Raw genomic sequence first — 57,078 nt, forward strand, 5'->3', positions numbered from 1 at the left:
GGTTCCCTTCGCGGGGAACCTGGCCGCCGTCGTTTGCGTTGGCGTTGGCCCGGCCGTTACTTATTGACCGTGGGGTTGACCTCGGCCTTGGCGATGGCGCCGCCGTCGGTGCCCCACGCAGCCAGGATCTTCTTGTACGTCCCGTCCTGGATCAGCTTGTTGGTGGCCCCGGCCACCGCCTCGGCGAGGGCGGTGTCAGACTTGGCGACGGCGATGCCCACCGGCGAGGCGCCGTAGACGTCGCCGAGGGTTTGCAGCTTCCCGTCGGACTGGGTGATGGCGTAGGCCACCGTGATGGACCCGGCAGCCATTGCGTCCATGCCTCCGGCCACCAGGCGGGTGGTGACGTCGGTCTGGTTCTTCAGGGAGACGACGTCGATCGCGGGCTTGCCGGCCGCGACGCACTGGGCGCTCCGTCCGGAGATGTCCGGGTTCTCCTGGAAGGTTCCGGTCTGCACCCCGACGGTCTTCCCGCACAGGTCGTCCAGGGAGATGTTCTTCGGGTTGCCCTTCTGCACCGCCCACTGCGTCCCGGCCTGGAAATAGCTGACGAAGTTGGCGGCCTTGCTGCGCTCCTTCGTGATGAAGAACGAGGACACACCCAGGTCGTACTTCGGGCCGAGGGACGGGAGGATGCCTTCGAACGGGGAGGTCTGCACCTCCACCTTCAGGCCCAGGGTGGCGCCGATCGCCTTGGCCAGGTCGACGTCGTACCCCACCGGGGTCTGGCCGTCGGAGGCCGCAAGAAACTCCGCCGGGGCGTAGGTGGTGTCCGAGCCTACCGTCAGCTTCCCCTTGGACCGGACCTGGTCCGGCACCTTGGCGGCCAGGGCGTCGTCCTTGGCGACGGTTCCCGGGTCAAACGTCGCCGTCGCCTGCCCGCTGCCGCCGGTGCCCGAACCTGCCCCGGAACCTGACCCCGCCTCGGACGCGTTCGTGCAGGCGCTCAGGGCGACGAGGACGGCCGCTGCGGCCGCCGCCGTGCGGAGGCGCTGCCCATTCAGTACGTTCATGCTGTTACTACCTTTCCTGGTGCCCTCCCACGTGGTGGTCGGGCGGGCTGTCCTAGGCTCCCTGGTTGATCCGGCGCAGCGCCACCTCGGCCAGCCAGGCGGCGGCGTCCGGGAGCACGGCGTCGTCGAAGAGCGCGTGGGGTGAGTGGTTGGAGCCGGCGTCGGCGGGGTCGCCATGGGCGCAGGCGCTGAGGAAGAGGTAGGCGCTCGGGACCTCGTTGCCGACGAAGGAGAAGTCCTCGGCGCCTGGCATCGGGTTGGCCATGGGCTCGTAGCGGTCCTCGCCGAAGAGGTCCACGATGGCCCCGCGGGCCAGCTCGTACTCGTCCGGGGCGTTCTCCGTGACCGGGTAGAGCTCGTGGTAGTTCACGTCGGCCTTCAGGCCGTGGGAGGCGGCGATGCCCTCGAGCAGCCGCACGCTGCGTTCCTTGATGGCGGCCCGGGATTCGGCGCTGAAGCTGCGGACGGTTGCGTCGAATTCGGCGTGCTCGGGGATGATGTTTTCCCGGGTGCCGCCGGCGATCCGTCCCACGGTGAGGACCACCGGATCGAAGACGTCGAAGGCCCGGGTCACCATGGTCTGAAGTGCGGTGACCGCCTCGCAGAGGGCCGGGATGGGGTCGTTGGCGTGGTGCGGCTGGGAGCCGTGGCCGCCGGATCCGATGAACCGGACGTGGAGGTCGTCGACGGCGGCCATCTGGGGGCCGGGGCGGCCGAACCAGACGCCGCGCGGGTGCGCCGCGGAAAAGACGTGCAGGCCGAAGGCCGCGTCCACGCGCCGCCCGGCGGCCTCGAGGACGCCCTCCTCGATCATCGGCAACGCTCCCCCGGGGCCTTCCTCCCCCGGCTGGAACATGAACACGACATCGCCGGCCAGCTCGTCCTTCAGCGAGGACAGGATCCGGGCCGCGCCCACCAGGCCCGCGACGTGCATGTCGTGGCCGCAGGCGTGCATCAACCCCTCGTGCGAGGAGCGGTACTCCAGCCCGTTGTCCTCGGTCACGGGCAGGGCGTCCATGTCGCCGCGGAGCAGCACCACGGGCTTGGTTCCGCCGGCCGGCACTGCGCCACCGCGGAGGACCGCCGTCACGGAGCTCAGGCTCCGTCCCAGCGTGATCTCCAGGCCGAGGCCCTCCAGTTCGGCGAGGAGCCGGCGCTGGGTCAGGGGCAGGTCGTTGCCCAGCTCCGGGATCCGGTGCAGCTCCCGCCGGAACGAGACGAGCCCGTCGGCGAGCTCCGCCGCCAGTTCCTGGGTGCGGGTGGGTTTCCTGGTGTCTGAGATCGTCACGCTCTCCATGCTTTCGGTAGTCGGGCGGTCACGGGGACCGGGTCAACCCCTCCACCGTGTGATACTTGGCCCATGCAGACGCCCAAATTGACGGAAACGGACTCTACTCTGCGTAATATGCAGGATTCGGTCACGCTGGGTGAGCTGGACCTGGCGCTGGTGAACGCCCTGCAGCTGCGCCCGCGGGCCAGCTGGGCGGAGCTGGCCGGTCCGCTGGGCACGACGGCGACCACACTCGCCCGCCGGTGGGACCGGATGACCGCCGCGGGGTTGGCCTGGATCACGGCCTCTTTCGGTCGGGAATTCAGCCGCAGCCGCTGCATCTCCTACGTCATGATCCGCACGGATCCGGGTACCCGGACGGCATTGGTGGAGCGGCTCTCCGCGTGTCCCGAGGTTGCCACGATTGAGGTCGCCACAGGCGGTCACGACATCAATTGCGACGTGCTGACCCGTGACCTGCGCGAACTGGACGTCTTCCTGACCACCAAGGTCTACGGGGTGCCGGGGGTGGTGTCCGTGTCCGTGCTTCTCACCACGTCCCTCTATCTGGAAGGGAGCCGCTGGCGGCTACGGTCGCTGGACCCGAGCCAGCTCAATGTCCTCAACCGGAGCACCATGTCCGTGGGTCAAGGCACCTACGCCATGGTCCTGGACGACCTGGACCGGTCCCTGCTGGAGCACCTGTCCCTGGACGGGCGGCTGGGATGGGCGGAGCTGGCATCGTTGACGGGCGCGAGCACGGCCACGGCGAGGCGCCGGGTGAACCGCCTGATCTCCTCGGGGATCATGACCTTCCGTTGCGAGATCGCCCATCCGCTGGCCGGCTGGCCGATCCAGGCCTCGCTGCTGGGCGTCGCGCCGGGGCAGGACTTGGACCGGATCGGCCGGGAGCTGGCCGCGTGGCCGGAGTGCCGGTTCGTGGCGGCGGTGACGGGGACGGCCAACCTTTACGCCACGTTCTGGGTCAGGGACCTCGGCGAGTTGCAGCGGGTGGAGGCGCGGACGAGCGCCGTCTTCCCGACCCTGGGCGTGCTGGACCGGATGGTGGCGCTGAGCACGCCCAAGCGGATGGGGCACCTGTGCGACGCCGAGGGCCGGCGCATCGGGACAGTGCCGATTTCGCCCTGGTAGGCAGGGCAGTCCCCGGTCAGCTCCCTCCCGCTGGCTCTGTGCGCCGCCATGGAGGAAGCGGCGCCGGAGCCTGCCGGGGAGTCGTGGGAGGGAGGCTAGCCGACCTGGTGGAGCCAGCGCACGGGGGCGCCCTCGGCGGCGTGCCGGAAGGGCTCCAGCTCTTCGTCCCAGGCCTCGCCGAGGGCGAGGGAGAGCTCGTGGTAGACGGCGGAGGGGTCGCCCGCGCCGGATTCATAGGCGTAGCGGATGCGGTCCTCGGAGACCATAATGTTGCCGTGCACGTCGGTGACGGCATGGAAGATGCCGAGCTCAGGGGTGTGGGACCAGCGGCCGCCGTCCACTCCCTGGCTGGGCTCTTCCGTCACCTCGTAGCGTAGGTGGGCCCAGCCGCGCAGTGCCGACGCCAAGGTAGCTCCCGTCCCCGGCGTACCGGTCCACGAGAGCTCGGCCCGGAACATTCCGGGCGCGGCGGGCTGCGGGGTCCACTCAAGGTCCGTGCGCTTGTCCACGACCGAGCCAATGGCCCACTCAACGTGGGGGCACAGGGCGGTCGGGGCCGAGTGAACGAACAGGACACCACGGGTTAGTGCAACAGACATTCCATCCTCCATAGCTATAGGTACGTCTTCCCCAACGACCTCTGCCCGGATGTCCGTCTGCCGCGGTTGCCCGCGTGCGGGGCTGGTGCCCCTGCCAGACTATTCAGTTGTGTGGTGACTCAAATACTTTTGAAACTCAGGGTGACTCGACATAAAGCACGTCCGGATCCGTGGTGGCCGGGAAACTCGAAAGCTTCGCGTGACCCCGTGGTGGATGCCGGGCGTGAACCCCATTGTGCCGTACCCCACCCTAATAAGCCAGTGCCGCGCAGCGCGCCGTCACCACCGGGTTTTCGGCGTGTCGCGGATGCTGTTTCAGGCGCGCGGGTGGGCCTGTTGATAGCTGCTGCGGAGCCGGTCCACGGAGACGTGGGTGTAGATCTGGGTGGTCGCGAGGCTGCTGTGGCCGAGGATCTCCTGGACGGCCCGGAGGTCGGCGCCGCCGTCGAGCAGGTGGGTGGCAGCCGAGTGCCGCAGCGCGTGCGGGCCGGTGGCGGAGGTGTCCCCGAGGCCCTCCAGTTGGTCCTTGACGACGCTGCGGACCTGCCGTTGGTCCACCCGGTTGCCGCGCGCGCCGAGGAAGAGGGCGGGCCCGGAGCCTGCCGTGACCAGCGCGGGACGGCCGCGCCGGAGCCAGTCGTCGACGGCGAGCGCGGCCGGGACACCGTAGGGCACAGTCCGTTCCTTATTGCCCTTGCCGAGCACCCGGAGGGTGCGGCGGTCCGGGTCGAGGTCGTCGATGTCGAGGCCGGTCAGCTCGCCGACGCGGATGCCGGTGCCGTAGAGCAGTTCCAGCATGGCCCGGTTCCGCAGGGCCATGGGGCCGCCGTCCGCCGCGGCCGCTTCGGCGCTGGCGACCAGGCGCTGGACCTGGCCTTGCTGGAGCACGCCGGGCAGGGACTTCTCGCGTTTGGGGGCCCGCAGCCGGAGGGCCGGGTCGGCGGCCAGGAGTTCCTCGCGGACGGCCCACGCGGTGAAGGCCCGCGCGGTGGCGGCCCGTCTTGCCAGGGTGGCCCGGGCCATGCCGGCCTCGCTCTGGGCGCCCAGCCAGCGGCGGAGGGTCCCGAGCTCGAGATCTCCCAGTCCCGTGGCACCCTCGGACGCGGCGTGGCCGAGGAGGCTCTCGACGTCGGCCAGATACGCGCGCACGGTGTGGGCGGAGCGGCCGCGCTCGGCGTCGAGGTACCGGCCGAAGGCGGCGGCGGCATCGGCGAGCGCGGGAGGGATGGTTGGAGCTGGCACCCTTCCACTCTCCCAGCCCCATCCTGCTTCCCGGCGGAGCCCGACGGCGCGCCGTTTCCTTCCGGCTCGAGCGGGCTTGCCACGGTACCGCCCCCTCTTGGCGACGCGGGATGCACGGCGTCTGCCCTAACCCGCCGCCGCCGAGCGTTTCCAGCCACCGTGGCGGGACTCGGCCAGGCCCACCAGGCCGAGCCGTCCCAGGCCGGCCCGGACGGACTCGGGGCTTAGCCCGGCGACGACCGCCAGTTTCTCCACGGTGCTGGTGACCCGCAACGGCAGCGCGTCGAGGAGGATCAGGTCTTCCAGGGTCAGCCCGTCGTGGGCCTCCGACCGTCCCGCTGCCGGGTTCGGCAGGGAGTCACCGCTGGGCGAGACGAGTTCGGCGATCTCCGCGGCATCCGTGACGCACACCGCCCCGCCCTCCCGCAGCAGCCGGTGGCAGCCCGCGGAGTTGGCACTGTGGACCGATCCGGGGACGGCGCCGACCGCCCGGCCGAGGGTTTCGGCGTGGTGGGCGGTGTTGAGGGCGCCGGAGCGCCAGCGCGCCTCCACCACCACGGTGGCCCCGGCCAGGGCGGCGATGATCCGGTTGCGCTGCAGGAAGCGGTACCTGGTGGGCGCGGAGCCGGGAGGGACCTCGGCCAGCACCGCGCCCTGGTTGGCCACCGTGCGGAGTAGGTCCTCGTTCCCGGACGGATAGAAGCGGTCCACTCCCCCGGCCATCACCGCGATCGTCGGCAGGCCGGTGGCCCCGGCCAAAGCGGCCCGGTGGGCGTGGGCGTCGATCCCGTAGGCCCCGCCCGAGACGATGGTGAAACCGCGCTGAGCCAGGGCGTAGGCTAGATCGGCGGTAACGGAGGAGCCGTAGGAGGTGCTGTCCCGCGACCCGACGAGGGCGACAGCCTTCGTCGGAGGAGGCAACTCCTGCTCCACGCCCCGCCACCACAGGCACAGCGGCTCCTGCAGCCCCAAATCCGCCAGTTGCGCCGGCCACAGCTGGTCGGAGGGGATTAGCAGCCTTCCGCCGAGCCGCTGCATGGTAGCCAAGTCCCGTGCCGGGGCGAGGTCCGGGACGCGGGGTGCCCAGCGTTTGAGCGCCATGCCCAGGCCCAACCAGCCGCCGCCGGCACCGGCGTCCGCCAGCAGCCCGGTGATCTCCTGTTCCAGGGAGGGGCCGGGCTTCAGCTGGCCGGTGGCGATCCGGAGGGCGTCCTCCGCACCGGCGGCCTGCACCAGAGCCAGGCCCGCGGCGTCCTGCGGTTCCATCAGCCGGGACAAGGCGGCCCTGGCCGTGCGCTCGTTCGCGGTCATGCTGTTCTCCTCGGGGTGGGGCACGCTGTCATGAGGTTGCTCCGCCGGACTGCCGCAGGGCCAGGGCCTGGCCGACGTCGTCGGCGTCGGGGCTCCCGCGCCCGGCTAGATCGGCGACCGTCCAGGCCAGGCGGAGTACCCGGTCGTAGCCCCGGGCGGTGAGGGAGCCGCGTTCCAGGGCGCGGTCCAGGATGACGGTGTGGTGGCTGCCGAGTCGGAGCCCGCCGCGGAGCACCCTCCCGGGGACCTGCGCGTTGGTCTCGAAGCCGAGCGGTCGCAGCCGGTCCAGCTGGGTATCCCTCGCCGCCCTGACCCGGGCGGCAATGGCGGCGGACGTTTCCTCCACCCTGGGCGCCCCGAAGTCGGCGAGCGCCACCCGTTCGACATCCAGCTGGATGTCGACCCGGTCCAGCAGCGGCCCGGAGAGCCGGGCGAAGTACCGGCGGCGCATCGTCGGGGTGCAGGTGCATTCCACGCCTTTCCCCGAGGCTTTGCCACACGGGCAAGGATTCGCGGCGAGGACCAGTTGGAAGCGGGCCGGGTAGGCGGCGGTGCCGGCGGCGCGGTGGAGGATCAGCTCGCCGCTTTCCAGCGGTTGCCGCAGGGCGTCCAGGACCCGGCGTTCGTACTCGGGTGCCTCGTCCAGAAACAACACGCCGCGGTGGGCCCGGGACGCGGCGCCGGGCCGGGGCAGGCCCGAGCCGCCGCCGATGATGGCGGCCGCGGTGGCGGTGTGGTGGGGGCTCTCGTAGGGCGGCCTGCGCCGGAGGGTTACCGCCGACGTGGTCAGGGAGCTGAGAGAGTGGATGGCGGTGACCTCCATCGCCTCCTGGTCGTCAAGGTCCGGCAGCAGCCCGGGCAGGCGCTCGGCCAGCATGGTCTTGCCGGCGCCCGGCGGCCCGGTCAGCAGAACGTGGTGCGCTCCGGCGGCCGCCACCTCGAGGGCACGCCGTCCCTCGGCCTGGCCAGACACGTCGGCCATGTCCGGCACCATCGGCGGCTCCGGGTGCCCGTCGCCGTCGTCGGCTTCCTCCCCCGGGCCGGCGTCGAGGGCCAGGTCCTGCGGATCGGCGCCGAAGTCGAAGGCCAGACGGGCCAGGGTGGTGTAGGCGCGCACCCTGGCGCCGGGGACCAGTTCGGCCTCAGCTGCGTTGGCCTGCGCCACCACAACGTCAGGGTAGCCGGCCCGGACGGCGGCCATGACGGCGGGAAGGATGCCGCGGACGGGGCGGAGCCGGCCGTCCAGGCCCAGTTCGGCGAGGAACACGTGCCGACCGGTGGACCGGATGTCGTTGGCCGCTAACAGCGCGGCCATGGCGATGGCCAGATCGAAGCCGGAGCCGCGTTTGGGCAACGACGCCGGTATCAGGTTGGCGGTGATCTTCCGCCGGCTCAGCGGGATGCCGGAGTTCTGCGCGGCGGAACGGATCCGCTCCCTGGCCTCGTTCAGCGACGCGTCCGGCAGGCCGAGGATCACAAACGCCGGCAGCGTCTGCCCGATGTCCGCCTCGACCTCGACGATGTACCCGTTGAGGCCCACCAGGGCCACGGCATAGGTCCGGCCCAGCGCCACCTACCCCACCCCTTTGAGGTGTTCGATGGCGGCCTCGCCGGTGCCGTCGTCGAGCACGGCGATGACATCCACCCGCCGCAGCGGCATCCGCAGCTCATGCTCCCGGCACCAGGCGGATCCGAGCCGGTGCAACCGGGCAAGCTTCTCCGCACCGACAGCCTCGAACGGGTGCCCGAACGCCAGCGAGCGGCGGGTCTTGACCTCGGCAATGACCAGGGCGTCGCCGTCGAGCGCGACAATGTCGATCTCACCGGCGGGACAGCGCCAGTTCCTGTCCACCACCCGGATCCCCTGGTCCTCCAGGAAAACGGCCGCCAGATCCTCGCCGCGGCGGCCCAATACGTCTTTGGCTCTCATCCCTCCAGCGTGGAGGGCACCGAGAGCCGGTAATACCCGAAGGCCACGCTATGTGGGTAACTCCGAGGTCAGGGACCCGTACGAGAAAAGAACGGAAGCCCGAGGAAGCCCAAGTTTCCGGAATTGAGGCCCTTCCTGATGATCCTAACCGTGGCGTGTGGTCGGTATTGAACTCAGCGGTCGAAGTACCGGCGGCGCATCGTTGGGGTGCAGGTGCTATTCACGGCCTTTCCCGAGGCTTTCCCACACGGGCAGGGTCGGCGGCGAGCACCAGCTGGAAGCGGGCCGGGTAAGCGGCGGTCCCGGCGGCGCCGTGGATAATCAGCTTGCCGCTTTCCAGCGGCTGCCGCGGGGCGTCCAGCACGTGGCGTTCGTATTCGGGCGCCTCGTCTTCCTTGGTGCCTACCCTGCTGTTACCACTACTACCTCATAATTCACGTAAGTTGAACGCTCTTGCCTCTAAGCAGCACTCCCTAGAGGTTGTTATTGCCTTCCCAGCTCCAACGACGACCGCCTGGAGCTGCGACGGCTCGTTCATCCACAGGTCCGGCTTCAACCTAACGAGCGGGGCCGGGCCTCTGGGAACTGGAGAGCACCAAACACAGGCGATGCGACGCATGCTCTTTTCCTCTGGAAGGGTGCGTCATTTCGAAAAGGGAAACTCCGGAATCTATGGCTGTCTCGAGGATCTCCGAATAGGCGTTCCAATGATTGATTCCCGCATGGACGGTGTAATCCAACTCACCTCCAGAGGTATTCGAGAAGCGAAGCGTCTCAATTCCCTCAACCAGGTCGAAACAGGCTAAGCGCCCCGAATCAACACTTCCCGCACCGACTAGCGGCGAGGTCCGAAGACACTCCTGAACGCCCAGCAGATCACTGCTGCTGGGCGTCGTGAGTCGCCATATCGATCGTCGCAGCAAGTTCGTTACGGATAATACCGAGTAGGAGCTGGTCAGTGGAGAGCTCCGTTTGCATCAACGCGGATAAATCATTGAGTCCAAGCACCGTGGCCAGCACCGCTGATGCAGACACAGCCGCTGCCGTTGTCCCACGGTTCAGGGCGTAATCGTGTACCACGTTTCTAACTGATTGATTCCGAATGGCATCGTTCAGGCCGCCAACACTGATAATTCCTGACTGCTTCAACAGTGCTACAAACTCTCGGGCTGCTCCCAGCGGAAGCTTCAGGCCCTCAGGACCAGCCTTCGGTGCATCTGGTCTGCGCTGTTGCAAGATGGCCAGTAGAGACGTCGTGTCTAGTGCCCGGTCAGGATCAACCGCATCCAAATTTTTGGCAAGGTCCCGAACTCCCTCAACCAAAATTTTCAGAATTGACGTAAATTCACGGTCTACTATTTCAAGCGTTCCGGCGATAGCGTTGAACCTTCGATTCAGTTCATCAGAGAACTGAACCCCGGACTTATACCGCAGTTCATGCTCGATCTCCGCCCACGCGTGTTCAACGACGCTGCGAACTTGGATCTCCACCTGAGTTCGACCCAGAATGAGACCAGGAGCATCGATTGCCCCGGTCCGTACTTTGGCGACAAGGTGGATACCCCTGTATCCAAATCGGTCTGCTCCTAGTTTTGAAGTCTTATCAATCGAGTTGGGCTCATCGATCCGAAAATGGTCTCTGATAGCGTCCACGGCGGCTGCGACGCCGTGCTCGTAGGTAGTAATAACTCGAACGCCCAGGAGGTCTGTCATTTGGGATTCAGGATTATCGTAATCCTTGTCTCGCAGCTTGCCTCGGACAGATGCAATTGACTTGGCGCGCGCAGTGACTTGGTGGATGGCTATTGGGCTGCCGGCCAGAGCATCCAAAATCTGTTGTTTTGCAGAATCGGCGGCCGCCTCGTAATCATCGTGTGAGTCCTCATATGCTGTCAGCCATTGCGCTGCAGTCGGCAAAGCTGAGCTCATCGCGCTTCGGCGATTACATCAGTCAGAATTCGTATCCGAGTCTCCCTCGGCATCAGATTGTCCGTCTGGCGGCTTGATGCAAAGACATATTGTTCCACGAGGTCAGAGCGAGGTTCTCCAGAATCAAGCTCATTCGCGAATTCAATCAAGGAGGCACCAATCTTTTGTGGATCGATTCCATCGTAACCCTCCTCGATGTCCACAACCTTGTCGAGGGCCCCGATGAGCGAGTAGAAATTCGTCTTGCTATGAAGCCTCAAATCGCGGAGATTCGGGAGTGCACTCTCAAGGAACCTAAGGTGACTTTTAAGCCTGTCTCGTAGCTCATTGGCGGGTTCGAAGTGCTCGGAGTAAGCCTCATAGTAAAAGTCAACGCTGTCCTTTTTATCTTGGGGCCCTTCCAACAGTAGAATGATCAGTTCAGCCACTAGCTCATCATTCGCCTGTCGGTTAGCAGCGCCTTCTGAGACGATCCTGTGGTTCCTCCAGAACTCCCAGCCGGCAATCTCTTCAACAAATTCTTTGAAAAATCCATCATATTTTGCTCGCCGCCGTTCCTGCTGATTTAGACGCACGACAAAGCGGTTCATTCGACCGAACATGTCCCGTATATCGTCGGGTTTGTACCCCGACAGCTCCTCAACAATGAAGTCATAGTTCAGTATCCGAGCGCGCTCATCTTCAGTTAGAGTTTTCCACTTTTTCCGACTCCACGGTGATTCTGAAGATTCGGTTAGCGAAAATCTTCCATCGACGAAATCAAACACTGCCCGCATTCGCTGCTGGCCGTCTATGACCGTATATTCTGGGCGCCCCGTTTGAAGGTTAATACCACGTTCGAAATAAAGTACGGGCACAGGCCTATCCGAAAGGATGGTGTCAATCAAGTACGCCTTCGCATTTCGAGGCCAAACTGAGTTTCGCTGAAAGGCGGGTGCAAGGTTCAGCTGCCCGTTGTCGCGGAGCTGAAGCAGAATCGACACATCCTTGGTTGTCAGCGTTCTCTTCGACTGTGACGCCACGCGGCTGGTCCCTTCAATTTTTGACTCTCAACATGGGCACGTCGGCGCCCGCACGGCCATCCTGCCACAAGCTTCCACGTTTTACGTGCAACGCCATCCACACGACTAGCCCGAAACTCGCTGCCACTCGCGTAGTCGTACCTTGCCCCCGGCTCCGCTGGATCCCGCGACTTTTGAGTTCGTCGCCTCTCGTGCAGATGAAATGCACAATAGACGCCCAACTAATGCCGCCCGCCTGGCGAGATACAGTCACCAACATCTGCAGTCCAACAACCCTAGTTTGAAGGCGGGTGCCCGAACGCCAGCGAGCGCCGGGCCTGACCTCGGCAATGACCTGGGCGTCCCCGTCGAGAGCGGCGATGTCGATCCCGACGGCGGGACAGCGCCAGTTCCGGTCCACCACCCGGATCCCCTGGCCCTCCAGGAAACCGGCCGCCAGGTCCTCGCCGTGGCGGCCCAATACGTCTTTGGCTCTCATCCCTCCAGCGTGGATAGCTCGAAGCCGGGACCGTACCCGATAGTCACGCTATGTGGTAACTCCGGTCAGGGGCCCAGCAAGAGGTGAAGGAGGGTTCCGAGCTAAAGGTCTCCCAGTCCCGAGGCGCCCCCGGACGCCGCGTGGCCGAGGAGGCTCTCGACATCGACCCGGCACGCCCGCACGGTATTGGCGGAGCGGCCGCGTTCGGCGTCGCGGTACCGACCGAAGACGGCGGCGGTATCGCCGAGCGCGGGAAAACGGCTAGTGCTGGCACCCTTCGATTCTCCCAGCCCCGCCTACTTCCGGGTGCAGCCCGACGGCGCGCCGGCTCGCTCCGATTCAGCCCTGCAACGGTAGCGCGGTCTCCACGCGACCATATATGCACGGCGCCGCCCCTAACCGGCCGCCGAGCGCTTCTAGCCACCGTGGCGCGACTCGGCCAGGCCCACCGGGGCGAGCCGTCCAAGGCCGGCGCGGACGGATTCGGGGGCTTAGCCGGACGCCGACCGCCGGGGTGGTGGGCAATGTTGAGAGCACCCGAGCGCCAGCAACACAACAGTGGCCCCGGCCCGACGACGCGGGCGGCAGCCATGTGCCGCCGAGTGCGCTGAGGTCGCTGAAATTTCGGATGGCGCGCTAACGGTCCATTGTCGCTTCAGCCCGGGCCTTGATGAATTCATCCCAGTCTGTCGTTCCAGTCCATTCCTTGCCGTGCAAGTGCAGGGTCCAGCCCAGTGCGTGCCGGGCAGTCCCAATACGGTCAATACCGATGCTATAGTCACCATAATCTGACCGGGGGTCACACGAGGCGTGTACGGCCTGCCACTTGACGAAGTCCGGGCGGTCCATCAGGTCGGTGACGCTGAAGACGTTTGTCTTGTGCTGATTCTTCCACTCAGCGAGATCCCGCTGAGCTTCTTTGACCTGGGCCTGATTCACCGTCAGATACCCCTGACCGTCCTCGATGGCCCGCCCGCATACATCACAGTTCCACTCGATCTTGTCGTTCACTGTCAACTCCCTAAGTTGCAATCGGATAAATCAGAACACGCTTGGAGCGCCGCCAACCATTACGTGCTTGAGTAGGATTAACGTGTCCTCTCAACCGTAGGTCTAACCCTCGGGCGTCGTAGCCCCGAGCCCTCAACCGTCGCCACGAGCCCTGTGTGAAGGTTGCGCCATACCCGGGTGTTGCCCTCACGTGACAGTCCTTGTGATCAAGCAAAGTCGAAAGCGCCCCCAGCCGAGGTTTGGGCCAACCTTTTTGGCGTCTAACGGGTATGAGTCGCTATTCACAGGCGACCGCTGTCTGCGAACCCCGGTGACTCCACCCGTCCTGACTTCGAGGTACGCTCTGCAATGCCAGACTCCACGTCACGCCTCCAGCGACAAGAATCTCGGTGAAGCCCGTGGCGGTGGACGTCCCGCCGACGACCGGTAGATCTGTTCCAGGACTCAGATTACGAAATCAGCCTAAGTTCTATCGCTTCCGGGTCTTCATGGGCAAGCTCCCGTAGCTCACCGAAAGCCCTCCTTTGCCACCGCGCCCCCGTGCCGTCCGTGAATTGCACCTCCCGATTTGGATGGAAATTATCGCCACGAAGTTGAGTTAGTACTTCGCGGGATCCCCCGGCTTCTATAACCGCCCAGGAATGCGCAATTTCCGCGGCTGCGGATTCAGATTCAGAAGGAATCGGCCTTTGCGCGACCGCCACCATCGAGATTGGTTCGTTGCCTCCATTATGAACAACCCATCTCACCGCCGGCCCCGCAAAGCCATTACGAGATGGATTCGACGAATCGACTTTTTGCGCAAGGAGTGTCACTTGTGCCGCTAGTCGTCGTTTCGCAGCGGCTGTCCGCTCGGCCTGCTCCTGGCGGAAAAGTCCGCGATCAACGGCGGCCTCTTGACGCTCCTGCGCCAAGCGCTTGTCACCTCGGAGTCCGGAGTAAAGGGCGTACGCAACAGCACCTACCGTTCCGACCGCACCGAACCAGTCAGGTACCGAGCCCCAATTTTGAAGTGCCACGAAGGCTGAAATATCCACGCTTGGAGGATACCTTCATTACCGACAATCGTTGACAGATCCCGACCGTTTGCGTCTTAGTTCAATTTGGCGGGTTTTCTTTGGACCTGCCAAAGCGAGAGAGACGTCAGCTAAGTCCCTCGTGGATCGGCAAGAAAGCGCCTCCACTCCCACTCTGATCCACGAAGCGGACGACGCACCCGCAGGTCACGCTATGTGGGTAACTCGGTTCAGAGGTCAGGAAGAGGTGGTGAAGCGGGAAACGGGCCGCTAATTACCCAGGTCCTCGACCTTGGGCAGGGCGAGTTCCTCATTGCGCGGAAGTTCCTCGACGTTGACGTCCTTGAACGTAATCACGCGAACGCTCTTGACGAACCGGGCTGAGCGGTAGACGTCCCAGACCCAGGCGTCCTGAAGCGTCAGGTCGAAGTAGACCTCGCCGTCGGCGCTGCGGGCCTGCAGGTCGACGTGGTTGGCAAGGTAAAAGCGCCGTTCGGTCTCGACGACGTAGCTGAAGAGCCCGACGACGTCGCGGTATTCGCGGTAGAGCTGCAGCTCCATGTCGGTTTCATAGTTTTCCAGGTCTTCGGCACTCATGGTTCCATCTTGCACCATCGGGCGGAGGCCGCGCGCCACGGACGGGCGCCACAGCCAAGAGGCCGTGCCTCAGTCGCCCAGCAGCTGCCAGCTCACCCGGTGGTAGGGGCTGGGCCCGGCGGTGCGGAGGGCGTCCTTGTGGGCGGCGGTGCCGTAGCCCTTGTTCTCGTTCCAGCCAAAGGCCGGGAATTCCTCGTGCAGGGCGGCCATCTGCCGGTCGCGTTCGACCTTGGCCAGCACGGACGCCGCGGCGACCGAGAGGCACTGCATGTCCGCCTTGACCAGGGTGTGGACCGGTGCGTCGCAGCCGGGTTCCGCCGGGCCCTCATCGAACAGGGAGGCCTGCGCCGGGGTCGTCAGCCAGTTGTGGCTGCCGTCGAGCAGCACCACCTCGGGCGTCACGCCGCCGGCGATCACGGCAGCCCAGGCCCGGTTGCCGGCGAGCCTCAGCGCCGCGATGATCCCGAGGGCATCGATCTCCGCGGCGGAGGCGTGCCCGACGGCGGACGCCACGCTCCAGGCGCGCACCAGCGGCTCCAGGCGTTCGCGTTCGGAAACCTTCAGCAGCTTGCTGTCCCGCACATCGGCGAGCAGTTTCTGCCGCTGCAGGTCGACGACGGCGATCCCCACGCTGACCGGGCCGGCCAGAGCCCCGCGGCCGACCTCGTCGATGCCGGCCAGCAACCGTGCGCCCGAGGCCTTGAAGCGGCGTTCGTAGTCCAGGGTTGGTGCGACGGACACTGCTGTTGCCTTACTTTCCTGCCGGGGCGCTGCTGGGGGTGCCGGACGGGGCGGGAACGCCGGTGAAGACGTCCGGGTAGTTGTCCAGTGCCTTGACGCGGTTCAGCGGCCAGGCGATCACGGCGGCCTGGCCCTCGATGTCCGCCATGTCGATGAAGCCGCCGTCGGTTTCTATGTGGGCGCGGGAGTCGGCCGAGTGGTTGCGGTTGTCGCCCATCACCCAGACCTTGCCGGCGGGAACCACGACGTCGAACGTCCGCACCTGCGGGACCTCGGCACTGTTGATGTATTTCTCGTCCAGGGCCTTGCCGTTGACGGTCAGGCGGCCGCTGCCGTCGCAGCAGATGACGTGGTCGCCCGGCAGCCCAATGACGCGCTTGACCAGGTGCTGCTCCGAATTGTCCGGCAACAGCCCCACGAACGTCAGCGCGTTCTGCACCCCGGTCATGGGACCAACCGGTTTCGGCGCCGCGGGAGCCAGCCAGTTCTTGGTGTCGCGGAAGACGATCACGTCGCCGCGCTGCAGGGCGATCGGCTGGGGCACCAGCAGGTTCACGAAGATCCGGTCATTGACGTCCAGCGTGTTCATCATCGACTCGGACGGGATGTAGAAGGCCCGGAACAGGAAGGTCTTGATCAAGAAGGACAGGACAACGGCGATGACCACCACGGTGGCGATCTCCCGGAGCCAGACCAGGACCGGGTTGCGGCCCTCGCGGGCCAGCGCCCGGCGAGCCCGGGCCGACGTGGGGCCCGCGTGGGAGGGACCGTCCTGGGCGACGCCGGCCGCCCGTTCCGGGACGCGTGGCGCTTCGCGCCGGGGAGCCTCAGCCGACGTCCCGTCGACGGGCGTCTCGTGGGCAGGCGTCTTCGGCACGGCCGGGAGCCGCGTCGTCGGGTGTTCGCCGTCGGGAATGGGCGCGGACGTCACCCGGGGTTCGGCCTGGCCGTGGGGCTCAGGGGTCCGGGGTCCGGTCTCGGGCATCTACTGTCCGTTCTGTGTCGTCGTGGCGGCCGCGTCGGGCCGCGGTAGTGCAGCAAATCTATCAAGCGGCCAGATGATCATCACCGGCCGGCCGATCACCCGGTCCAGCGGCACCATGCCGCCGCCGGGAGCCCCCAGCAGCCCCCTGGAATCGGCCGACTTGGACCGGTGGTCCCCCATCAGCCAGAGCCGTCCCGCGGGGACGATCGCGTCGAATTTCAGGGTGCTGGGCTCATCGCCGGGATATATATACGGTTCACTAAGTTGCTGGCCGTTGACTGTGAGCTTGCCGGAACCGTCGCAGCAGACCACCCGGTCCCCCGGCAGCCCGATGACCCGTTTGACGTAGGTGGTGTCACTGCCGGTGATGCCCAGCCAGTGCCCCGCCCCGGCCACCAGCTCCGCGGCCGGGCCGGCGCCGCTGTTCAGCGGCGCGAAGGACCCGCGGCCGTCGAAGACCACCACGTCGCCGCGACGGATCGGGTCGGCGGCGAAGTCGGTACGGGAGACCAGGATCCGGTCCCCGTCGCGCAGCAGCGGCTCCATCGAGGCGGACGGGATGAAGTACACGTCCAGCCACAGGGACCTGACCAGGCCGCTGATGGCGATGGCCAGCACGAGCCCCAGAAGCACAAAACGCCAGCCCAGTTTCCTGGGCCGGCGTTTTGGCTGTTCCATGGTCCACATCCCCTGACGCGTGAAGTGCTTGATCGGCGCAGTGGCGCTGGCCCGGGGTGAGCCGGGCCGGCCGTGGATCCGCGGAGTAAGTCCGGGGACTTACTTGGCGGTCTGGAAGTCGCGCTTTTCCTTGATCTTCGCAGCCTTACCGCGCAGTGCACGCATGTAGTAAAGCTTGGCGCGGCGCACGTCACCCTTGGAGACGAGCTCGATCTTGTCGATGATCGGGGAGTGCACCGGGAAGGTACGCTCCACGCCGACACCGAAGGAAACCTTGCGGACGGTGAAGGTCTCGCGGACGCCGTCACCCTGGCGGCCCAGGACGAAGCCCTGGAAGACCTGGACACGGGAGTTCTTGCCTTCGATGATGTTCACGTGCACCTTGATGGTGTCACCCGCGCGGAACTCGGGAACATCGTTGCGCAGCGAGGCTGCGTCGACGGAATCGAGGATATGCATTGATCCACTCCTGGTGAACGCCACAGGTCATTCACGTTGGGTCACGGCGGCCAAGCCCGGCCGCAGTCGCGCCCGGAAATCACCGCCGAAAATGTGTCGTTCCGGTCCAGTCAGGAATTGACCGGGCCGGGGTGCCGCGCTGTTGGTGACGCTCCCCCTGTGGCAGGTTCGCACCCAGCAGGCACAAGGACTTATTTTGCCACAGAATGGCGGCTTTTGCTGAATCCGCGGACTCCCCCGGACGCACGACGGCGGCGGGAAAGTCCCGTGTCAGGCCGTGCTCAGGCGTCGGCGCGACGGCGGAGCCGGCCGTCTTCGATGTCGTACCCGAGGTCCGCGAACGCGGTGCGGTCCGCGCGGGGCAACGTCCCGGCGTCGAACGCCTCGAGCAGGTCGGGGCGGCGCTCCGCGGTACGTCGGTACTGTTCGTGCCGGCGCCACTGGGCGATCTTGCCGTGGTTGCCGCTGAGCAGCACGGCGGGGACGTCCCGGCCGCGCCAGCTGGATGGCTTGGTGTAGACCGGGTACTCCAGCAGCCCGTCGGAGTGCGATTCCTCCACGAGGGATTCGGGGTTGCCAACGACGCCGGGCAGCAGCCGCCCGATTGCCTCGACCATCGCCAGGACCGCCACCTCGCCGCCGTTGAGCACGTAGTCGCCCAGGCTCATGGGGCGGACGGTGAAGTGGTCCGCCGCCCATTCGAGGACGCGTTCGTCGATGCCCTCGTACCGGCCGCAGGCGAAGACCAGCTGCTCCTCCTCGGCGAGCTCGTGCGCGATGGCCTGGGTGAAGCGCTCCCCCGCGGGCGAGGGGACAATCAGCACAGGTTTCCGGAGCTCACCCTCCCCTGCCGCCGCAGTGCCCGCGACGGCACCGAGCGCCTGGGCCCACGGTTCCGGCTTCATGACCATGCCGGCGCCGCCGCCGTACGGGGTGTCATCGACGGTGCGGTGCCGGTCGGTGGTGAAGTCCCGAAGGTCGTGGACGGTGAGCTTCAGCAGTCCGTCCTGCCGGGCCTTCCCGATCAGGGACAGCTCCAGCGGGGCGAGGTACTCGGGGAAGATACTGACGACGTCGATCCGCATCTTAGGCGCGGTCCCCGTCTGCGTCCTCGGCGGCACTGTCGGCGGAGTCGCCGTCGTCGGGGGTCGCGGCGGTGTCCGTGTTGACCTCGAACAGGCCCGCCGGCGGGGTGACGAGGACGTACTTTTCGGCGACGTTGACCTCGGGGACGATCTGCTCCACGAACGGGATCAGGATTTCCTTGCCGGCGCGGTCCTTGACCACCAGCAGGTCCTGGACGGGCATGGTGTGCAGCGCGGAGACCGTGCCCACCACCTCGTTGCCCACCCGGACGTCCAGGCCGACGAGTTCGTGCTCGTACCAGCCCTCGTCGTCGTCCTCGTCGAGTTCTTCGGTTTCGATGAAGAGCTTGGCGCCGCGCAGGGCCTCCGCATCGTTGCGGGTCTCCACCTCCTCGAATGCCAGCAGCAGGATGTCCTTGTTCCAGCGCGCGCTCTCGACCGTGAGCGGCCCGGCGGACGCGGGCTCCACGACGAACTGGGTGCCCGGGACGAACCGGTCACCGGGGGCGTCGGTCAGCACCTGGACGGTGACCTCGCCGCGGATGCCGTGGGGTTTGCCGATTCGTGCCACCTGAAGCTGCATGCTGTCCTCTTGTTCGGGGATGGGAAGGATGGGTCGTTGTGGGGGCGCAGTGTGCGCAAAACAGTCCGGCCCCTCCACCAATGCTGGTGGAGGGGCCGGACAGAGATCAAGCGTGTGCTGGCTGCGCTACCGGCGGCGGTCGGTGTCGACGACGTCGACCCGCACCGGCTCACCGTCTGCCAGTGCCGCAACCACGGTGCGCAGTGCGCGTGCGGTCCGGCCCTGGCGGCCAATCACCCGGCCAAGGTCGTCCTGGTGAACGCGCACCTCAAGGGTGTCCCCCCGGCGGTTGTTCTTGGCACTGACCTTGACGTCCTCGGGGCTGTCTACAATCCCGCGGACCAGGTGTTCGAGCGCGTCTGCCAGCAAGTTACTCAGCCTCGGTGGTCTCTGCTTCGGCGTCGGCCGGGGCCTCGGCTGCGTCGTCCTTCTTGGCCTTCTTGGTGATGGCTTCCGGAATGATGACGGAGCCCTTCTCCGGGGCTACGAAGCCTTCCTTGGCAGCCTTGGTCTTCAAGGTGCCTTCCTGGCCGGGCAGACCCTTGAACTTCTGCCAGTCACCGGTGATCTTCAGGATCGCGGCAACCTGCTCGGACGGCTGAGCGCCGACGCCGAGCCAGTACTGGGCGCGGTCCGAGTCGACCTCGATGTACGAGGGCTCTTCGGTCGGGTGGTACTTGCCGATCTCCTCGATGGCACGGCCGTCACGCTTGGAGCGTGAGTCCATGACGACGATGCGGTAGTACGGGGCGCGCATCTTGCCGAAGCGCTTAAGGCGAATCTTAACGGCCACTTTTGTGGTCACTCCTGTTTCTGAAACGGGGTCGAACCCGGCGTTCTGCACCCGTGGGGCGGGCCATACTAGGGGGTTCTAAAAGGACAAGATCCAGACGCGGAGAGAGGGGCCACGCAGATCAAGTACCTGATCATTGTGCCAGATCACCGCGCCGATTTCGACTTAACACCCGCGGCGGGTCGCCGCGGGTGGCGCCGCAGTCCGGCTCAGGCAGTCCAGACGTACAGTTCGGTGCGGGCAGCGGGGTCGACGGCGGAGGCGAGCTCCGCGATCCGCCGGGTGTGGCCGAGGGCCTCGGCGGCACCGAAGGGCATGTCCTCCTCGGCCGCCCACTGCCCGGCGACGTCGGCCAGGACGCGTTCGCCCTCGTCGGTCTCGTAGCTAAGCAGCTCGGCGAGGGTCCGGACCATGGCGGCGGGCACGCCGAGCAGTGCGTCACTGGAGACGTCGACCATCGCGAGTTCGTAGTCGGCGCCGGCGGCGTGGACGGCGGTGCCGGCGAGGTCGCCCAGCCGTTCGATCTCGTAGTCGCTGATGCCCTCGATCCGGACGGCGTCCGGGCCGGCGGGGGCGCCCCCGGCGAGGGCGGCGGCCCGCTTGAGCGCGGCGTCATGGGTGGCGACGAAGACTTCGGTAAATCCCACGGGGCTCATCCTTGGATTTCGGGCGGCCCGGGGGCCGCGGCGTGTGGCGTGGTCCCAGCCTATCGGCTGGCGGCCCGGAGGCCGGTCAGCGGACGGCGACCCGGATCCGGTTGCGCCAGGGGTCGTCGAACCGGAGCTCCGCACCCGTGTGGTGGGACGCGACGCCGGCGACCTTGAGCCTGTCCGCGAGGGCGCCGATGTCGTCCCCGGAGGGCACCTCGATCAGCACCTCGCCCAGGCCCAGCGTGTCGCGCCGGGGGCCGGCGCCGCGGCTGTTCCAGACGTTCATGGCCATGTGGTGGTGGTAGCCGCCGGCCGAGACGAAAAGCGCCTGGCCGTGCCAGCCTGCGGTCTTTTCGAAGCCCAGGGTCCCGACGTAGAAGTCGTGGGCGGACTGCACGTCGCCGACCTGGAGGTGGACGTGCCCGACGCCGGCGCCGGTTTCGTGCTGGCCGGCGAGCGACGCCTCGGTGAGGTGCTGCTCCAGGTAACGCTGCGGCGGCAGCGCCAAGCTGTCCATGACAACATTCGCGCCATCCCAGGACCATTCCTCGCGCGGACGGTCCCAGTACAGCTCGATGCCGTTGCCCTCGGGGTCGTTGAAGTAGAAGGCCTCGCTGACCAGGTGGTCCGCGCTGCCGGTGAAGAACCGGGGATCGTACTGGGCTGCGGTGGCGACGGTGGCGGCCAGCGCCGCCTGGTCCTCGAACAGGAGGGCGGTGTGGAAGAGCCCGGCCTCGCCCCGGGAGGGGAGGTTCAGTCCCGGGGCCGGCGCGAGGTGCACCAGCGGCGTCTGGCCGCGTCCGAGGTAGAGGCCGCCGCCCTGCTCGGCCACCACCTCCAGGCCGAGGGCGCGCTGGTAATAGTCGGTCATCATCGCCAGGTCGCCGACCTTGAGCATCACGGTGCCCATCGAGAGGTCGGCCGGCAAGAGGTCCTGGGTGGCGGCGTTGGTGGTCATTGCATCACTCCGGTGCTGTGGGGTTCAGCCGTCATTCGGCGGCTCTCACCAGATAAAATTACTTGAAGCTTCAATTTATTCCGCGGATGCCGCGCCGATGACGTCCCCGCGGAGGACGACGGCGCGCAGATTCCGCAACGTGGAGAGATCCCGCCGCGGGTCAGCGGCGCAGACCAGGACGTCGGCGGGCGCACCCTCGGCGATTCCGGCGGCGCACAGCCAGGCCCGGGAGGACCAGGCGCCGGCGTCGAGGGCGGTGGCCGCGCCCAGTCCGGCGGCATGCAGTGCCTCCAACTCGTCGACGATCCGCCCGTGGGCAATCACGCTCCCGGCGTCGGTTCCCGCGTAGATGGCCACCCCGGCCTCGTGGGCCTCGAGGACCCGCTCGGCCCGGCGTTCCCAGAGCGTGCGCATGTGGGCGGCGTAGCGCGGGAACTTGGGTTCGGCCTGCGCGGCGATGTCCGGGAAGGTGGCGATGTTGACCAGGGTGGGGACGATCGGCACGCCTTGGTCGACGAAACGCGGAAGATGGCGGGGCAGCAGCCCGGTCGCGTGCTCGATGCAGTCGATGCCCGCGTCGAGCATGTCATCGAGGGTGTCCTCGGCGAAGCAGTGCGCGGTGACCCGGGCGCCCTCGTCGTGGGCGGCGCTGACGGCGTCCCTGACGGTGCGGGCGGGGAAGCTTGCGGCAAGGTCCCCGGCGTCGCGGTCGATCCAGTCCCCCACGAGCTTGACCCAGCCGTCCCCCGCCCGCGCCTGCTTCCGGACCTCCTCGACCAGGTCACCGGGGTCCACCTCAACGGCGAGGCCGCGCAGGTAGCGGCGGCTTCGGGCGATGTGGCGGCCCGCACGGATGATCCGGGGCAGGTCCCGCCGCTGCTGGATCCAGCGGGTGTCGTGCACCGCTCCGGCGTCGCGGACCAGCAGGGTCCCGGCGTCACGGTCCGTGCGCGCCTGCGTTTCGGCGACGGCGGCGTCCACGTCACCGCCGGGCCCGAGCCCGATGTGGCAGTGAGCGTCGACCAGTCCCGGGATTACCCACCCGTCGATGACTTGGTCCGGCGCCGCCTCCGGACGGTCGAAGGTCAGCACCCCGTCCACGGACCACAGGCCGCGCCGCTCCCGGTTCACGGCGGTGAGGACGGGCCCGGTGAATTCGATGATGCCGCTCATGGGTCCCAGCCTAATCGCGGCCGGCGGAAACCTTGGAGCCGTGTCCGGGGCCCTGTGGTAGCTTCGTCTACGACCACACGGGAGCCCTTGCAGGGGCTGAGATCGGGCTGAGGCAGCCTGCGACCGTTGAACCTGTCCGGGTAATGCCGGCGAAGGAAGTGAGTAACCCTTGCGCACCACAAATTCCCAGCACAGCCCTGCCCTTGCGTCGCACACGTTGGCCTACATCGAAGGCGACGGCCTGCGGGTCCCGGTGACCGAGATCGCCCTGGAGCCGTCCCCCGGCGGCACCCCAAATCCCCCGTTCCTGGCCTACCGCACGGCGGGGCCGGTCAGCGACCCGGTGGCGGGCCTGCCGCCGCTCCGTGCCGACTGGATTGCCGGACGCGGGGACACCGAGCCCTACTCCGGCCGGGAGCGCAGCCTTCTCGACGACGGCAAGTCCGCGGTCCGCCGCGGAGCCGCCTCGGCGGAGTGGCGCGGCGCTCCTCCGGCACCGCGCCGGGCCCTCCCCGGCCGGACCGTCACCCAGATGCATTACGCGCGGCAGGGCGAGGTGACGCCCGAGATGCGCTTCGTCGCGCTGCGCGAGAACTGCGACGTCGAACTGGTCCGCAGCGAACTCGCCGCCGGCCGGGCCATCATCCCGGCGAATATCAACCACCCCGAGTCCGAACCGATGATCATCGGGAAGGCCTTCCTCGTGAAGATCAACGCCAACATCGGCAACTCGGCCGTCACCAGCTCCATCGCCGAGGAGGTGGACAAGCTCCAGTGGGCCACCCAGTGGGGTGCAGACACGGTGATGGACCTCTCCACCGGGGACGACATCCACACGACGCGCGAATGGATCCTCCGCAACTCCCCCGTGCCCATCGGCACCGTCCCGATCTATCAGGCCCTGGAGAAAGTCAACGGCGAAGCGAACGCGCTGACCTGGGAAATCTTCCGGGATACCGTGATCGAGCAGTGCGAACAGGGCGTGGACTACATGACCATTCACGCCGGCGTGCTGCTCCGGTACGTGCCGCTGACAGCCAACCGGGTCACCGGGATCGTGTCCCGCGGCGGCTCCATCATGGCCGGCTGGTGCCTGGCGCACCACCGGGAGAACTTCCTGTACACCCACTTCGACGAGCTCTGCGAAATCTTCGCGAAGTACGACGTCGCGTTCTCCCTCGGCGACGGGCTGCGGCCGGGGTCGACGGCGGATGCCAACGACGCCGCGCAGTTCGCCGAACTGGACACCCTCGCCGAGCTCACGCAGCGGGCCTGGGAATTCGACGTGCAGGTGATGGTGGAGGGCCCGGGCCATGTCCCGTTCCACCTGGTCCGGGCAAACGTAGAACGCCAGCAGGAGCTGTGCAAGGGGGCGCCGTTCTACACCCTGGGTCCGCTCGTGACCGACGTCGCCCCCGGCTACGACCACATCACCTCCGCCATCGGCGCAACCGAGATCGCCCGGTACGGGACGGCCATGCTCTGCTACGTCACCCCCAAGGAGCACCTGGGCCTGCCGAACCGGGACGACGTGAAGACCGGCGTGATCACTTACAAGATCGCCGCCCACGCCGCGGACCTTGCGAAGGGCCACCCCGGCGCGCAGGAGCGGGACGACGCCCTGTCCAAGGCCCGCTTCGAGTTCCGCTGGCGGGACCAGTTCGCCCTGTCCCTGGACCCGGTCACCGCCGAGGCCTTCCACGACGAGACGTTGCCCGCCGAGCCGGCCAAGATGGCGCACTTCTGTTCCATGTGCGGGCCGAAGTTCTGCTCGATGCGGATCAGCCAGGACATCCGGAGCGAGTTTGGTTCCGCCGAGGCGCAGGCGGCCCGGGCCGACGCGGGCATGCGGGAGAAGAGCGAGGAGTTCCTCGCCTCCGGCGGCAAGGTCTACCTGCCGGATCCGGGGGTGGGGGCCGCCCGGGACTAGCAGGCTGGGACTAGGAGGCCCGGAGTAAGGAGGGGCGGGTTAGGAGGCGCGGGCGTGCCGGCTGCGGACGACGTCGGCGATAAAGGAGCGGATCGCCCGGTCCCCCTCCGGTGAGTCCTGCGGCCGGTGCCCGCCCGGGGCGGTGCGGTGCCGGGCGCCGGTCTCCACGAGGTAGCCGGCGATCTCCTCATACAGCGGTTCCCAGCCGCCGGTGAGGACCAGGGTGGGAACGCCAGGGACGATGTGCAGCGGCGCCTCCCATGCCGGGGCCTGCAGCCGGAGCCGCCGCGCCTCCCGGGCGTTATCCGCCGCGACTTCCCCGGCGGCGCCGTGCAGCGGGGCGTGCGCGGCGAACACCCGGCGGACGAATTCACGGTGGAAGTCCTCGTCGCCCAGGCTGTGCCGGACATCGAAGAGCGGTTCCATCAGGGCCCGGTGCGCGGCGGTGGCCGGCAGTTCCGCCGTCAGGGACAGGCAGGCCGGTTCCACCAGCGTGAGGGACTGGACCAGGTCGGGCCGTTCGACGGCGGCCATCATCGCGGCGATGGCGCCCTGGGAGTGGGCGACGACGTGGCCTCCGGCGGCACCGCGGCCGTCGTCGGCCAGTGCGCCGAGGACGATCCCGGCGTCGGCCGCGAAATCGGTTTCCAGCGGCTCGGCCACCGGGTCGAAGCCGTGCCGGCGGAGGAAGAGCGCGTCATAGGCCAGCGCCATGCCGTGCTGTTTCGGCCACGCCGCGGCACCGAAACTGCCGGCCCCGTGGACGAAAACTACGCGCTCCTTGAACATGCTCCAAGCCTATTCCACGGGTCCGTCAACGGGGCCGCGACATACGCCGCGGCCCGCCGCAGCGTGTCGCTACTTGCTGCCGCCGAGGAACTTGTCGAAGCCCTTGGGCAGGTTCAGCTGGGAGGGGTCGAAGTCGCCCTGCTGGCCGAAAGAGGCGCCGGTGGGCACGGCCTTGGCGCCGGCTGCGCGCCGTGCCTCCGCGTCCTTGAGCTCCTGTGCGGCCTTGGCCGGGTTGCCGGAGCGGGCCTTCTTCTTCGGCGCGGGCTTGTTGCCCTTGCGGGCCCCCCCGCCCATGCCCGGCATCCCGGGCATCCCCGGAATGCCGCCGCCGGCGGCCATCTTCTTCATCATCTTCTGCGCCTGGGCGAAGCGCTCCAACAGGCCGTTGACCTCGGAGACGTGCACGCCCGAGCCGCGGGCGATGCGGGCCCGGCGGGAACCGTTGATGATCTTCGGCGCGACCCGCTCGTGCGGGGTCATGGACCGGACGATCGCCTCGACCCGGTCGATTTCGCGCTCGTCGAACTGCTCGAGCTGCTGCCGGATGTTCTGCGCACCGGGCATCATCATGAGCATCTTCTTCATCGAGCCCATGTTGCGGATCTGCTGCATCTGGGCGAGGAAGTCCTCGAGGGTGAAGTCTTCCTGGTCGGCAAACTTCTTCGCCATCCGGGCCGCTTCGTCCTTGTCCCAGGACTTCTCGGCCTGCTCGATCAGGGTGAGCACGTCGCCCATGTCGAGGATGCGGGAGGCCATGCGGTCCGGGTGGAAGAGCTCGAAGTCGTCCAGGCCTTCGCCGGTGGAGGCGAACATGACGGGCTTGCCGGTGACCGACGCGACGGAGAGCGCGGCACCGCCGCGGGCGTCGCCGTCGAGCTTGGAGAGCACGATGCCGGTGAAGTTGACGCCCTCGTCGAACGCCATGGCGGTGTTGACCGCGTCCTGGCCGATCATCGAGTCGATGACGAACAGGACTTCGTTGGGGACGATGGCCCGGCGGATCTGGCGCGCCTGCTCCATCATGTCCGCGTCGACGCCGAGGCGGCCGGCGGTGTCAACGATCACGACGTCGTGCAGGGTGCGCTTGGCTTCCTCGACGCCGGCGCGGGCGACGGCGACCGGGTCGCCGGCCGGGTGGTCCAGCTCGGTGGAGGTGGCGCCGGGGTGCGGGGCGAACACCGGTACGCCGGCGCGCTGGCCGACGACCTGCAGCTGGGTGACGGCGTTGGGGCGCTGCAGGTCACAGGCCACCAGCATGGGGCTGTGGCCCTGGGACTTCAGGTGCTTCGAGAGCTTGCCGGCGAGGGTGGTCTTACCGGCGCCCTGGAGGCCGGCGAGCATGATGATGGTGGGGCCGGTCTTGGCCAGCCGGATCCGGCGGGTCTCGCCGCCGAGAATCTCGACGAGTTCCTCGTTGACGATCTTCACGATCTGCTGGCTGGGGTTCAACGCACCGGAGACCTCGGCGCCGAGGGCACGCTCGCGCACGCGGGAGGTGAATTCGCGGACCACCGGCACGGCGACGTCGGCGTCCAGCAGGGCACGGCGGATCTCCCGGACCGTGGCGTCGACGTCGGCCTCGGTCAGGCGGCCCTTGCCGCGAAGGTTCTTGAAGGTTGCTGTCAACCGGTCAGAGAGTGAATTGAACACGCGCCGTGCACTTCTTTCAGTGGATCTGCAGCTGACGTCCGGAACGGCGCGCCAGTGTCGGAACTGTCTCGCCGGAACGAACCGGCCCGACAACGGGACTCGACTATCTAGGGTACCAAGACCCGGCTCGGAGGTGGCATGCTGGCGTAGGTGACCAGTGAACCGACGGTAAAGACCCTGCTCATCCTCGGCGCGTCCGGCGACCTGACCGGCCGGCTGCTGCTTCCGGGCCTGGCCCGGCTGGTGGCCCGCGGCCACGCCGCCGGCCTGACCCTGGTGGGCGCCGGCTCCGACGACTGGAGCCAGGAGCAGTGGCTGGAGCGGCTGGACACCGCCTTCGCGGACGCAAACTCGCAGGCCAACACGGACGGCAAACGCGAACTCAAGCGGATCCGTACCTCCACCAGCTACCACCGCCTGGACGTCACCTCGGGCGGCGAACTGGCGTCCCTGCTGGCCGGGCTGGAGGGCCCGGTGGCGGTGTACTTCGCGCTGCCGCCGAAAATCAGCCAGCTGGCCTGCGAGGCACTGACCCCGGAGGAAGTCCCGGCCGGCACCCGGCTGGTGATGGAGAAGCCCTTCGGCTCCAGCGCGGAATCGGCCCGGCACCTGAACAAGACCCTGGCGGCCCTGGTCCCCGAGGACCACATCCACCGGGTGGACCACTTCCTGGGCAAGGCCACGGTCCTGAACATCCTGGGCCTCCGCTTCGCGAACACCTTCCTGGAGCCGGTCTGGAACCGGGAGCACATCGAGAAGGTGGAAATCATCTTCGACGAGGACCTCGCGCTCGAGGGCCGGGCCCGGTACTACGACGGGGCGGGCGCGCTGCGGGACATGATCCAGAGCCACCTGCTGCAGATCATGGCCCTGATGGCGATCGAGCCGCCTGCCTCCGTGGACGAACGGGACCTGCGGGACGCCGTCGCCACCCTCCTGCGGGCCAGCAGCATCAAGGCCCCGTATGCAAAGAACACCCGCCGCGCCCGGTACTCGGCCGGCTCGATCGATGGCCGCAAGGTCCCGGACTACGCGAAGGAAAAGGGCGTCGACCCGTCCCGGAACACCGAGACCCTCGCCGAGGTCCGGGTGGACATCGACAACTGGCGCTGGCAGGGCGTGCCGTTCCTGCTCCGGTCCGGGAAGGCACTCGGATCGATGCGCAAGGAGGCCATCGTGACGTTCCGCCCGGTGCCGCACCTGCCCAAAGGGTTCACCGGAGTCGACTCCCCCAACCAGCTGCGGATCGGCTTCGGTCCCGACACCCTGCAGTTCGACGTCGACGTCAACGGCCCCGGGAACGTGCTCAGCCTGGACCGTGCCACCCTGAAGGCGGAGTTGAGCGCCTCCGACCTGCTCCCCTACGGCGAAGTCCTTGAGGGTGTCCTCAGCGGCGACCCGCTGCTCTCGGTCCGGGCCGACACCGCCGAGGACTGCTGGCGGATCGTGGAGCCGGTCATCAAGGCCTGGGCCAGGGACAGCGTGCCGCTGGAGGAATACCCGGCCGGCACCCCGGGCCCCGAGGGCTGGCCTACCTAAGTCACCCGGCTGAACACAAAAGCGGGCCGGGCACCTGTTCAGGTGCCCGGCCCATTGTTCGCAACCCTCATTCGCGTTCCGCTGAGTCGGTCCGCGGCTGGAGGGATTGCAGCTAGATGGCGGCCGCGCCGCGTTCGCCGGTGCGGACCCGGACCGCCTCGAAGACGTCCATGGTCCAGACCTTGCCGTCGCCGGCCCGGCCAGTGTTGGAGCTGGCGATGATGACATCGAGGATGTCATCGGCCTGCTCGTCGGTGGCCAGCACCTCCACCCGGATCTTCGGCAGCAGGTCCACGTTGTACTCGGCGCCGCGGTAGACCTCGGTGTAGCCGCGCTGCCGGCCGTAGCCGCTGGCCGCGCTGACCGTCAGGCCCTGCACCCCGTAGGCTTCCAGGCCTTCACGGATGGCGTCGAGTTTTTCCGGTCGGACGATGGCGGTGATCAGTTTCATGCTTCCACGCTTTCTTTGCCTGCTGCGGTCTGCTTGCCGTGCTGCGGGACGCCGGCGATGTCCTCGGCCGGGAGCTGGACGGCCTCGCCGCCGAGCGACTTGCCGGTGATGATTTCGTGCAGCGGCTGGAAGCTGCCGCCCCGGCCGCTGAGGCCGAACTCGTAGGCGGTCTCGGCGTGCAGGCTGAGGTCCACGCCCACGACTTCCTGCTCCTGGGAGACCCGGAAGCCCATCAGCTTGTGGATCGGGAAGGCGATGATGAAGGTCATCACGGCGGTGAAGATGATCGAGAACAGGGCGGCCAGGGCCTGGGCGACGAGCTGGGTGCTGCCGCCGCCGTAGAAGAGGCCGGCGGTGCCCTGGGACGGGGTGGCCAGGAAGCCGATGGCCACGGTGCCGACGACGCCGGAGACCAGGTGGACGCCGACGACGTCGAGCGAGTCGTCGTAGCCGAACTTGAACTTCAGGCCGACGGCCAGGGCGGAGGCGACACCGGCGACGACACCCAGGATGATGGCGCCCAGCGGGGAGACGTTGGCGCAGGCCGGGGTGATGGCGACGAGGCCGGCGACCACACCGGATGCCGCACCGAGGGAGGTCGGGTGGCCGTCACGGAACCGCTCCACGGCGAGCCAGCCGAGCATGGCGGCGGCGGGGGCGGCGAGGGTGTTGACCCAGATCAGGCCGGCCTGCTCGACCGTGGCAGCGGCGCCGGCGTTGAAGCCGAACCAGCCGAACCAGAGGATGGCGGCACCGAGCATGACGAACGGGATGTTGTGCGGGCGGTGGTTCGGGTCCTTGCCGAAGCCTTTACGGTTGCCGATGACCAGGACCAGGATCAGGCCGGCGATACCGGCGTTGATGTGGACCACGGTGCCGCCGGCGAAGTCGATCACGGGGGCGAACGTCTGGCCGAACCAGCCGTCCTTGGAGAAGAGGCCGCCGCCCCAGACCATGAAGGCCATGGGGGCGTAGACCAGGGTCGCCCAGATCGGGGTGAAGATGACCCAGGCGGAGAACTTGGCGCGGTCGGCCACGGCACCGGAGATCAGGGCCACGGTGATGATCGCGAAGGTTGCGGCGTATCCGACCTTCAGCAGGTCCGCCGGGTCGGTGAAGTTGTGCAGCCCGAAGTGGCTGAAGGGGTTGGCGAAGATCTGGAAGAAGTTGTCTTCGTTGCTGGTGGCCATGGAGGCGCCCCACAGAACCCAGACAATGCCGACCGTGCCGATGGCGACGAAGCTCATCATCATCATGTTCAAGGCTGACTTGGCGCGCGTCATGCCGCCGTAGAAAAATGCCAGGCCCGGGGTCATGAACAGCACGAGCGCTGCTGCGACCAGGAGCCAAACGAGACCCGCGGTGAGTTCCATGGTCTGCGTCCTCTCTTGCTCTTAGGTGCGGATCCAGTCCGCAAGTTCAACGCATTTTGCGTTCTACAAAGAGTCTGCTGGCGTAGTGTTTCACCGGCTCGGGATTTAGATTGCCGGGCTGTTACAAGAACCTCCCGGAAGTAAATGGTGCGTCTCGCGCTTGTTACGGTTGTGTTTCACGCGGACCCATCCCCCCACCGGCCTCATCCAGGCATCGAAAGCAGCACCATGAGCAAAACAGCCCGTCCCGCCAGGGATTCCAGCCTTCTCTCCGCCCTAAGGCCCTCCCGCGGTCCGCGGCTCCCCCGCGACATCAAGGTGATGCTGGCCGCGGCCTTCCTGATCGCGCTGGGCTTCGGGCTGGTGGCGCCGGTGCTCCCCCAGTTCGCGACGACGTTCGATGTCGGGGCGACGGCGGCGGCGGTGATTGTGAGCATCTTTGCCTTCATGCGGCTCGTCTTCGCCCCGGCAGGCGGTGCGCTGATCGTGCGCCTCGGCGAGCGGCCGGTGTACGTCGCCGGGCTGCTGATCGTGGCGGCGTCGACGGCGGCGTGTGCCTTCGCCCAGGATTACTGGCAGCTGCTGGTGTTCCGCGGCCTCGGCGGCGCCGGCTCGGTGATGTTCACGGTGGCGTCGATGGCCCTGGTGGTCCGGCTGGCCCCGCCCGAGAGCCGCGGCCGGGTTTCCGGTGCGTACGCCTCGGCCTTCCTGATCGGCAACGTCTGCGGCCCGATCGTCGGTGGCCTGCTGGCCGGATTCGGCCTGCGGGTGCCGTTCCTGGCCTACGCCGCCGCGCTGGTGCTGGCCGCCGCCGTCGTCCAGACCCAGCTCACGCACGTCCCCTCCGGGTCCCGGGAGGCCGGCACAGCCGCTCCGGCCATGCTGCTGCGCGACGCCGTGCGGGACAGCGCCTACCGCGCAGGGCTGGCCTCCAGCTTCGCGAACGGCTGGGCCACGTTCGGGGTGCGGATGGCAACGGTGCCGCTGTTCGCCGTCGCGGCCCTGGGCGCCGGGGCGTCCTCCGCGGGCTGGGCGCTGGCGGTGTTCGCGGCCGGCAACGCCGTGGCGCTGACGTTCTCGGGACGGCTCGCGGATTCCGCCGGCCGGAAGCCGATGATGCTGGCCGGCCTGGTGGTCACCGGCCTGGCTACCGCCTCGATTGGCCTGACGCACGATCTGCCGCTGTTCCTCCTGGCCTCCACGGTGGCCGGCATCGGTTCCGGCCTGCTGGGCCCGGCGCAGCAGGCCGCGATCGCGGACGTGATCGGCAACGAACGCTCCGGCGGCAAGGTGCTGGCGGTGTTCCAGATGACGCAGGACAGCGGCGCGATCGTGGGGCCGGTCATCGCAGGCCTGCTGGCGGACCGGCTGGGTTACGGCTGGGCCTTCGGCGTCACCGGCGGGGTACTGCTGGCCGCGGCCGCCGGATGGCTGCTGGCGCGGGAAACGTTCCGGCCCGCAGCCCCGGCGGCCGCTTAGGGCACCTGGTCCAGCTCAGGATCGCCCTAGTTCAGGATCGCGTCCACGAAGCTGTCGGCGTCGAACGGGGCCAGGTCGTCCGCGCCTTCGCCCAGACCCACGAGCTTGACCGGGACGCCGAGGGTCTTCTGGATCGCCACGACGATGCCGCCCTTTGCGGTGCCGTCCAGCTTGGTGAGCACGATGCCGGTGATGTTAACGACCTCGGCGAAGACCCGGGCCTGGTTCAGTCCGTTCTGGCCGGTGGTGGCGTCCAGGACCAGCAGCACCTCGTCGACCTCGGCGAGCTTCTCAATGACGCGCTTGACCTTGCCGAGTTCGTCCATCAGGCCGACCTTGTTCTGCAGGCGGCCGGCGGTGTCGATCATGACGACATCGACTTCCTGGTCGATGCCGGCCTTCACGGCCTCGTAGGCGACGGAGGCGGGGTCCGCGCCGTCGATGTCGGACTTGACCGTGGGGACGCCGACGCGCTGGCCCCAGGTGGCCAGCTGTTCGGCGGCGGCGGCGCGGAAGGTGTCCGCGGCGCCGAGCAGGACGTCCTTGTCTTCGGCGACCAGGACGCGGGCCAGCTTGCCGACGGTGGTGGTCTTGCCGACGCCGTTGACGCCGACGACCATCATCACGGCCGGCTTGTCCGCGTGGCGCTGGACGTTCAGGCTACGGTCCATGGTCGGGTCGACGAGCTTGAGCAGTTCCTCGCGCAGTAGCGCCTTGACCTCTTCCGGGGAACGGGTGCCCAGGACCTTGACGCGGGCGCGGAGGGCGTCCACCAACTGCATGGTCGGCTCGGTTCCCAGGTCCGCGAGCAGCAGGGTCTCCTCGACCTCGTCCCAGACGTTCTCGTCGATCTTGTCAGAGGACAGGAGGGCCAGCAGCCCCTTGCCGAGGACGTTGTTGGACTTGGCGAGGCGTTCGCGCAGCCGGGTCAGCCGGCCGGCGACCGGCAGCGGCGTTTCGACCGGGAGGGTCTCCAAGCCGGCGGCGTCGTCCGGCACCTCCACGGTTCCGAGGTCCTCGAGGCCTTCGGTGTCCCGGGCGGGGGCGCCGGTCCGGTCCTCCAGCAGGGTCCCGCTGACGGTGCCCTGGACGGGGTCGTTGGCGTCACGCTGCGTGGGGTAGTTAGTGATGTTCCTCCGGGTCCTCACGAGCACCGGAATGAGGGCACCGATGACCACCAGGGCAACGATAATGGGCAGGATGATAGGGAGGATGTCGTTCACTCCCCTAGCTTCTCATAACCGCTAAAGCCGCCGGTCAGCGGCCCAATCGGCCCCGGCTCAGACCTCGGCGCCGAGCCGCTGGCTGATCACGGTGGAGACGCCGTCGCCGCGCATGGTGACGCCGTAGAGGGCGTCGGCGACCTCCATGGTGCGCTTCTGGTGGGTGATGACGATCAGCTGGCTCGATTCGCGGAGCTCCTCGAAGATCGTGATGAGCCGGCCCAGGTTGGTGTCGTCGAGGGCCGCCTCCACCTCGTCCATGACGTAGAACGGCGAGGGCCGGGCCTTGAAGATGGCCACGAGCAGCGCCACGGCCGTCAGGGACCGCTCGCCGCCTGAAAGCAGCGAGAGGCGCTTGATCTTCTTCCCCGCGGGACGGGCCTCCACTTCGATGCCGGTGGTCAGCATGTCGCTGGGGTCGGTCAGGACCAGCCGTCCCTCACCGCCCGGGAAGAGCCGGGCGAAGACCCGGACGAACTGCCGGGCGGTGTCCTCGAAGGCCTCAGCGAAGACCTTCTGGACCCGGTCGTCGACGTCCTTGATGATGTCCAGCAGGTCCTTGCGGCTGGCCTTGAGATCCTCGAGCTGGGTGCTGAGGAACTGGTGGCGTTCCTCCAGCGCGGCGAATTCCTCCAGGGCCAGCGGGTTGACCCGGCCCAGGGCGGCAAGGTCCCGTTCGGCCTTCCGCAGCCGTTTTTCCTGTTCCTCCCGCACGAAGGGCTTGCCCTCGAGGATGGCGCGGCCGTCTTCGTCCACGGGCGCGCGCAGGGCCGCCCACTTGTCCCCGGTCTCCTCCGCCGGCACCGGCACCGGCTGGTCCGGGCCGAAGCTCCCCACCAGCTGGTCCGGGCTGAGCCCGAGTTCCTCGACACTGCGCAGCTCGAGTGCCTCGATCTTGAGGCGCTGCTGGGCCCGCGCCAGCTCGTCCCGGTGTACGGAGTCGGTCAGTTCCGTCAGTTCGCGGGCCAGGGCGTCGTTGCCGGTCCGAACCTCCGCCAGTTCCTGGTCCAGCCGGGTGCGGCGCTCCTCGGCAAGGTCCCGGTCCACGCGGGCCAGCTCGACCGACACGTCCAGGAAGCGGGCCACCTGGGCGACGGCGGCGGAGACGGCGGCGGCGCGGCGGGCCTGCAGGGCGCGGCGGCGGGCGCGTTCGGCTGCCTCGGCGCGGGCCTGCCGCTCGGTGGCGGCGGCCCGTTCCAGCGAGGAAGCACGGTTGCTGATGGCGGTGAGCTGTTCCTCGGCGCTGCGAAGGCCCAGCCGGGCCTCCATCTCGGCCGCGCGGGCCGCGGCCGCGGTCTGGGCGAGGGCGTCCCGTTGGTCCTGGGAAGGTTCCTCCTCCGCAGGGGCCTCCTGCGCGGCGGCCAGCCGGGCGGCCACCGTTTCCAGGGCATCCTGTTCGACCGTGACCGCGGCCTCGGCGCGGGCCAGGGAGGCGGCCAGGCGTTCGCTCTCCCCCGCGGCGCTGCGGAGCACGGAATTCAAGTGCCCGAGGCGTTCGGCCACGGCCGCGAGCCGGGCGTCGGACTCGTGGAGTTTGTCCAGGGCCGCGTCCGCGCGCTCCTGCGCTTCCGCCCGCCGGGGCGCCGCGGCCGCCAGGGCGAAGCGGGTGCGTTCCAGCTCCGCGGTCACGGCGGCCAGCCGGGCGGCGGCGTCGTCGACGGCGGCCTGTACCTCCAGCAGCGACGGGGCCGAAGCCGAGCCGCCGCGGACGGCAAGCGCGGTGAAGACATCCCCCGCCCGGGTGACGGCGGTCAGCTCCGGGTGGTCGGCCAGCAGGGACGCGGCGGCGTCGTCGTCCTCGACGACCGCGGTGCCGGCCAGCAGCCGGTCCAGCAGCCCACGCACGGGCACGGCGTCCGCCGCGTCGGCCGCCGGAGCAACCAGTCCGGCCGCCGGGCGTGCCCCGGCCGGCAGCGCCGCTGTCCCGGGCACGTCGTCCCGGCTCCCGGCAACGGCCGCGGCGAGCAGCAGCGACGCACGGCCGGCGTCCTCTTCCCGGAGCAGGCCGAGCGCGGCGGTGGCCGCGGCCCGGTCGGCCACCACGACAGCGTCGGAGCAGTGGCCCAGCGCCGCCGCGATGGCGGCCTCGTAGCCGGCTTCGACGGCCAGCATCGACGCGAGCGGGCCGAGAATCCCGGCGAGGCCGGAGGAGGCGACGTGGCCGGAGCCGTCCTTACGGTTCAGGCCGAGCTGCAGGGCCTCGTGCCGGGCCGCGAGTGCACCGCGTTCCCGGTCGGCATCGCGTTCGGCGGCCTTCAGCGCGTCGATCTCGGCGGTGACGGCGTCGAGTGCCTCGCTGGCGGCCTCGTACTCGGCGTCGAGGCTCTCTTCCCCGTCTTCGACTCCCGCCACCTGGGACTCCAGGGCGGTGAATTCAGTCTGGGCCTGGCGCCGGCGTTCCTCGCCGGCGGTCAGTGATTCGCGCAGCCTGCCCACCTCGGCCTGCGCGGATTCGACCCGGGAACGGGCCGCGCCGACCTGCCCGGCCAGCCGGGCCAGGCCCTCGCGCCGGTCCGCGGCGGCCCGCAACAGGGCGTCGAGGCGTTTGGATTCGGCGGCGGACGCGGCCTCGGCCTCCTGCTTGGCGGCGGTGGCGTCCGCGAGCGCGTCCCGCCGCAGCCGGATCTGCTCTTCCAGCCCGGCCTGCTCGGTCCGGACACGGGCGGCCTGCTGGTCCAGGTGGTCGGGGTCCCGGCCCGTCGCGGGTCCCGGGTCCGCGGCGCCGAGCAGGCGCCGGCGTTCCTCGGCCAGCGATCCGAGGGAGCGGAGCCGTTCCCGCCCGGAGGAGAGCCGGTACCAGTTGTCACGGGCGGCGTTGAGGGCGGGCGTAGCCTCGGCGGCCTGCTGCTCCAGTTCCGCCTGGCGGCGCCGGCCCAGGTCCAGGTCCCGTTCGACGACGGAGCGCCGGGCCTTGAGCGCCGATTCGTCCGCGACGTCCCGGGCAAGCGTGGACTGCAGCCGGACCAGGTCGTCGGCGAGGAGCCGTGACCGCGCGTCCCGGACCTCGAACTGGACGGTCTGCGCGCGGCGTGCGACGGCGGCCTGCTTGCCCAGCGGCGTCAGCTGCCGCCGGATCTCGGCCGTCAGGTCCCCGAGCCGGGCCAGGTTGGCCTGCATGGCCTCCAGCTTCCGGACCGTCTTTTCCTTCCGGCGCCGGTGCTTGAGGATGCCGGCGGCCTCCTCGATGAAGCCGCGCCGGTCCTCGGGGGTGGCGTGCAGGACCTTGTCCAGCTGGCCCTGTCCGACGATCACGTGCATTTCCCGGCCGAGGCCGGAGTCGGAGAGCAGTTCCTGGATGTCCAGCAGCCGGCAGGGGGCACCGTTGATGGCGTACTCGGACCCGCCGGTGCGGAACAGCGTGCGCGCGATGGTGACTTCGCTGTACTCGATCGGGAGGGCGCCGTCGCTGTTGTCGATGGTCAGCGACACGTGCGCCCGGCCCAGCGGGGGCCGGCCGGAGGTGCCGGCGAAGATGACATCCTCCATCTTGCCGCCGCGCAGGGTCTTGGCGCCCTGTTCGCCCATCACCCATGACAGGGCGTCCACCACGTTGGACTTGCCGGAACCGTTGGGACCCACCACGGCGGTGACGCCGGGTTCGAACTCAAAGGTCGTCGCGGACGCGAATGACTTGAATCCGCGGACGGTCAGGCTTTTGAGGTGCACGGTGGTTCCGGTCTCCTGCTGTGGGTGAGGTAAATGAAGCGGTGGCAGCCGCTACCGGCTACATACAATCTACTGCGGGGCACCGTCAGAATCCGCGCCATCGCGGTTCCGGCGGCGCGCTGGGCCCCTCTGTCCCCGCCGTCGATGCCGTGGACTGCATATGCAGGAATGGATGTGCAGCGGGCATAGTTAAGCACTTGGGCTTGTGCTTGACGGCGCAGTGAGCCGCAGGAGCGCAGGACAGATACGAACAGAGGCTTGATTTGATAGGCAATGCCACCTTCCGGCACACCAACACCGCGTTGCTTTCGGTGAGCAGCGTCGAGGCGCCCACGATCGTGAGTTCCCGCGACTTCGACCAGGCCCTGGCCGGGACGCTGCGCCGGTTGAAGTTCCCGCCGCGCCTGCTGGAGCGGGTCGCCGGGATCACGCACCGGCGCTGGTGGGCCCCGGGGACGGCGTTCGACGACGCCGCCGTGGAAGCCGGCGCCAAGGCCCTCGCCGAGTCCGGAATCGCGGCCTCCGACGTCGGGCTCCTGATCAACACCTCGGTCACCCGCCGGAACCTCGAACCGTCTGTCGCGGTCAAGATCCACCACGGGCTGGGACTGCCTTCCTCGGCCATGAATTTCGACCTGGCCAACGCCTGCCTGGGCTTCGTCAACGGCATGACCTTGGCCGCCACCATGATCGACTCCGGCCAGATCAAGTACGCCGTGATCGTCAACGGCGAGGACGCACAGGCCACCCAGGAGGCCACCCTGGCCCGGCTGCAGCGTCCCGAGACCACCCGCGAGGACTTCAACCGCGAGTTCGCCACCCTCACCCTCGGCTCCGGCGCCGCGGCCGCCGTCCTGGGTCCCGCGGACCAGCACCCGGGCGCGCACCGGGTCGTCGGCGGCGTGGTCCGCGCCGGCACCGAACACCACGAACTCTGCGTCGGCGGCATCGACGGCATGGCCACGGACACCAAGGGACTGCTCGACGGCGGCCTGCAGCTGGTGGTGGACGCGTGGCGCGAAGCCCAGCCGGAGTGGGACTGGGCCTCGATGGACAGGTACGTCACCCACCAGGTCAGCAACGCCTACACCCAGGCCATCATCGACGCGATCGACCTGGACCCGGACAAGGTGCCGATCACCTTCCCGCACTGGGGCAACGTGGGCCCTGCGTCCCTGCCGATGACCCTCGCCGCAGAGGCGCAGACCCTCACCAGCGGTGACCGCGTGCTGTGCATGGGCGTCGGTTCCGGCCTGAACACCGCGATGGTGGAAATCGCTTGGTAGCCGCCACCTGGCCCGGCGTCGATCCCGCCTGGTCCCGCGAGATCGACGTGCCCGCGACCTCGGGTGCCGGGACCGCGCCGGGCCCTGACAAGCACGGCACAAGGCGCCGCTGGCACATCCTGGACAACGCGGCCCAGCTGGCCGAGCGTGGCCTCACCCCCGCCGGAACCCTGCTGTGCGTCCACGGCAACCCCACCTGGTCCTACCTCTGGCGGACCCTGCTGGCCGCAGGAACCGACCCCGCCCACCCCTGGCGGGTGGTGGCGGTGGACCAGCTGGACATGGGATTTTCCGAACGGACCGGCACCTTCCGCCGCCTGCAGGACCGGATCGACGACCTCGGCAACCTCACCGACGAACTCGGCCTGACGGGACCGGTCGTCACGGTCGGCCACGACTGGGGCGGGGTCATCAGCCTCGGCTGGGCGCTGGCCCACCAGGACCGGCTCGCCGGCGTCGTCCTCACCAACACGGCCGTCCACCAGCCCGCAGGGGTGCCCATCCCCGCGGCGCTGCGGCTCGCGCTGCATCCGGCGGTGCACCGCTGGGGCACGACGACGTCGGACGCCTTCCTGCGCGTGACCCACGCCCTGGCGCACCCGGCGCTGGACCCCGCGGTCCGCGCGGCGTTCATGGCCCCGTACCGCAACGCCCGCCGCCGCGCCGGGGTGGGCAACTTCGTGGCCGACATCCCGGCCGATGCCTCCCACCCCAGCTACCCGGCCCTGACGGCCGTCGCCGAGGGGGTGCGCGGACTCACTGTCCCGGCGCTGATGCTGTGGGGACCCCGGGACCCGATCTTCTCCGACCGGTACCTCAAGGACCTGGTTGGCCGGCTGCCGCACGCCCAGGTGCACCGCTTCGAGGGGGCCGGCCACCTGATGGCCGAGGACCGCAACATCGCGGATCCCATCTTCACCTGGCTCACCGAACACGTTTCCGACGCTCCCACGGCAGAAGCCGCCGCACCGGCCGCCGCAGAGACCGCCGGGACCGGGCCGCTCTGGGCCCCGCTGACCGTCCTTGCCTCGGGCCCCGACGCTGACCAGACGGCCGTAGCCGAGATGGCGCCCCACGGGGGCGTGTCCCGCTCACTCAGCTGGCGCGAACTGGACCGGCGGGTCACCGACCTGGCCCGAGGCCTCAGCGGCGCCGGCGTCGCCGCCGGGACCCGGGTCAGCCTGATGGTTCCGCCCGGAGTGGACCTCACCGTCGTCCTCTACGCCTGCCTCCGCGTGGGCGCCGTCGTGGTCGTGGCCGACGCCGGGCTCGGGCTCCGCGGCCTGAGCCGCGCCGTGCGGGGAGCCACCCCGGACGTGCTGATCGGCATCGACAAGGCCCTCGCCGCGGCCGCCGCCCTCGGCTGGGAGGCCCGGCGCTTCACCGTCCGCGACCTCCCGGCGGCCCGCCGCCGGATCCTCGGCGTCGAAACCTCCCTCGAACGCCTCGGTGACACCGGCGCGGCGGCCGACGCCGGCCTGCCGCCCGTCCCGGCGGCCGACGCCCCCGCCGCCGTGCTGTTCACCTCTGGGTCCACCGGCCCGGCCAAGGGCGTTCAGTACACGCACCGGCAACTCGCCGCCATGCGGGACACCCTCGCCGCCACCCTGGACCTCCGCCCCGGCACACGCCTGGTGGCCGGCTTCGCGCCGTTCGCCCTGCTGGGCCCCGCCCTCGGCGCCGTGTCCGTCACCCCGGACATGGACGTGACCCGGCCCCGCACCCTGACGGCCCGGGCCCTGGCCGATGCGGCCGCCGCCATCGGCGCCACGGTGGTCTTCGCCTCCCCCGCCGCGCTGCGCAACGTCCTGGCCACCCGGGACACCCTCACCCCGGAGGGCCGGCAGGCCCTGGCCGCCGTGGACCTGCTGCTCTCGGCCGGGGCCCCGGTACCGCGAAGCCTGCTCGAGGACCTTCAGGACCTGGTCCCCGCAGCCGGACTCCACACCCCCTACGGGATGACCGAGGCCCTTCCCGTGACAGACATCAACCTGGTGCAGATCCGGGAGGCCGCGGCCGATGCCGCCGCCGGGACGGTGCCCGGCGCCGGAAACGGCATCTGCGTGGGCCGGGCGGTGCACGGGGCCGAACTGGCGGTGGCCCCGCTCGCCGCGGACGGCACCGCGCCGGGCAACCGGCCGGTCACGGACGCGGGAGTGACCGGGGAAATCCTGGTCCGCGCCGCGCACGTCAAGGACTCCTACGACCGGCTGTGGCTGACCCAGCGCGAGAGCGCCCGGACGGCGGGCTGGCACCGCACCGGCGACGTCGGGCACCTCGACGCCGCCGGACGGCTCTGGGTGGAGGGCCGGCTGGCGCACGTGGTCACCGCCCCGGGCGGCGTCGTCACACCCGTCGGAGCCGAGCAGGCCATCGAGGCATTGTCCGGGGTCGGACTCGCCGCCGTCGTCGGCGTAGGGCCGGCCGGCACCCAGGCGGTCGCCGCAGTCGTCGAGACCGTTCCGGCCGTCCGCAAGGCGGGACCGGCCGAGCCCGGGCTCGCCGGCCGGGTCCGCGCCGCCGCACGGCGGGACGGCGTCGAGGTCTCCGCCGTCCTGACCGTCCCGGCCCAGCCCACCGACATCCGCCACAACGCCAAGATCGACCGGACCCGGCTGGCCCGCTGGGCGGGCTCCGTGCTGGCCGGCGGGCGGCCCGGCACGCCGTGAGGATACTGGTCACCGGCGCCAGCGGGCTGCTCGGCGGCGCCGTCGCCCGGCTGCTGGTGGAGCAGGGCCACGAGGTCACCACTTTCCAGCGCCGGCCCTCCGGGGTTCCGGCAGCCGCAGACCTGCACGGTTCCGTGACGGACGACGCCGCCGTGCGCAGTGCCGTCGCAGGCATTGACGGCGTCATCCACCTCGCCGCGAAGGTCTCCTTCACCGGCCGTCCCGATGACTTCGATGAGGTCAACATCGCTGGCACCGCCCGGCTGCTGGCGGCCGCCCGTGACGCCGGCGTTCGGGACCTGGTGTTGGTCTCCTCCCCGTCGGTAGCCAATTCCGGGCAGGCGATCGCGGGCCTCGATGCCGAACCGGCGGACCCGGCCCGGGCGCACGGGGACTACTCCCGCACGAAGGCAGCCGCCGAACTGCTGGCCCTCGCGGCGGACGCACCCGGTTTCCGGGTCACCGCCGTACGGCCGCACATCGTCTGGGGACCCGGCGACACCCAGCTGGTCGAACGGGTCCTGGAACGCGCCGCACAGGGCAGGCTGCCGCTGCTGGACGCCGGCGGCGCCCTGATCGACACGACATACATCGACAACGCGGCGGCCGCCATTGTGGCAGCGCTGCACCGCATGGACCGGGTCCACGGGCTGGCGCTGGTGGTCAGCAACGGCGAGCCGCGGCCGGTGGGTGAGCTTCTGGCCGGAATCTGCGCCGCGGGCGGCGTGCCAGCGCCGGCGTGGTCCGTGCCGGGACGCGTGGCCCGGGCCGTGGGGTCACTCGTGGAGAAGGCCTGGCTCCGGTCCGGCCGGGTGGAGGAGCCGCCGATGACCCGGTTCCTGGCCGAGCAGCTGTCCACGGCGCACTGGTTCGACCAGCGCCGGACCCGCGAGCTCCTCGACTGGACCCCCGCGGTCAGCCTTGACGAGGGACTGGCCCGGCTGGCGGCGCACTACGGTGCTACCAGCGGCCGTTCCGCGGACGCGGCTGGCACACCGGGCAGGTGTGCGCCGAGCGGTTCATGAACTGCTCGCGCTTGATCAGGCTGACGATTCCGTTCGCGGCGCAGCGCCGGCACTCCTGGCCCTCCCGGCCGTAGGCGTTCAGGGACCGTTCGAAGTAGCCGGAGGACCCGTTGACGTTCACATAGAGGGAATCGAAGCTGGTGCCTCCGGCGGCCAGGGCGTCAGTCATGACCTGCCGGGCCGCGTCGAGTACACGTTCGGCGTCGGCGCGGCGCATCCGGTCGGTGGCGCGGGCGTAGTGCAGCTTGGCCAGCCACAGCGCCTCGTCCGCGTAGATGTTCCCGATGCCGGAGACCAGGCCTTGGTCCAGCAGGGCACGTTTCAGCCCGGTCCGGCGCGCCCGGAGGCGGCGGTAGAACAGGTCGAAGGAAAAGTGCGGGTCCAGCGGGTCGCGGGCTATGTGCGAGGCTTCCTCGGCGATCAGCGGCAGCGGGGTCTCGGCCAGGCCTCCCGGGCCGCCGTCCGCGGTGGGGATCAGCGAGGTCAGGAACAGGCCGCCGAAGATCCGCTGGTCCACGAACCTGAGCTGCTCCGGCATGCCCGCGGCCGGGCTGAGCCGCAGCCGGATCTTCAGGTGCTTCTCGTCCGGGACCTCGGCGTCCTGCATCAGGAGCTGCCCGGACATGCCCAGGTGCGCCATCAGGGCGACGTTCGCGGCGCCGCCTGAGGCATCGGCGCCACCGGCCGTAGAGGCGCCGTCGGACGCCTCTCCGGAGGCGTCCGCGAGCGGCAGCCAGAGGAATTTGCCGCGGCGGACCACGTCCAGGACGCGGGCGCCCTGCAGGTTGCCGATGAAGTCAGCGGGGCCCAGGGCGTGCCGGCGGACGGACCGCGGGTCCAGCACCTCGACGCCGGTGATGGTCCGGCCGCGGACCCAGCTCACCAGGCCGCGCCGGACCACCTCGACCTCGGGCAACTCGGGCAAGGGCGTTCCTAGCTGCCGGCCGGGGCGGCGGCGGAATCGCGGCGGCCCGCGCCGTCAGCGGCGTCGCCGTCGGACTCCGCGGGGGCGGACAGCCGGCGCCACGCGTCGGCGGCGGCTTCTTGTTCCGCTTCCTTCTTGGAGTTGCCGGTGCCGGTGCCGTAGTCGGTGCCGCCGATGCGCAGCACGGCCTCGAAGGTCCGGGCGTGGTCCGGGCCGGACCCCTCCACCGCGTAGTTGATGGTGCCGAGCTGCCGGCTGGCGGCGAGCTCCTGGATGCTGGTCTTCCAGTCGGTGCCGGCGCCCAGGGCGGCGGCGTCCTTCAGCAGCGGACCCACCAGGCGCATGACCAGCTGCCGGGCTGTCTCCAGGTCATTGGAGAGGTAGGTGGCGCCGATCAGCGCCTCCATGGTGTCCGCGAGGATGGAGGCCTTGTTCTTGCCTTGGGTGAGCTTCTCGCCCTGGCCCAGGTAGATGTAGTCACCCAGGCTGATGCTGCGGCCGATGCCGGCCAGCGCCCGGGTGCTGACGACGGCGGAGCGACGCTTGGCCAGTTCACCCTCGGGAAGGTCTGGGTTGTCACGGTAGAGCGCGTCCGTGACCGAGAACCCCAGGATCGAGTCGCCCAGGAATTCGAGCCGCTCGTTGGTGGGGATGCCGCCGTTTTCGTAGGCGTAGGAACGATGGGTGAGAGCAAGACGAAGCGTCCCGGCGTCAATAGAGACACCGAGACGCTTCAGAAGCTCTTCAGTTGAAGACATCTTAGTCAGCCTGTTGGCGGATTAGACGTCTGCGACCTTGCGGCCCTTGTACTCAAGGAACAGCGCGGTGCCAGCCGAGTCGGTAACGACCTTTGCCTGGTGCGGCAGGCTGTAAACAACCTGGCCGTTTTCCACGGTCTTCACCAGGTGGGGGGCGGTTGCCTTCCACTGGGAGCGGCGGGCGCGGGTATTCGAGCGAGACATTTTCCGCTTGGGAACAGCCACGGCTAACTCATTTCTCTCTAGTCCAACACTTACAAATCAGTTTTGCCGGTCAGGCTTAGCCAGGTCGGCTAGGGCAGCCCAGCGAGGATCCAGGACCTCGTGGTGGTGCCCCGGCTCGTCTTCCAGGCGAACTCCGCATTCGGAGCAGAGGCCCTGGCAGTCTTCCCGGCACACCGGCTGGAACGGCAGCATGGTGACAACTGCGTCCCGCAACACCGGTTCAAGATCGATTAGATCGTGCTCGACTCGACGTTGCTCTTCTTCGTCTTCTCCGTCAGAGAATTCAGCATCCTCGTAGAAGAAAAGTTCTTGCACATTGACCTCTTGGTCATACGCAAGGGGATCCAGGCATCGACCGCATTCGCCGGTTACTTCGACGTGTGCGGTGCCCGATACCAGAATTCCTTCGTGTACGGCCTCCAGGCGCAGATCCAGCTCGACATCCGAACCTTCCTGCACACCAATGAGCGCCACGCCGAGATCACCCGGCGCGGGTACATGTTCTTTCAGTGTCCGCATGCTTCCCGGACTGCGTCCGAGGTCCTTGACGTCGAACGCCAGGGGCGAACTTGCATCTCGCTTAATGAGAACTCCTGTAGAACATATGACCGACGTACTATCTTAGCCTGATTCTTCGAGCGGACTCAAACCGCCCCGCCGGACCCCAGACGCCGCAGAACCGACTTCGGCACGAACTCCGAGACGTCGCCGCCGAGGGTGTGGACTTCCTTGATCAGGGTGGAGGACAGGTGCAGGTAGTGCCCCTCGGCGGGGAGGAAGACCGTCTCGACGCCGGTGAGCTGGCGGTTCATGGTGGCCATGGGCAGCTCGTAGTCAAAGTCGGAGGAGGAACGCAGCCCCTTGACGATCGCGGAGGCACCCCGCCGGCGGCAGTACTCGGCCAGCAACCCCTCCCCCACGGGCTCGACCACGATTCCGCGCAGCGAGGCCAGCGTCTCCCGGGCCATGCCGATCCGTTCCTCGAGGGTGAAGCGGTACTTCTTGGCGTAGTTGGTGGAGACCGCGACGATGACCTCATCGAACAGGCTCGCGGCCCGTGCAATGACCTCCAGGTGGCCGTTGTGGATGGGGTCGAAGGAGCCTGGGCACACCGCGCGTCTCATCCTCCGAACCTACCGCATGGGGCTTGCGGGCCGGGATAGCATGGCGGCATGTCAGCATCGAAGAGTTCTTCTGCCGCGCCTGTGTCCGCGCCGTTCAGCGTTTCGGGAGGGACGGTCCTGGTGACCGGTGCCGCAATGGGCATGGGCCGGCTGTACGCCCTGCGCGCTGCAGGGGAGGGTGCCGCCGTCGTCATCCTCTGGGACGTCGACGCCGCGGGCCTGGCCTCGACCGCCGCGGAGGTCACCGCTCTGGGTGCGCGCGCCGTCGTCCGCCAGGTGGACCTGGCCAGCCGGGAGGCAATCGCCGACGCCGCCGCCGAGGCCGCCGCGGAGGGCCCCCTGACCCTGCTGGTCAACAACGCCGGGATTGTCCGCGGCGCCCTGTTCTGGGAGCACGACCCGGCACGGGACATTGCCTTGACCATGGACATCAACGCCCTCGCCCCGATGTACGTCGCCCACGCCTTCCTGCCGGCGATGATGTCCGACGCCGGCCGTCCCCGCCGCATCCTGAACATCGCCTCCGCGGCCGGCACCGTCTCCAATCCGCGGATGAGCGTCTATGCCGCCTCCAAGTGGGCGGTCATCGGCTGGAGCGACTCGCTGCGGCTCGAACTCGAGCAGCAGGGCTTCGACCACCTCAAGGTCACCACCTTCTGCCCCAGCTACATCTCCACCGGCATGTTCGCCGGCGCCCGCGGACCGCTGTTCACGCCCCTGATGACCCCCGGGGATGCCATCAACCGCGCCTGGAATGCCATGCAGGAGGGCCGGCCGCAGCTGATCGCCCCGGCGACGGCGCAGCTGGGCAAGGTGCTGCGCGGGCTGCTGCCGGTGCGCGCCTGGGACTTCGTGGGCGGCAGGATCTTCGGCATCTACACCACCATGGACAAGTTCACGGGCCGGACCGCCACCCCCGCCGGCACGGCGGCCAACCAGTCACCGGACACGACGGCGGGCACGCCGTGACGCAGGGCCCGAATCCGGCACCCTGGCAGCGGACGGCCACCGGAGCGAACCTGCTCGGCGCCGACGGGACCCTGGGCGTCACCATCTTCGAGGAAATGACCACCCTGGCGCTCTCCACCGGCGCCATCAACCTGGGCCAGGGCTTCCCGGACGAGGACGGCCCGGCCGAGATCAAGGACGCCGCGAAGGCCGCCATCGCGGCCGGGGCCAACCAGTACGCACCGGGCAAGGGGATCATCGAGCTGCGCGAGGCCATCTCGCTGCACCAGGAACGCTTCTACGGCCTGACCCCGGACCCGCAGACCGAGGTGATCGTCACCACCGGCGCCACGGAGGCCATCGCCGCCGCGCTCCTGGCCCTGGTGGGCCCGGGCGATGAGGTCCTCACCTTCGAACCGTTCTACGACTCCTACGGCGCGATCATCGGCCTCGCCGGCGCCACACATATCACCGCGCCGCTACTGGCCCCGGATTTCATGCCGGACCTCGACGCCCTGGAGGCCGCCTTCAGCGACCGGACCAAGGTGGTGCTGGTGAACAACCCCCACAACCCCACCGGGGCGGTCTTCCCCCGGGAGGTGCTGGAGCGCGTCGTCGCCCTCGCCCGCCGGCACGACGCCGTGATCGTCACCGACGAGGTCTACGAACACCTCACCTTCGGCCCCGCGCACCTTCCCGTCGCCGGGTTGCCCGGCGCCGCGGACCGCACCCTGACCATTTCGTCCGCCGGCAAGACCTTCTCCTTTACCGGCTGGAAGATCGGCTGGATCTCCGGCCCGGAGCAGCTGATCTCGGCCGTGCGCACGGTCAAGCAGTTCCTCAGCTACAGCTCCGGCACCCCGTTCCAGAGTGCGATCGCCCTGGGGCTCGGCCTGCCGGACGAGTTCTATGCGGGCATCGCGGACACCCTGCGGCTGAAGCGGGACATCCTCAGCGAGGGGCTGCGGGCCGCCGGCTTCGATGTCTTCACCCCGCAGGGCACCTACTTCGTCAACGTGGACACCGCGCCGCTGGGCATCACGGACGCCCTGGACCTGGCGCGGCGGCTGCCTGAGCTGGTGGGCGTCGCCGCGATCCCGGTCCCGGTGTTCTGCCACGCCGAGGGCGCCGAACGGACCCGCAGCCTGCTCCGCTTCGCGTTCTGTAAGCGGACGTCGGTTCTCGCCGAGGCCGCGGAGCGCCTGGCGAATCTGCGGGACCGGCTGTGAGCGCCCGGTCCCCGGAGGGCTCGCGGTTCCTGCGCACCACCGGCCAGCACGCCGCGATCGAACGGGACGAGTTCACCGACGGCGGCTACATCCTCAGCATCGGCGGCGCCGAACAGTCGCACGTCAACCTCGCCGAACCGGACGACATCTTCTACGAGTACCTGCGGCGGATCGGGCACATCGTCGACCTCGCCGCGCCGTGGGGCGAACCCGTCACCGCCCTGCACCTGGGCGCCGGCGCCCTCACCCTGGCCCGCTACATCCAGGCGACCCGGCCCGGGTCGGTGCAGTACGCGGTGGAACTCGAACGCGAACTGCTGGACTTCGTGCTGGAGCGGCTGCCCATGCCGGAGGGCACAGAACTGCACACGGTCATCGGCGACGCCCGGGAGTCCCTGGCAACCCTGCCGCCGGAGCTGCGCTTCGACGTCGTCATTCTGGACATCTTCTCCGGCTCCGAGGCGCCCGCCCACATCGCCTGCACGGAGTTCTACCGGGAGGCGGCCGCCCGCCTCACGCCGCGCGGGGTGCTGGTGGTCAACGTCGGCGACGAGCCGGGCCTGACCCTGGTCCACAGCCAGGTGGCCGCGCTCCGCCGGGCCATGGCGGACGTCGCCGCGTTCGCCGAGTCCGGCCTGTTCTCCGGCCGCTACCCCGGCAACATCATCCTTGCCGGCACGCAGGGCCCCTGGCCGGTGCAGTGGACGGCCGCGCTCACCGCCCGCGGGCCGCACCCGGCGAAGGTGCTCACCGGCGTCGAGCTGGACGCGATCGCGGAAGCGTAAGGGGCCTGGGACCGCAGAACCCGGCTGCTCAGCCGAAGGCGATCTTCCGCAACAGCTCCCTCAGCTGGTCCCGCTCGGCGCCGCTGAGTGCGGCCAGGGACGTGTTCTCGGCGTCCCGCACCGCCCCCGCGGCCCGGCCGTACAGGTCCCGGCCGGCGGCGGTGGCCCGGATGACCTTGGACCGCCGGTCCCGCGGGTCGGCGGCGCGTTCCACCAAGCCGCGGGCCTCCAGCGCATCCACCAGCGAGACGATCTGGCTGGGGTCCAGGCGCAGGAAGCCGGAGAGCTCCCGCTGCGAGGGGTCGGTGCCGCTGCAGGCCAGGGCCAGCACGGAGTAGGAACGCACCTTCAGCTCCAGTGGCGCCAGCAGCGCGTTGGCGTGGCCGATGCCCACCGAGCGGGCGCGGGCGGCCAGAAACTCGATCTCGCCGGCCAGCTCGCTGGCCAGCAGGCGGTCCGGAACGGCGGCGGAGCCTTCCCCCTGGTCCGGGTCCGGCGTGAGTGGTGCGGCCACAAATCCTCGCAGTTCTTGGCGGGTGCGCGGGGCGCATGACAGCAGCAACATTACCCGCGGCCCCTGCCGCGGTCCTCCGGCGGCGCGCACAGAGATCGTTGGAAAAATAATGATTGACTTTATCAATTATGTGGGTTGTCATTTATGTAATCCGGGGCCCGCCGGAAAGGCGGTTAGCGGCCGTGCGGGCTCCGAAGGCCGGATAACTTACCCCAAGGAAGTGGACTGTTATGAAGAGACTGACCTTTGCCGCCGTCGGCGTTGCCGCCGCGGTGCTCCTGACGGCCTGCGGCGGAGGATCCCCGTCCGGCACCGGATCCGCGGCGCCTGCCGCAGGGGCGGACGGTCTCCGCAGCATCAGCGTCGGCGTGATTTCGATCGCGCCGTCCGCTGCCGTGCAGATGGGCATCGACGAGGGCATCTTCGCCAAGCACAAGCTCAAGGTCGAGCTGCAGAGCGGGCAGGGCGGCGCGGCGATGCTTCCCGCCGTCTCCACCGGCACCATGAACTTCTCCGTCGGCAACCCGCTGTCCGTTCTCCTGGCCAAGAACAAGGGCCTGGACATGAAGATCGTCACCGGGTACTCCAACTCCCTGGCCACCGGCGAGGACATCAACGGCGTGGTCGCGAAGGCCAATTCCGGCATCACCTCCGCCAAGGACCTCGCCGGGAAAAAGGTCGCCGTCAACACCATCAACGCCCAGGGCGACCTGACCATCAAGGAGGTCGTCTCCCAGCAGGGCGGCGATCCGAACGCGGTACAGTTCCTCGAACTGCCCTTCCAGGACATGGGCGCTCAGCTGGCGCAGGGCAACGTGGACGCCGTCTGGGTCCCGGAGCCGTTCCTGTCCAAGCTGCTGGCGGACGGCAACAAGCTGGTCACCTACAACAACCAGGCCGCGCTGCCCGGGCTCCCCACCATGGTGACGTTCACCAGCGGCAACTACGCCCAGCAGAACCCCGAGGTGGTCAAGGACTTCAAGGCCGCCATGACGGAGACGCTCAGCATGGCCCAGAGCAACCCCGACAAGGTCCGGGCGCTGCTGCCGGCGTTCATGAAGATGCCGGAAAACGTCGCCAAGACCCTGCGCCTGGAGAAGTTCGACGGCGCCGTGGACGAGCCGACGCTGACCAAGCTTGGTGCGCTGATGGCCAAGTACAAGATCGTTCCCTCGGAGCCGGACGTCCCCGGCACCATCCTGAAGTAGGGGCTACTCCCCGGCGTCGCCGGCGGTCTCCTCCGTCGGCACGCCGGGCTCGGCGAACCAGAGCCTGGTCTCGCCATATTTCTTCTCCGCGAACCGTTCCAGCCCCTCGGGCCAGGACGGTTCCGGCGTGCGGGCGGAGCGTTCGACCACGACGACGGCGCCCTCGGCCAGGAGCGGCAGGAGCTTGGCCAGCACGGCGGCCAGGGCGTCCTCCTCGAGCGGGTAGGGCGGGTCCAGGAACACCAGGTCCCAGCGGGTTCCCTCCCCCGCCCGTTCCAGGAACGATTCAACCTTGGAGCGGTGCACCGAGACCACCTTGCGCCGCAACGCGGTGTTGATCAGGTCCGCGTTGCGCTGGCAGACCTCGGAGGCCTTGGCCGCGAACTCCACCAGGTCCACGCCGGCGGCACCACGGCTGGCGCTTTCGACGCCGAGGGAGCCCGAGCCGGCGTAGAGGTCCAGCACGCGGGCGTCGGAGATCACTTCGAACGCGTCCAGCCGGGAGAACAGCGCCTCCTTGACCCGGTCCGTGGTGGGCCGGGTCAGGGAGCCCGGGACCCCGGCCAGGGTGGTGCCGCCGGCCGCGCCGGCGATGATCCGGCTCACGGGCGGCTCTCCTCAGTACTAACCGCGTTCAAGGAACGCCTCCTTCTCGGGGTTCAAATAATCGTCGATGGCGGCGGCCAGCGCCGCGTGGCGGGCCAGCCCCGGGTCCCCGCCGATGATCGCCTGCGCGTCCTGCCGGGCCCGGGCAATGACGTCCTCGTGCTCGAGGACCCGCAGCAGCTTCAGGGTGGACCGGCCGCCGGACTGGGACGCGCCCAGGATGTCACCCTCGCGGCGGAGCTTGAGGTCCTCCTGGGAGAGTTCGAACCCGTCGGTGGTGGACGCCACGGCCTCGAGGCGCCGCCGGCTGGGGTGGCCCGGCTCCAGGGTGGTCACCAGCAGGCAGGTCCCGGGCAGGCCGCCGCGGCCCACCCGGCCGCGGAGCTGGTGCAGCTGGGAGATGCCGAAGCGGTCCGCGTCCAGGATCACCATGAGGGTGGCGTTGTGCACGTCCACGCCCACCTCGATCACGGTGGTGGAGACCAGGAGCTTGGTCCGGTTGGCGGTGAACGCGGCCATGGTGTCGGACTTCAGCCCCGGGTCCTGCCGGCCGTGCAACGGCGACACCGGCACCCCGGCGAGGGCCGGTTCGTCCCGCAGCAGTTCGACGACGCCGGTGACGGACGCTAGCTCCCGGGCGCCGCCGCCGGCCAGGTCCGCGTCGCTGGGTTCGGCCTCGCCGGGGCTGAAGTCGCCGTCGTCGTCATCGCCGATCTTGGGGCAGACGACGTAGACCTGGTGCCCGGCGTCGATCTCCTCGCGGGACCGGGACCAGATCCGCTGCGCCCAGGCCGGGTGTTCGGCCAGTCCCACCACGTGGGTGGAGATCGGGGCGCGGCCCGCCGGCAGCTCGTCCAGCACGGAGGTCTCCAGGTCACCGAAGACAGTCATGGCTACGGTGCGCGGGATGGGTGTGGCGGTCATGACCAGCAGGTGCGGGGGTTTGCTGGCCTTGGAGCGGAGCACGTCGCGTTGTTCGACGCCGAAGCGGTGCTGTTCGTCCACCACGATCAGGCCGAGGTCGTAGAAGGAGACGTTCTCGCTCAGCAGCGCGTGGGTGCCGATCACGATGCCGGCGGTGCCGGAAGCGGCGTCCAGCATCGCCTGCCGGCGGGCGGCGGTGGGCATGGAGCCGGTCAGCAGCGTCACCTGCACCGAGTCGGGGCCGAAGCCGCCCAGCAGCCCGTCGCGCGAGAGCGGGCCCAGGGTCCGCCGGATCGACTCGAAGTGCTGGGCGGCGAGGACCTCGGTGGGGGCCAGCAGCGCGGCCTGGCCGCCGGCGTCCACCACCTGCAGCATGGCGCGCAGGGCCACGATCGTCTTGCCGGAGCCCACCTCGCCCTGCAGCAGCCGGTTCATCGGTGAGTCCGCGGCCAGTTCCGCGGCGAGGGTCTTCCCGACGGCGGCCTGGCCGGCGGTCAGGGTGAACGGCAGCTGCCGGTCGAAGGCGGTCAGCAACCCCTCCGCCACGGGGCGGCGTGCGGTGGCCTCCTCGGCCGCCAGCTGGGAGCGGCGCCTGGCGAGGGCGGACTGCAGCACCAGGGCCTCCTGGTAGCGGAAGCGGTCCCGGGCGCGGCGCCAGTCGGCGTGGACCTCCGGGGCGTGGATCAGCCGGTAGGCCTCGGCGACCGGCAGGAACTTTTCCCGGGCGGAGACGGCGGCGGGCAGCGGGTCCGGCAGCTCGGCCAGGTCCGCGGTCTCCAGCAGCGTGGCGATGACCTTCTGGATGGACCAGCTGGTCAGCTTGGCCGTGGCCGGGTACACCGGGATGGGCATGGCCGCGAGCTTCTCCGGGTCCATGCCCGGCACGTCCGGGTCCTCGTCCAGGAGCTGGAAGTCGGGGTTGGTCAGGCCCAGGCTCCCGCCGTAGCGGGTGATCTTGCCGGAGAAGAGCGCGCGGACACCCGGCTGCAGCTCCGCCCGGGCCCTGAAGCCGTTGAAGAAGCTGACCTTGAGCGTGCCGGGCTGCGCCGTCCCGGCCCGGGGCGCGGAACCGTTCGCGCCCGCCGGGCCGGCGTCGTCGGAGATCACGACGTCGGTGATGGAGCCGCGGCGGGCGCGCATCTGCCGGGTGCTGTTGGAGAGCACCCGGGCGATCAGCGTGACTTCCTCATCGAGCGGGACCTCGCTGATGGGGGTCAGCTCGCCGCGGGTGACGTAGCGGCGCGGGAAGTAGTTCAGCAGGCCGCCGACGGTGGTGATGCCGAGGTGCTTCTCGATGACGGCGGCGGACCGCTTCCCGATCCGGCGGTCCAGGGCGAGGTTCAGCTCAGCGGACATGTCCGTCGGGGTCCGTGCTGCCGGCGGCGCCGGGAACGGCCGCCTCCGCGGGGTCCCGCGGGACGGCGAGGTCGCTGATGCTGGTCTCGGTGGGCTCGCCGAGGGAACGGATGAGCGCGACGGCGGGCGCCGCGTCGGGGACGTGCACGTGGACCCGCCAGCGGTATGCACCCTCGGCGTCGGCGTCCTTGCCCACCTGGCTCATGATCACCGACTCGCCGATCTCGTCCAGCCGCTGCCGCATGGTGGCCGCGTCCAGCGGGGAGAGCGAGATGGTGCACATGACCTCCACGCCCTCGTCCCGCGGCATGTCGGCGTGGATGTGGGGGTCCTGCACGTCGTAGCCGTGCAGTCCGTCCAGCAGGGCCTCCTGGAGCTCCTCCCCCAGCACGGCCGAGCGGAGGCAGTCGAGGACCAGCAGCATGCCCACGCCGCCGGCGTCCACCACCTTGGCGGTGTGCAGTGCCTCGAGTTGATCCTCGGTGCGGACGACGGCGCCCAGCGCGGCCTCGACGGCGGCGTCCAGGGCCAGGCCCAGGGTGTGGTTGCTGTCGTCCCCGCCGTGTTCGGCGTCGACGGCGGCCACGGCGCGGGCGGCGGCCTCCATGACCGAGAGCATGGTTCCGGGAACGGGGTCGCTCAGCGCGGACCAGGCCCGGAGCTGGGCGCGGTTCAGGGCGGCGGCAAGCAACGGGGAGCTCATCCGCGGGTGGCCGGCCAGCGGCTCGGCGACGGCGCAGAGGAAGACGGCAAACAGGGTCCCGGAGTTGCCGCGGGCCTGCTCGATGGCGGCCTGGCCGGCGCGGGCCAGGAGCGCCCCGACGTCGTGCTGGGCCGGGTCCGGGGCGGGCACGGCGAATGGCTGGCCGCCGGCGGGCAGCTGCGGGAGGGCGGAGGTGTCCGTGGCGATGTCCTGCAGCGCGCGGGCGGCGGCACGGACGGTGAGGTAGAGGTTGGTGCCGGTGTCGCCGTCGGCCACCGGGAAGATGTTGATGGCGTTCAGGCGGTCGCTGTGGTTTCCGAGCGTCGTTTCTGCCTTGCCCAACCACCGCTTCATCGCTTGCGCGTTGGCGGCAATCTTAGTCTGCAAAGTGATCCCATCCCACAGTGTCAGCGGGCTTGCCCGCTATGGTCACGGCCGGGCCGTCATTCGTTGCCCGGGCCTTTACCGAGCCTATCGCAGTGAAACCGGGAGGCAGCTGAACGTCGGCGGGAAAGGCCGCCAGCAGCCCGTGGTCCTCCCCGCCGCCCAGGACCCAGTCCAGCGGGTCCGTCCCCAGGAGGGCGGCGGCGTCCTGGAGCGGGGCGGCCAGTTGTTTCAGCGCGGCGGGGTCCAGGTCGAGGACGGCGCCGCTGGCTTCTGCCATCCTGCCGCCGTCGCGGACCAGGCCGTCGGAAATATCCATCAGCGCGGTGGCCCCGGCGTCGCGGGCGGAGGGCCCGGCGGCCAGCGGGGGCCGCGGCCGGCACTGGGTGTCCAGCAGGGCGCGCTGTTCCCGGGTCAGGCGATCCACCGGGACCTCCGATTCGAGCAGGGCGAGGCCGGCTGCGGCGTGCCCGACGGTGCCGGCGAGGGCGAGCGTGTCCCCGGGCCGGGCGCCGGAGCGCAGCACGGGGGCGCGACCGTCGAGGCTGCCGAGGATGGCGACGGAGACGGAGAGTTCGCGTCCGCGGCCGAGGTCCCCGCCGGCGACCGCGCAGCCGCCGGCGCCGAGTCCGCTGATGCCGGCGCTGATGCCGTCCGCGAAGTCCTCCACCCAGCCCACGGTCGTTTCCGGGGGCATGGTCAGGCTGACCACCAGGGAGGTGGCCCGGGCGCCCATGGCGTTGATGTCGCTGAGGTTCTGCGCGGCGGCCTTCCAGCCGACGTCGTAGCCGGTGGTCCGGTAGCCGTTGTTCCACTGCAGCCGGAAGTCCTGGTCCGCCACCTGGGTGTCGATGCTGATCACGGTGCGGCCGTCCGGGGCGGCGACGATCGCGGCGTCGTCCCCGGGGCCCAGCAACAGGACGTTGCCGTCGCCGGCGTTCAGGCGAGGAAAGATCCGTTGCAGCAGCTGCGACTCGGAGAGGTCGGCCACGGTCAGCGGGGTGGTGTTCACGATGTCAGGCACGTTCCTACGCTACCGTCCGGGTCAGACAGTGACGGTCCGGGCGCCCGCTCCGGCCGGGATAGGCTGGATGGATGCAGCAGCACCGCCAGTCCGGATCCCGTCGCCCCCTCCGCTTCCTGGCCACCGCCGCCGCTGCCGGGCTGGCCTTGAGCGCTTGTTCCCCCGCCGTCGACGTCGCCCCCGCCAAGGATGCGGCCAACCCGGCGTGCGCGCCCATGATGGTGGCGCTGCCGGATTCGATCGGCGACGCGAAGCTGCGCAAGACCAACAGCCAGGGCACCGCCGCGTGGGGGGATCCCTCGCTGCTGGTGCTGCGCTGCGGCGTGAACGTCCCCGGCCCCACCACGGACCGCTGCGTGACCGTCAACGGCGTGGACTGGGTCATCAAGGAGGGCGATCCGGTGTGGACTTTGACCACGTTCGGCCGCGAACCCGCCACCGAAATCCTGATGGACCCCAACAAGATCAGCTCCGCCACGGTCCTCGCGGAGCTGGCGAACGCCGCCGGCAAGGTGAGGTCCACCCGCAACTGCGTCGGCCAGCAGGACCTGCAGAACCTGCCCACCGGCAAGTAGCGGCGGGCAGGTTTTGGGTGTGGGCTGTTAGCGCAGGCCGGTCTTGCGGTGCAGGGCCAGGTAGATGAGCTCGTCGATCAGTTCCGCGTAATCCAGCCCGGAGGCCTTCCACATCTGCGGGTACATGCTCTTGGGCGTGAAGCCGGGCAGGGTGTTGATCTCGTTGATGATCAGTTCACCCTCGGGGGTGTAGAAGAAATCCACCCGGCTCAGGCCCTCGGCGCCGACGGCGTCGAACGCCACGGCGGCGAGCTCGCGGACCCGGGCGATGTCCTCTTCCGGCAGGTCCGCCGGGCAGCTCAGCGAGGCGGCGTCGTCCTCGACGTACTTGGCGTTGAAGTCGTAGAAGTCGTGGCCGCCGCCGGCCACCGAGATCTCGCCCGGCATGGAGGTGCGCGGGGCGTCCGTTCCGCGACCTTCGAGCACGGCGCACTCAATCTCGCGGCCCACGATGCCGGCCTCGATCACCAGCTTGGGGTCGTGCCCGCGGGCGGTTTCGATCGCGGCGTCCAGGCCGTCCAGTGAGTCGACCTTGGAGATTCCCATCGACGAGCCCGCGCGGGCGGGCTTGACGAAGACCGGGAAGCCGAGGGCGTCGACGCGCTTGCGGACGCTCTCCGGGTCGGTCAGCCACTGCCGGTCCGTGACGGTGATGTAGGGCCCCACGCGCAGGCCGGCGGACTCGAAGACCACCTTCATGTAGTGCTTGTCCATGCCGACGGCCGAGGCCAGGACCCCGGCGCCCACGTAGCGGGTGTCCGAGAGCTCCAGCAGCCCCTGGATGGTGCCATCCTCGCCGAACGGGCCGTGCAGCAGCGGGAAGACCACGTCCACGGAGCCGAGTTCCTGCGGAACCTGGTTCGGGGCGGCCACGATCAGCTGGTGCTCGCCGCCGATCTCTGCCAGCGTCACGGTCTGCTCCGAGGGCGCCACCTCCGGGAGGGAGGACGCGGAGAGGGACCAGTCCCGGGTGTCCCCGGAGGCCAGGACCCACTGGCCCGTCTTGGCGATGCCGATCGGGATGACCTCGTACTTGGCCTTGTCGATCGCGCCCAGGACGCCGGCAGCGGTGACGCAGCTGACGGCGTGTTCGCTGGAGCGGCCACCGAAGAGCACGGCCACGCGGGGCCGCGCGGAGCCGGTCAGGGCGTCCGAGGTCAGGGCATCAGAGGTCAGGGCTTCAGGGGTCGGGGTGTTGTCCGGCACTGTCAGTAATCGCCTTCGGGTTTCAGGTCCCGGGACAGCAGCAGCGGTCCCAGTTGGTCTACGTGGAGTTTTCCGGCCAGCACGGCGACGACGGCGGCGGTGATGGGCATCTCGACGCCCAGTTTTCCTGCGAGCTCGTGGACGGCCTGGGCGGACTTGATGCCCTCGGCGGTCTGCGTCATCTCCGCGGTGACCTGGTCCAGGGTGAGTCCGGTGCCGAGCAGCCGGCCTGCGGTGTGGTTGCGGGACAGGGCCGAGGAGCAGGTGGCCACCAGGTCGCCCAGCCCGGCGAGCCCGGCCATGGTACGGGCCTCCCCGCCCAGGGCCAGGGTCAGGCGGGAGGTCTCGGCGAGGCCGCGGGTAATGACGGAGGCCTTGGTGTTGTCGCCCATCTGCTTGCCCTCGCAGATGCCGACGGCCAGGGCGATGATGTTCTTGACGATGCCGCCGATTTCGACGCCGACCACGTCCGAGGTGGTGTAGGGCCGGAAGTAGGGTGCGGTGCAGCTGCGGGCCATCCACCCTGCGGGGCCGGATTCGGAGCAGGCAACCACGGACGCCGTGGGTTCCTCCCGGGCGATTTCCATCGCCAGGTTGGGGCCGGAGACGACGGCGACGCGGCCGGCCGGCAGGTCGAGTTCCTCGCGGATGACCTCACTCATCCGGGAATCGGTGTGCAGTTCCAGTCCCTTCATCAGGGATACCACGAGCGCATCGGGCGCGATCAGGTTCTTCCAGTCGCGAAGCTGCGGCCGCAGGGTCTGCGCCGGAACGGCGAGGATCACCAAGTCGGCGCCGTCCAGGACCTCGGCGACGTCGGTGGAGGCGG

53 protein-coding genes, 2 pseudogenes and 1 riboswitch (1 of these 56 only partly in view) are annotated in these 57,078 nt (G+C 69.2%); of the genes and pseudogenes, 12 read left to right on the plus strand and 43 right to left on the minus strand.

The annotated features are described in order from the left end of the window. Positions 1-56: 56 nt before the first annotated feature. On the minus strand, positions 57-1,013 hold the full coding sequence (locus AB0305_RS06280) for an ABC transporter substrate-binding protein (RefSeq protein ID WP_364135052.1): 957 nt from the start codon (positions 1,011-1,013) through the stop codon (positions 57-59). 52 nt (positions 1,014-1,065) lie between these two features. Continuing rightward, on the minus strand, positions 1,066-2,301 hold the full coding sequence (locus AB0305_RS06285) for a M20 family metallopeptidase (RefSeq protein WP_356903162.1): 1,236 nt from the start codon (positions 2,299-2,301) through the stop codon (positions 1,066-1,068). A 117-nt stretch (positions 2,302-2,418) separates the two neighbouring features. Here AB0305_RS06285 and AB0305_RS06290 point away from each other — a divergent pair, with 117 nt between their 5' ends. Next, the gene (locus AB0305_RS06290) at positions 2,419-3,435 is read left to right on the plus strand and encodes an Lrp/AsnC family transcriptional regulator (RefSeq protein WP_364135049.1); all 1,017 of its coding nucleotides are present in this window, start codon (positions 2,419-2,421) and stop codon (positions 3,433-3,435) included. A gap of 95 nt (positions 3,436-3,530) precedes the next feature. Here AB0305_RS06290 and AB0305_RS06295 read toward each other — a convergent pair whose 3' ends face one another. The 23 genes and pseudogenes from AB0305_RS06295 to AB0305_RS06405 form a co-directional block, all read right to left on the minus strand. Next, positions 3,531-4,034: a DUF3145 domain-containing protein gene (locus tag AB0305_RS06295; protein ID WP_290257555.1), complete on the minus strand. Its 504-nt coding sequence runs from the start codon at positions 4,032-4,034 to the stop codon at positions 3,531-3,533. Positions 4,035-4,349: 315 nt separating this feature from the next. Then, complete coding sequence (locus AB0305_RS06300; protein WP_364135046.1) at positions 4,350-5,276, minus strand: tyrosine recombinase XerC; 927 nt, start codon at positions 5,274-5,276, stop codon at positions 4,350-4,352. Positions 5,277-5,402: 126 nt separating this feature from the next. Next, entirely contained in the window at positions 5,403-6,587 is a 1,185-nt protein-coding gene (gene dprA / locus AB0305_RS06305; protein WP_364135043.1) for a DNA-processing protein DprA, read from the minus strand. A gap of 28 nt (positions 6,588-6,615) precedes the next feature. Then, positions 6,616-8,160 carry a YifB family Mg chelatase-like AAA ATPase gene (locus AB0305_RS06310; protein ID WP_364135040.1) on the minus strand — a complete coding sequence of 515 codons (1,545 nt, stop codon included), beginning with the start codon at positions 8,158-8,160 and terminating at the stop codon, positions 6,616-6,618. Then, positions 8,161-8,517 carry a YraN family protein gene (locus AB0305_RS06315; protein WP_364135037.1) on the minus strand — a complete coding sequence of 119 codons (357 nt, stop codon included), beginning with the start codon at positions 8,515-8,517 and terminating at the stop codon, positions 8,161-8,163. It lies immediately after the preceding gene. Between the two features lie 185 nt (positions 8,518-8,702). After that, positions 8,703-8,908, minus strand: a pseudogene (locus tag AB0305_RS06320) (ATP-binding protein); the annotation flags it as partial. Positions 8,909-9,393: 485 nt separating this feature from the next. Continuing rightward, complete coding sequence (locus AB0305_RS06325; protein ID WP_364135034.1) at positions 9,394-10,446, minus strand: hypothetical protein; 1,053 nt, start codon at positions 10,444-10,446, stop codon at positions 9,394-9,396. Beyond that, on the minus strand, positions 10,443-11,468 hold the full coding sequence (locus AB0305_RS06330; RefSeq protein WP_366172202.1) for a DUF262 domain-containing protein: 1,026 nt from the start codon (positions 11,466-11,468) through the stop codon (positions 10,443-10,445). The genes AB0305_RS06325 and AB0305_RS06330 overlap by 4 nt, the downstream gene beginning before the upstream one ends. A 287-nt stretch (positions 11,469-11,755) precedes the next feature. After that, positions 11,756-11,946, minus strand: a pseudogene (locus AB0305_RS06335) (YraN family protein); the annotation flags it as partial. Between the two features lie 636 nt (positions 11,947-12,582). Next, entirely contained in the window at positions 12,583-12,957 is a 375-nt protein-coding gene (locus AB0305_RS06340) for a hypothetical protein (protein WP_364135028.1), read from the minus strand. A 449-nt stretch (positions 12,958-13,406) separates the two neighbouring features. Beyond that, complete coding sequence (locus AB0305_RS06345) at positions 13,407-13,994, minus strand: hypothetical protein (protein ID WP_364135025.1); 588 nt, start codon at positions 13,992-13,994, stop codon at positions 13,407-13,409. Positions 13,995-14,243: 249 nt separating this feature from the next. Further along, complete coding sequence (locus AB0305_RS06350; protein WP_290257548.1) at positions 14,244-14,570, minus strand: DUF2469 domain-containing protein; 327 nt, start codon at positions 14,568-14,570, stop codon at positions 14,244-14,246. A gap of 69 nt (positions 14,571-14,639) precedes the next feature. Continuing rightward, the gene (locus AB0305_RS06355) at positions 14,640-15,311 is read right to left on the minus strand and encodes a ribonuclease HII (protein WP_364135022.1); all 672 of its coding nucleotides are present in this window, start codon (positions 15,309-15,311) and stop codon (positions 14,640-14,642) included. A gap of 10 nt (positions 15,312-15,321) precedes the next feature. Then, a complete protein-coding gene (gene lepB, locus AB0305_RS06360) occupies positions 15,322-16,296 on the minus strand; it encodes a signal peptidase I (RefSeq protein WP_364135019.1) in 975 nt (324 codons plus the stop codon). Then, on the minus strand, positions 16,297-16,974 hold the full coding sequence (gene lepB, locus AB0305_RS06365; RefSeq protein WP_364135016.1) for a signal peptidase I: 678 nt from the start codon (positions 16,972-16,974) through the stop codon (positions 16,297-16,299). It abuts the gene before it with no gap. Positions 16,975-17,073: 99 nt separating this feature from the next. Further along, a complete protein-coding gene (gene rplS, locus AB0305_RS06370; RefSeq protein ID WP_056738299.1) occupies positions 17,074-17,433 on the minus strand; it encodes a 50S ribosomal protein L19 in 360 nt (119 codons plus the stop codon). A gap of 281 nt (positions 17,434-17,714) precedes the next feature. Further along, positions 17,715-18,518, minus strand: coding sequence for a tRNA (guanosine(37)-N1)-methyltransferase TrmD (gene trmD, locus AB0305_RS06375; RefSeq protein WP_290257541.1), 804 nt, complete (start codon positions 18,516-18,518; stop codon positions 17,715-17,717). 1 nt (position 18,519) lies between these two features. Next, the gene (gene rimM / locus AB0305_RS06380) at positions 18,520-19,101 is read right to left on the minus strand and encodes a ribosome maturation factor RimM (RefSeq protein ID WP_290257540.1); all 582 of its coding nucleotides are present in this window, start codon (positions 19,099-19,101) and stop codon (positions 18,520-18,522) included. Positions 19,102-19,227: 126 nt separating this feature from the next. After that, positions 19,228-19,470, minus strand: a complete 243-nt coding sequence (locus tag AB0305_RS06385) for an RNA-binding protein (RefSeq protein ID WP_290257539.1) — start codon at positions 19,468-19,470, stop codon at positions 19,228-19,230. Position 19,471: 1 nt separating this feature from the next. After that, a complete protein-coding gene (gene rpsP, locus AB0305_RS06390; protein ID WP_290257538.1) occupies positions 19,472-19,894 on the minus strand; it encodes a 30S ribosomal protein S16 in 423 nt (140 codons plus the stop codon). Positions 19,895-20,103: 209 nt separating this feature from the next. Further along, positions 20,104-20,541, minus strand: a complete 438-nt coding sequence (locus AB0305_RS06395; RefSeq protein ID WP_364135010.1) for a hypothetical protein — start codon at positions 20,539-20,541, stop codon at positions 20,104-20,106. 85 nt (positions 20,542-20,626) lie between these two features. Then, the gene (locus AB0305_RS06400; RefSeq protein WP_364135007.1) at positions 20,627-21,502 is read right to left on the minus strand and encodes a VOC family protein; all 876 of its coding nucleotides are present in this window, start codon (positions 21,500-21,502) and stop codon (positions 20,627-20,629) included. Positions 21,503-21,577: 75 nt separating this feature from the next. Continuing rightward, entirely contained in the window at positions 21,578-22,675 is a 1,098-nt protein-coding gene (locus AB0305_RS06405; protein ID WP_364135004.1) for an amidohydrolase family protein, read from the minus strand. Between the two features lie 67 nt (positions 22,676-22,742). Next, positions 22,743-22,850: riboswitch (TPP riboswitch) on the plus strand. Here AB0305_RS06405 and thiC point away from each other — a divergent pair. After that, complete coding sequence (gene thiC / locus AB0305_RS06410) at positions 22,845-24,605, plus strand: phosphomethylpyrimidine synthase ThiC (RefSeq protein WP_364135001.1); 1,761 nt, start codon at positions 22,845-22,847, stop codon at positions 24,603-24,605. It overlaps the preceding riboswitch by 6 nt. 39 nt (positions 24,606-24,644) lie before the next feature. On the opposite strand, the gene AB0305_RS06415 is transcribed toward thiC, so the two are convergent. After that, positions 24,645-25,394: an alpha/beta fold hydrolase gene (locus AB0305_RS06415; RefSeq protein ID WP_364134999.1), complete on the minus strand. Its 750-nt coding sequence runs from the start codon at positions 25,392-25,394 to the stop codon at positions 24,645-24,647. A 69-nt stretch (positions 25,395-25,463) separates the two neighbouring features. Then, on the minus strand, positions 25,464-27,044 hold the full coding sequence (gene ffh, locus AB0305_RS06420) for a signal recognition particle protein (RefSeq protein WP_364134996.1): 1,581 nt from the start codon (positions 27,042-27,044) through the stop codon (positions 25,464-25,466). 150 nt (positions 27,045-27,194) lie between these two features. Here ffh and AB0305_RS06425 point away from each other — a divergent pair, with 150 nt between their 5' ends. Then, positions 27,195-28,583, plus strand: coding sequence for a glucose-6-phosphate dehydrogenase (locus tag AB0305_RS06425; RefSeq protein WP_364134993.1), 1,389 nt, complete (start codon positions 27,195-27,197; stop codon positions 28,581-28,583). 112 nt (positions 28,584-28,695) lie between these two features. On the opposite strand, the gene AB0305_RS06430 is transcribed toward AB0305_RS06425, so the two are convergent. Beyond that, on the minus strand, positions 28,696-29,034 hold the full coding sequence (locus tag AB0305_RS06430; protein ID WP_136322366.1) for a P-II family nitrogen regulator: 339 nt from the start codon (positions 29,032-29,034) through the stop codon (positions 28,696-28,698). Further along, positions 29,031-30,407, minus strand: coding sequence for an ammonium transporter (locus tag AB0305_RS06435; RefSeq protein WP_290257528.1), 1,377 nt, complete (start codon positions 30,405-30,407; stop codon positions 29,031-29,033). Before AB0305_RS06435 ends, AB0305_RS06430 begins: the two co-directional genes overlap by 4 nt. 228 nt (positions 30,408-30,635) lie before the next feature. On the opposite strand from AB0305_RS06435, the gene AB0305_RS06440 reads away from it, so the two are divergent. Beyond that, entirely contained in the window at positions 30,636-31,886 is a 1,251-nt protein-coding gene (locus AB0305_RS06440; protein ID WP_364134988.1) for an MFS transporter, read from the plus strand. Positions 31,887-31,912: 26 nt separating this feature from the next. On the opposite strand, the gene ftsY is transcribed toward AB0305_RS06440, so the two are convergent. Both ftsY and smc read right to left on the minus strand, forming a co-directional pair. Further along, complete coding sequence (gene ftsY / locus AB0305_RS06445) at positions 31,913-33,109, minus strand: signal recognition particle-docking protein FtsY (RefSeq protein ID WP_364134985.1); 1,197 nt, start codon at positions 33,107-33,109, stop codon at positions 31,913-31,915. Between the two features lie 57 nt (positions 33,110-33,166). Continuing rightward, the gene (gene smc / locus AB0305_RS06450) at positions 33,167-36,775 is read right to left on the minus strand and encodes a chromosome segregation protein SMC (protein ID WP_364134982.1); all 3,609 of its coding nucleotides are present in this window, start codon (positions 36,773-36,775) and stop codon (positions 33,167-33,169) included. A 263-nt stretch (positions 36,776-37,038) separates the two neighbouring features. On the opposite strand from smc, the gene AB0305_RS06455 reads away from it, so the two are divergent. The 3 genes from AB0305_RS06455 to AB0305_RS06465 are packed head-to-tail and all read left to right on the plus strand — an operon-like array spanning position 37,039 to position 41,755. Further along, positions 37,039-38,061: a 3-oxoacyl-ACP synthase III gene (locus AB0305_RS06455; protein WP_290257521.1), complete on the plus strand. Its 1,023-nt coding sequence runs from the start codon at positions 37,039-37,041 to the stop codon at positions 38,059-38,061. Continuing rightward, positions 38,055-40,730 (plus strand): alpha/beta fold hydrolase, encoded by a 2,676-nt coding sequence (locus AB0305_RS06460; protein WP_366172212.1) that lies wholly within the window; start codon positions 38,055-38,057, stop codon positions 40,728-40,730. The genes AB0305_RS06455 and AB0305_RS06460 overlap by 7 nt, the downstream gene beginning before the upstream one ends. Beyond that, positions 40,727-41,755 carry an NAD-dependent epimerase/dehydratase family protein gene (locus AB0305_RS06465; protein WP_364134975.1) on the plus strand — a complete coding sequence of 343 codons (1,029 nt, stop codon included), beginning with the start codon at positions 40,727-40,729 and terminating at the stop codon, positions 41,753-41,755. Before AB0305_RS06460 ends, AB0305_RS06465 begins: the two co-directional genes overlap by 4 nt. Here the strand turns inward: AB0305_RS06465 and mutM are convergent. The 5 genes from mutM to coaD all read right to left on the minus strand — a co-directional run bounded on the left by mutM (position 41,691) and on the right by coaD (position 44,787). Then, positions 41,691-42,680, minus strand: coding sequence for a bifunctional DNA-formamidopyrimidine glycosylase/DNA-(apurinic or apyrimidinic site) lyase (mutM, locus tag AB0305_RS06470; RefSeq protein WP_364134972.1), 990 nt, complete (start codon positions 42,678-42,680; stop codon positions 41,691-41,693). The genes AB0305_RS06465 and mutM overlap by 65 nt on opposite strands. Before the next feature lie 8 nt (positions 42,681-42,688). Beyond that, positions 42,689-43,438 carry a ribonuclease III gene (rnc, locus tag AB0305_RS06475; RefSeq protein ID WP_364134969.1) on the minus strand — a complete coding sequence of 250 codons (750 nt, stop codon included), beginning with the start codon at positions 43,436-43,438 and terminating at the stop codon, positions 42,689-42,691. Between the two features lie 21 nt (positions 43,439-43,459). Next, positions 43,460-43,663: a 50S ribosomal protein L32 gene (rpmF, locus tag AB0305_RS06480; protein WP_056738282.1), complete on the minus strand. Its 204-nt coding sequence runs from the start codon at positions 43,661-43,663 to the stop codon at positions 43,460-43,462. A gap of 36 nt (positions 43,664-43,699) precedes the next feature. Next, positions 43,700-44,224, minus strand: coding sequence for a DUF177 domain-containing protein (locus tag AB0305_RS06485; RefSeq protein WP_364135790.1), 525 nt, complete (start codon positions 44,222-44,224; stop codon positions 43,700-43,702). Between the two features lie 83 nt (positions 44,225-44,307). Continuing rightward, a complete protein-coding gene (gene coaD, locus AB0305_RS06490; protein WP_290257515.1) occupies positions 44,308-44,787 on the minus strand; it encodes a pantetheine-phosphate adenylyltransferase in 480 nt (159 codons plus the stop codon). Between the two features lie 48 nt (positions 44,788-44,835). Here coaD and AB0305_RS06495 point away from each other — a divergent pair, with 48 nt between their 5' ends. The 3 genes from AB0305_RS06495 (at position 44,836) to AB0305_RS06505 (ending at position 47,749) form a co-directional block, all read left to right on the plus strand. After that, positions 44,836-45,756, plus strand: coding sequence for an SDR family NAD(P)-dependent oxidoreductase (locus AB0305_RS06495; protein WP_364134964.1), 921 nt, complete (start codon positions 44,836-44,838; stop codon positions 45,754-45,756). Positions 45,757-45,851: 95 nt separating this feature from the next. Further along, positions 45,852-46,964, plus strand: a complete 1,113-nt coding sequence (locus AB0305_RS06500; protein ID WP_364135787.1) for an aminotransferase class I/II-fold pyridoxal phosphate-dependent enzyme — start codon at positions 45,852-45,854, stop codon at positions 46,962-46,964. Next, complete coding sequence (locus AB0305_RS06505; RefSeq protein WP_364134961.1) at positions 46,961-47,749, plus strand: fused MFS/spermidine synthase; 789 nt, start codon at positions 46,961-46,963, stop codon at positions 47,747-47,749. Before AB0305_RS06500 ends, AB0305_RS06505 begins: the two co-directional genes overlap by 4 nt. Positions 47,750-47,777: 28 nt before the next feature. Here AB0305_RS06505 and AB0305_RS06510 read toward each other — a convergent pair whose 3' ends face one another. Further along, positions 47,778-48,263 (minus strand): MarR family winged helix-turn-helix transcriptional regulator, encoded by a 486-nt coding sequence (locus AB0305_RS06510; RefSeq protein ID WP_290257511.1) that lies wholly within the window; start codon positions 48,261-48,263, stop codon positions 47,778-47,780. Positions 48,264-48,493: 230 nt separating this feature from the next. On the opposite strand from AB0305_RS06510, the gene AB0305_RS06515 reads away from it, so the two are divergent. Continuing rightward, complete coding sequence (locus AB0305_RS06515) at positions 48,494-49,471, plus strand: ABC transporter substrate-binding protein (protein ID WP_364134957.1); 978 nt, start codon at positions 48,494-48,496, stop codon at positions 49,469-49,471. 3 nt (positions 49,472-49,474) lie between these two features. Here the strand turns inward: AB0305_RS06515 and rsmD are convergent, their stop codons facing one another. The 4 genes from rsmD to AB0305_RS06535 are packed head-to-tail and all read right to left on the minus strand — an operon-like array spanning position 49,475 to position 54,468. Beyond that, positions 49,475-50,077: a 16S rRNA (guanine(966)-N(2))-methyltransferase RsmD gene (rsmD, locus tag AB0305_RS06520; protein ID WP_364134954.1), complete on the minus strand. Its 603-nt coding sequence runs from the start codon at positions 50,075-50,077 to the stop codon at positions 49,475-49,477. Positions 50,078-50,095: 18 nt separating this feature from the next. Next, positions 50,096-52,357 (minus strand): ATP-dependent DNA helicase RecG, encoded by a 2,262-nt coding sequence (locus AB0305_RS06525; RefSeq protein WP_364134951.1) that lies wholly within the window; start codon positions 52,355-52,357, stop codon positions 50,096-50,098. Then, positions 52,347-53,414, minus strand: a complete 1,068-nt coding sequence (locus tag AB0305_RS06530; RefSeq protein ID WP_364135785.1) for a DAK2 domain-containing protein — start codon at positions 53,412-53,414, stop codon at positions 52,347-52,349. The genes AB0305_RS06525 and AB0305_RS06530 overlap by 11 nt, the downstream gene beginning before the upstream one ends. A 22-nt stretch (positions 53,415-53,436) precedes the next feature. Continuing rightward, complete coding sequence (locus AB0305_RS06535) at positions 53,437-54,468, minus strand: thiamine-phosphate kinase (RefSeq protein WP_364134948.1); 1,032 nt, start codon at positions 54,466-54,468, stop codon at positions 53,437-53,439. 71 nt (positions 54,469-54,539) lie between these two features. On the opposite strand from AB0305_RS06535, the gene AB0305_RS06540 reads away from it, so the two are divergent. Beyond that, positions 54,540-55,043 (plus strand): DUF3515 domain-containing protein, encoded by a 504-nt coding sequence (locus AB0305_RS06540; protein WP_364134945.1) that lies wholly within the window; start codon positions 54,540-54,542, stop codon positions 55,041-55,043. 27 nt (positions 55,044-55,070) lie between these two features. On the opposite strand, the gene AB0305_RS06545 is transcribed toward AB0305_RS06540, so the two are convergent. After that, on the minus strand, positions 55,071-56,219 hold the full coding sequence (locus AB0305_RS06545) for a D-alanine--D-alanine ligase family protein (RefSeq protein ID WP_364135782.1): 1,149 nt from the start codon (positions 56,217-56,219) through the stop codon (positions 55,071-55,073). 32 nt (positions 56,220-56,251) lie between these two features. Beyond that, positions 56,252-57,078 carry the 3' portion of an NAD(P)H-dependent glycerol-3-phosphate dehydrogenase gene (locus AB0305_RS06550; RefSeq protein WP_364134942.1) on the minus strand. It continues 232 nt past the right edge of the window, so 827 of the gene's 1,059 nt are visible here — the last part of the coding sequence; its start codon lies beyond the right edge, outside the window — the gene reads right to left on this strand; the stop codon is at positions 56,252-56,254.

This window comes from Arthrobacter sp. NPDC080086 (assembly GCF_040702285.1).

What these genes read in the sequence shown, in the direction of transcription:
- AB0305_RS06280 (WP_364135052.1), bottom strand. Translation starts at nt 1,013, where the DNA reads ATGAACGTACTGAATGGGCAGCGCCTCCGCACGGCGGCGGCCGCAGCG.
- AB0305_RS06290 (WP_364135049.1), top strand. Translation starts at nt 2,419, where the DNA reads ATGCAGGATTCGGTCACGCTGGGTGAGCTGGACCTGGCGCTGGTGAAC.
- AB0305_RS06295 (WP_290257555.1), bottom strand. Translation starts at nt 4,034, where the DNA reads ATGTCTGTTGCACTAACCCGTGGTGTCCTGTTCGTTCACTCGGCCCCG.
- dprA (WP_364135043.1), bottom strand. Translation starts at nt 6,587, where the DNA reads ATGACCGCGAACGAGCGCACGGCCAGGGCCGCCTTGTCCCGGCTGATG.
- AB0305_RS06315 (WP_364135037.1), bottom strand. Translation starts at nt 8,517, where the DNA reads ATGAGAGCCAAAGACGTATTGGGCCGCCGCGGCGAGGATCTGGCGGCC.
- AB0305_RS06325 (WP_364135034.1), bottom strand. Translation starts at nt 10,446, where the DNA reads ATGAGCTCAGCTTTGCCGACTGCAGCGCAATGGCTGACAGCATATGAG.
- AB0305_RS06350 (WP_290257548.1), bottom strand. Translation starts at nt 14,570, where the DNA reads ATGAGTGCCGAAGACCTGGAAAACTATGAAACCGACATGGAGCTGCAG.
- lepB (WP_364135019.1), bottom strand. Translation starts at nt 16,296, where the DNA reads ATGCCCGAGACCGGACCCCGGACCCCTGAGCCCCACGGCCAGGCCGAA.
- lepB (WP_364135016.1), bottom strand. Translation starts at nt 16,974, where the DNA reads ATGGAACAGCCAAAACGCCGGCCCAGGAAACTGGGCTGGCGTTTTGTG.
- rplS (WP_056738299.1), bottom strand. Translation starts at nt 17,433, where the DNA reads ATGCATATCCTCGATTCCGTCGACGCAGCCTCGCTGCGCAACGATGTT.
- trmD (WP_290257541.1), bottom strand. Translation starts at nt 18,518, where the DNA reads ATGCGGATCGACGTCGTCAGTATCTTCCCCGAGTACCTCGCCCCGCTG.
- rimM (WP_290257540.1), bottom strand. Translation starts at nt 19,101, where the DNA reads ATGCAGCTTCAGGTGGCACGAATCGGCAAACCCCACGGCATCCGCGGC.
- AB0305_RS06400 (WP_364135007.1), bottom strand. Translation starts at nt 21,502, where the DNA reads ATGACCACCAACGCCGCCACCCAGGACCTCTTGCCGGCCGACCTCTCG.
- AB0305_RS06405 (WP_364135004.1), bottom strand. Translation starts at nt 22,675, where the DNA reads ATGAGCGGCATCATCGAATTCACCGGGCCCGTCCTCACCGCCGTGAAC.
- AB0305_RS06415 (WP_364134999.1), bottom strand. Translation starts at nt 25,394, where the DNA reads ATGTTCAAGGAGCGCGTAGTTTTCGTCCACGGGGCCGGCAGTTTCGGT.
- AB0305_RS06430 (WP_136322366.1), bottom strand. Translation starts at nt 29,034, where the DNA reads ATGAAACTGATCACCGCCATCGTCCGACCGGAAAAACTCGACGCCATC.
- AB0305_RS06435 (WP_290257528.1), bottom strand. Translation starts at nt 30,407, where the DNA reads ATGGAACTCACCGCGGGTCTCGTTTGGCTCCTGGTCGCAGCAGCGCTC.
- AB0305_RS06440 (WP_364134988.1), top strand. Translation starts at nt 30,636, where the DNA reads ATGAGCAAAACAGCCCGTCCCGCCAGGGATTCCAGCCTTCTCTCCGCC.
- rnc (WP_364134969.1), bottom strand. Translation starts at nt 43,438, where the DNA reads ATGTCTTCAACTGAAGAGCTTCTGAAGCGTCTCGGTGTCTCTATTGAC.
- coaD (WP_290257515.1), bottom strand. Translation starts at nt 44,787, where the DNA reads ATGAGACGCGCGGTGTGCCCAGGCTCCTTCGACCCCATCCACAACGGC.
- AB0305_RS06495 (WP_364134964.1), top strand. Translation starts at nt 44,836, where the DNA reads ATGTCAGCATCGAAGAGTTCTTCTGCCGCGCCTGTGTCCGCGCCGTTC.
- AB0305_RS06500 (WP_364135787.1), top strand. Translation starts at nt 45,852, where the DNA reads ATGACCACCCTGGCGCTCTCCACCGGCGCCATCAACCTGGGCCAGGGC.
- AB0305_RS06515 (WP_364134957.1), top strand. Translation starts at nt 48,494, where the DNA reads ATGAAGAGACTGACCTTTGCCGCCGTCGGCGTTGCCGCCGCGGTGCTC.
- AB0305_RS06525 (WP_364134951.1), bottom strand. Translation starts at nt 52,357, where the DNA reads ATGTCCGCTGAGCTGAACCTCGCCCTGGACCGCCGGATCGGGAAGCGG.
- AB0305_RS06530 (WP_364135785.1), bottom strand. Translation starts at nt 53,414, where the DNA reads ATGAAGCGGTGGTTGGGCAAGGCAGAAACGACGCTCGGAAACCACAGC.
- AB0305_RS06540 (WP_364134945.1), top strand. Translation starts at nt 54,540, where the DNA reads ATGCAGCAGCACCGCCAGTCCGGATCCCGTCGCCCCCTCCGCTTCCTG.